Origin of the sequence: Streptomyces tagetis, from assembly GCF_018069565.1 — a bacterium.
Lineage (GTDB): Bacteria > Actinomycetota > Actinomycetes > Streptomycetales > Streptomycetaceae > Streptomyces > Streptomyces tagetis.
On the sequence record NZ_JAGPNL010000001.1, the window covers coordinates 1,596,033 to 1,651,764 of the forward strand.

General features: G+C 75.8%; 50 protein-coding genes, 1 pseudogene and 1 riboswitch (2 of these 52 only partly in view). Of the genes and pseudogenes, 25 read left to right on the plus strand and 26 right to left on the minus strand.

Going from position 1 to position 55,732, the window contains the following annotated elements; all coding sequences use genetic code 11:
* The 5 genes from J5Y05_RS06730 to J5Y05_RS06750 all read left to right on the plus strand — a co-directional run.
* Positions 1-497: the 3' end of a Na+/H+ antiporter subunit D gene (locus tag J5Y05_RS06730; protein ID WP_210869038.1), read on the plus strand. Its footprint begins 1,255 nt before the window's first position; 497 of the gene's 1,752 nt are visible here — the last part of the coding sequence; its start codon lies beyond the left edge, outside the window; the stop codon is at positions 495-497.
* Entirely contained in the window at positions 494-1,069 is a 576-nt protein-coding gene (locus J5Y05_RS06735; RefSeq protein ID WP_210869040.1) for a Na+/H+ antiporter subunit E, read from the plus strand. The genes J5Y05_RS06730 and J5Y05_RS06735 overlap by 4 nt, the downstream gene beginning before the upstream one ends.
* Positions 1,066-1,383 carry an MrpF/PhaF family protein gene (locus tag J5Y05_RS06740; RefSeq protein WP_210869042.1) on the plus strand — a complete coding sequence of 106 codons (318 nt, stop codon included), beginning with the start codon at positions 1,066-1,068 and terminating at the stop codon, positions 1,381-1,383. The genes J5Y05_RS06735 and J5Y05_RS06740 overlap by 4 nt, the downstream gene beginning before the upstream one ends.
* Entirely contained in the window at positions 1,380-1,736 is a 357-nt protein-coding gene (gene mnhG, locus J5Y05_RS06745; protein WP_210869044.1) for a monovalent cation/H(+) antiporter subunit G, read from the plus strand. Before J5Y05_RS06740 ends, mnhG begins: the two co-directional genes overlap by 4 nt.
* Before the next feature lie 115 nt (positions 1,737-1,851).
* Positions 1,852-3,060, plus strand: a complete 1,209-nt coding sequence (locus J5Y05_RS06750) for a Cmx/CmrA family chloramphenicol efflux MFS transporter (protein WP_210869779.1) — start codon at positions 1,852-1,854, stop codon at positions 3,058-3,060.
* A 56-nt stretch (positions 3,061-3,116) separates the two neighbouring features.
* On the opposite strand, the gene J5Y05_RS06755 is transcribed toward J5Y05_RS06750, so the two are convergent.
* From J5Y05_RS06755 to J5Y05_RS06800, 10 genes are all read right to left on the minus strand, one after another.
* Positions 3,117-4,148, minus strand: a complete 1,032-nt coding sequence (locus J5Y05_RS06755; protein WP_210869046.1) for a cytochrome c biogenesis CcdA family protein — start codon at positions 4,146-4,148, stop codon at positions 3,117-3,119.
* A complete protein-coding gene (locus J5Y05_RS06760; protein ID WP_210869048.1) occupies positions 4,145-4,900 on the minus strand; it encodes a DsbA family protein in 756 nt (251 codons plus the stop codon). Before J5Y05_RS06760 ends, J5Y05_RS06755 begins: the two co-directional genes overlap by 4 nt.
* A gap of 93 nt (positions 4,901-4,993) precedes the next feature.
* Positions 4,994-5,500, minus strand: a complete 507-nt coding sequence (locus tag J5Y05_RS06765; protein ID WP_210869050.1) for a hypothetical protein — start codon at positions 5,498-5,500, stop codon at positions 4,994-4,996.
* Between the two features lie 67 nt (positions 5,501-5,567).
* Positions 5,568-5,984, minus strand: coding sequence for a hypothetical protein (locus J5Y05_RS06770; RefSeq protein WP_210869052.1), 417 nt, complete (start codon positions 5,982-5,984; stop codon positions 5,568-5,570).
* A 101-nt stretch (positions 5,985-6,085) separates the two neighbouring features.
* Positions 6,086-6,859 carry a sulfite exporter TauE/SafE family protein gene (locus tag J5Y05_RS06775; RefSeq protein WP_210869054.1) on the minus strand — a complete coding sequence of 258 codons (774 nt, stop codon included), beginning with the start codon at positions 6,857-6,859 and terminating at the stop codon, positions 6,086-6,088.
* 232 nt (positions 6,860-7,091) lie between these two features.
* Positions 7,092-8,786 (minus strand): FUSC family protein, encoded by a 1,695-nt coding sequence (locus J5Y05_RS06780; protein WP_210869055.1) that lies wholly within the window; start codon positions 8,784-8,786, stop codon positions 7,092-7,094.
* A 94-nt stretch (positions 8,787-8,880) separates the two neighbouring features.
* Complete coding sequence (locus J5Y05_RS06785; protein WP_210869057.1) at positions 8,881-9,684, minus strand: class I SAM-dependent methyltransferase; 804 nt, start codon at positions 9,682-9,684, stop codon at positions 8,881-8,883.
* A 137-nt stretch (positions 9,685-9,821) separates the two neighbouring features.
* Complete coding sequence (locus J5Y05_RS06790; RefSeq protein WP_210869059.1) at positions 9,822-10,649, minus strand: ABC transporter ATP-binding protein; 828 nt, start codon at positions 10,647-10,649, stop codon at positions 9,822-9,824.
* Positions 10,646-11,746, minus strand: a complete 1,101-nt coding sequence (locus J5Y05_RS06795; RefSeq protein ID WP_210869061.1) for a FecCD family ABC transporter permease — start codon at positions 11,744-11,746, stop codon at positions 10,646-10,648. The genes J5Y05_RS06790 and J5Y05_RS06795 overlap by 4 nt, the downstream gene beginning before the upstream one ends.
* Complete coding sequence (locus J5Y05_RS06800) at positions 11,743-12,774, minus strand: ABC transporter substrate-binding protein (RefSeq protein WP_210869063.1); 1,032 nt, start codon at positions 12,772-12,774, stop codon at positions 11,743-11,745. The genes J5Y05_RS06795 and J5Y05_RS06800 overlap by 4 nt, the downstream gene beginning before the upstream one ends.
* A gap of 42 nt (positions 12,775-12,816) precedes the next feature.
* Positions 12,817-12,998: riboswitch (cobalamin riboswitch) on the minus strand.
* Positions 12,999-13,111: 113 nt separating this feature from the next.
* On the opposite strand from J5Y05_RS06800, the gene J5Y05_RS06805 reads away from it, so the two are divergent.
* From J5Y05_RS06805 to J5Y05_RS06815, 3 genes are read left to right on the plus strand one after another with little or no spacing between them, the layout of a single operon-like run.
* Positions 13,112-13,747, plus strand: coding sequence for an ABC transporter ATP-binding protein (locus J5Y05_RS06805; protein WP_210869065.1), 636 nt, complete (start codon positions 13,112-13,114; stop codon positions 13,745-13,747).
* Positions 13,744-14,622, plus strand: a complete 879-nt coding sequence (locus J5Y05_RS06810; protein WP_210869067.1) for a metal ABC transporter permease — start codon at positions 13,744-13,746, stop codon at positions 14,620-14,622. Before J5Y05_RS06805 ends, J5Y05_RS06810 begins: the two co-directional genes overlap by 4 nt.
* Positions 14,571-15,377 (plus strand): metal ABC transporter solute-binding protein, Zn/Mn family, encoded by an 807-nt coding sequence (locus J5Y05_RS06815; protein WP_210869069.1) that lies wholly within the window; start codon positions 14,571-14,573, stop codon positions 15,375-15,377. Before J5Y05_RS06810 ends, J5Y05_RS06815 begins: the two co-directional genes overlap by 52 nt.
* Positions 15,378-15,468: 91 nt before the next feature.
* Here J5Y05_RS06815 and J5Y05_RS06820 read toward each other — a convergent pair whose 3' ends face one another.
* Both J5Y05_RS06820 and J5Y05_RS06825 read right to left on the minus strand, forming a co-directional pair.
* Entirely contained in the window at positions 15,469-17,130 is a 1,662-nt protein-coding gene (locus J5Y05_RS06820; protein WP_210869070.1) for a class I adenylate-forming enzyme family protein, read from the minus strand.
* Positions 17,127-18,947, minus strand: coding sequence for a CoA transferase (locus J5Y05_RS06825; protein ID WP_210869072.1), 1,821 nt, complete (start codon positions 18,945-18,947; stop codon positions 17,127-17,129). Before J5Y05_RS06825 ends, J5Y05_RS06820 begins: the two co-directional genes overlap by 4 nt.
* Before the next feature lie 122 nt (positions 18,948-19,069).
* Between J5Y05_RS06825 and J5Y05_RS06830 the strand changes: the two are divergent.
* Positions 19,070-20,230: pseudogene (locus J5Y05_RS06830) on the plus strand (acyl-CoA dehydrogenase family protein); the annotation flags it as partial.
* A 1,628-nt stretch (positions 20,231-21,858) separates the two neighbouring features.
* Here the strand turns inward: J5Y05_RS06830 and J5Y05_RS06835 are convergent.
* Positions 21,859-23,049 carry an MFS transporter gene (locus J5Y05_RS06835; protein ID WP_307853740.1) on the minus strand — a complete coding sequence of 397 codons (1,191 nt, stop codon included), beginning with the start codon at positions 23,047-23,049 and terminating at the stop codon, positions 21,859-21,861.
* A 187-nt stretch (positions 23,050-23,236) separates the two neighbouring features.
* Between J5Y05_RS06835 and J5Y05_RS06840 the strand changes: the two genes are divergently transcribed.
* Both J5Y05_RS06840 and J5Y05_RS06845 read left to right on the plus strand, forming a co-directional pair.
* Positions 23,237-23,959: a hypothetical protein gene (locus tag J5Y05_RS06840; protein ID WP_210869074.1), complete on the plus strand. Its 723-nt coding sequence runs from the start codon at positions 23,237-23,239 to the stop codon at positions 23,957-23,959.
* Between the two features lie 189 nt (positions 23,960-24,148).
* Positions 24,149-24,757 carry a sigma-70 family RNA polymerase sigma factor gene (locus J5Y05_RS06845; RefSeq protein WP_210869783.1) on the plus strand — a complete coding sequence of 203 codons (609 nt, stop codon included), beginning with the start codon at positions 24,149-24,151 and terminating at the stop codon, positions 24,755-24,757.
* Between the two features lie 87 nt (positions 24,758-24,844).
* Here the strand turns inward: J5Y05_RS06845 and J5Y05_RS06850 are convergent, their stop codons facing one another.
* Complete coding sequence (locus J5Y05_RS06850; protein WP_247614063.1) at positions 24,845-25,195, minus strand: helix-turn-helix domain-containing protein; 351 nt, start codon at positions 25,193-25,195, stop codon at positions 24,845-24,847.
* A gap of 212 nt (positions 25,196-25,407) precedes the next feature.
* Here J5Y05_RS06850 and J5Y05_RS06855 point away from each other — a divergent pair, with 212 nt between their 5' ends.
* Positions 25,408-25,578, plus strand: coding sequence for a DUF5670 family protein (locus tag J5Y05_RS06855; RefSeq protein WP_210869076.1), 171 nt, complete (start codon positions 25,408-25,410; stop codon positions 25,576-25,578).
* Positions 25,579-25,779: 201 nt separating this feature from the next.
* On the opposite strand, the gene J5Y05_RS06860 is transcribed toward J5Y05_RS06855, so the two are convergent.
* The gene (locus tag J5Y05_RS06860) at positions 25,780-26,580 is read right to left on the minus strand and encodes a thioesterase family protein (RefSeq protein ID WP_210869077.1); all 801 of its coding nucleotides are present in this window, start codon (positions 26,578-26,580) and stop codon (positions 25,780-25,782) included.
* Between the two features lie 149 nt (positions 26,581-26,729).
* Positions 26,730-28,283, minus strand: a complete 1,554-nt coding sequence (locus J5Y05_RS06865) for an SDR family oxidoreductase (protein WP_210869079.1) — start codon at positions 28,281-28,283, stop codon at positions 26,730-26,732.
* A 112-nt stretch (positions 28,284-28,395) separates the two neighbouring features.
* Between J5Y05_RS06865 and J5Y05_RS06870 the strand changes: the two genes are divergently transcribed.
* Positions 28,396-28,905: a MarR family winged helix-turn-helix transcriptional regulator gene (locus tag J5Y05_RS06870; protein WP_307853743.1), complete on the plus strand. Its 510-nt coding sequence runs from the start codon at positions 28,396-28,398 to the stop codon at positions 28,903-28,905.
* A gap of 302 nt (positions 28,906-29,207) precedes the next feature.
* Positions 29,208-31,358 (plus strand): MMPL family transporter, encoded by a 2,151-nt coding sequence (locus J5Y05_RS06875; protein ID WP_210869081.1) that lies wholly within the window; start codon positions 29,208-29,210, stop codon positions 31,356-31,358.
* A gap of 102 nt (positions 31,359-31,460) precedes the next feature.
* Here J5Y05_RS06875 and J5Y05_RS06880 read toward each other — a convergent pair whose 3' ends face one another.
* Positions 31,461-31,898, minus strand: a complete 438-nt coding sequence (locus J5Y05_RS06880; RefSeq protein ID WP_210869084.1) for a pyridoxamine 5'-phosphate oxidase family protein — start codon at positions 31,896-31,898, stop codon at positions 31,461-31,463.
* A 467-nt stretch (positions 31,899-32,365) separates the two neighbouring features.
* On the opposite strand from J5Y05_RS06880, the gene J5Y05_RS06885 reads away from it, so the two are divergent.
* Together J5Y05_RS06885 and J5Y05_RS06890 are read left to right on the plus strand one after the other, a co-directional pair.
* Positions 32,366-33,361 (plus strand): mechanosensitive ion channel family protein, encoded by a 996-nt coding sequence (locus J5Y05_RS06885; RefSeq protein WP_210869086.1) that lies wholly within the window; start codon positions 32,366-32,368, stop codon positions 33,359-33,361.
* A 154-nt stretch (positions 33,362-33,515) separates the two neighbouring features.
* Complete coding sequence (locus J5Y05_RS06890) at positions 33,516-34,145, plus strand: class I SAM-dependent methyltransferase (protein WP_210869088.1); 630 nt, start codon at positions 33,516-33,518, stop codon at positions 34,143-34,145.
* A gap of 84 nt (positions 34,146-34,229) precedes the next feature.
* On the opposite strand, the gene J5Y05_RS06895 is transcribed toward J5Y05_RS06890, so the two are convergent.
* Both J5Y05_RS06895 and J5Y05_RS06900 read right to left on the minus strand, forming a co-directional pair.
* A complete protein-coding gene (locus J5Y05_RS06895) occupies positions 34,230-35,597 on the minus strand; it encodes an alpha-lytic protease prodomain-containing protein (protein WP_210869090.1) in 1,368 nt (455 codons plus the stop codon).
* A 193-nt stretch (positions 35,598-35,790) separates the two neighbouring features.
* A complete protein-coding gene (locus tag J5Y05_RS06900; RefSeq protein WP_210869092.1) occupies positions 35,791-37,455 on the minus strand; it encodes an alkaline phosphatase D family protein in 1,665 nt (554 codons plus the stop codon).
* 550 nt (positions 37,456-38,005) lie between these two features.
* Here J5Y05_RS06900 and J5Y05_RS06905 point away from each other — a divergent pair.
* Together J5Y05_RS06905 and J5Y05_RS06910 are read left to right on the plus strand one after the other, a co-directional pair.
* Positions 38,006-38,986 carry a pyridoxal-phosphate dependent enzyme gene (locus J5Y05_RS06905; RefSeq protein ID WP_210869094.1) on the plus strand — a complete coding sequence of 327 codons (981 nt, stop codon included), beginning with the start codon at positions 38,006-38,008 and terminating at the stop codon, positions 38,984-38,986.
* Between the two features lie 101 nt (positions 38,987-39,087).
* A complete protein-coding gene (locus tag J5Y05_RS06910; RefSeq protein WP_030418970.1) occupies positions 39,088-39,447 on the plus strand; it encodes a cupin domain-containing protein in 360 nt (119 codons plus the stop codon).
* A gap of 112 nt (positions 39,448-39,559) precedes the next feature.
* On the opposite strand, the gene J5Y05_RS06915 is transcribed toward J5Y05_RS06910, so the two are convergent.
* From J5Y05_RS06915 to rhaI, 6 genes are all read right to left on the minus strand, one after another.
* Positions 39,560-40,207, minus strand: coding sequence for a LutC/YkgG family protein (locus J5Y05_RS06915; RefSeq protein ID WP_210869097.1), 648 nt, complete (start codon positions 40,205-40,207; stop codon positions 39,560-39,562).
* Positions 40,204-41,694, minus strand: coding sequence for a lactate utilization protein B (locus tag J5Y05_RS06920; RefSeq protein ID WP_210869099.1), 1,491 nt, complete (start codon positions 41,692-41,694; stop codon positions 40,204-40,206). The genes J5Y05_RS06915 and J5Y05_RS06920 overlap by 4 nt, the downstream gene beginning before the upstream one ends.
* Complete coding sequence (locus J5Y05_RS06925; protein WP_210869100.1) at positions 41,691-42,446, minus strand: (Fe-S)-binding protein; 756 nt, start codon at positions 42,444-42,446, stop codon at positions 41,691-41,693. The genes J5Y05_RS06920 and J5Y05_RS06925 overlap by 4 nt, the downstream gene beginning before the upstream one ends.
* Positions 42,447-42,517: 71 nt before the next feature.
* A complete protein-coding gene (locus tag J5Y05_RS06930) occupies positions 42,518-43,906 on the minus strand; it encodes a rhamnulokinase (RefSeq protein ID WP_210869789.1) in 1,389 nt (462 codons plus the stop codon).
* Between the two features lie 56 nt (positions 43,907-43,962).
* The gene (locus J5Y05_RS06935) at positions 43,963-46,002 is read right to left on the minus strand and encodes a bifunctional aldolase/short-chain dehydrogenase (RefSeq protein WP_210869102.1); all 2,040 of its coding nucleotides are present in this window, start codon (positions 46,000-46,002) and stop codon (positions 43,963-43,965) included.
* 78 nt (positions 46,003-46,080) lie between these two features.
* The gene (rhaI, locus tag J5Y05_RS06940) at positions 46,081-47,241 is read right to left on the minus strand and encodes an L-rhamnose isomerase (protein ID WP_210869104.1); all 1,161 of its coding nucleotides are present in this window, start codon (positions 47,239-47,241) and stop codon (positions 46,081-46,083) included.
* Between the two features lie 274 nt (positions 47,242-47,515).
* Between rhaI and J5Y05_RS06945 the strand changes: the two genes are divergently transcribed.
* From J5Y05_RS06945 to J5Y05_RS06975, 7 genes are all read left to right on the plus strand, one after another.
* Positions 47,516-49,033, plus strand: a complete 1,518-nt coding sequence (locus J5Y05_RS06945; protein ID WP_210869106.1) for a sugar ABC transporter ATP-binding protein — start codon at positions 47,516-47,518, stop codon at positions 49,031-49,033.
* Entirely contained in the window at positions 49,030-50,070 is a 1,041-nt protein-coding gene (locus J5Y05_RS06950) for an ABC transporter permease (RefSeq protein WP_210869108.1), read from the plus strand. The genes J5Y05_RS06945 and J5Y05_RS06950 overlap by 4 nt, the downstream gene beginning before the upstream one ends.
* Positions 50,063-51,118, plus strand: a complete 1,056-nt coding sequence (locus J5Y05_RS06955) for an ABC transporter permease (protein ID WP_210869110.1) — start codon at positions 50,063-50,065, stop codon at positions 51,116-51,118. The genes J5Y05_RS06950 and J5Y05_RS06955 overlap by 8 nt, the downstream gene beginning before the upstream one ends.
* A 43-nt stretch (positions 51,119-51,161) precedes the next feature.
* Positions 51,162-52,253: a rhamnose ABC transporter substrate-binding protein gene (gene rhaS, locus J5Y05_RS06960; protein ID WP_210869112.1), complete on the plus strand. Its 1,092-nt coding sequence runs from the start codon at positions 51,162-51,164 to the stop codon at positions 52,251-52,253.
* A 116-nt stretch (positions 52,254-52,369) separates the two neighbouring features.
* A complete protein-coding gene (locus J5Y05_RS06965) occupies positions 52,370-53,395 on the plus strand; it encodes a LacI family DNA-binding transcriptional regulator (RefSeq protein WP_210869114.1) in 1,026 nt (341 codons plus the stop codon).
* A 93-nt stretch (positions 53,396-53,488) separates the two neighbouring features.
* A complete protein-coding gene (locus tag J5Y05_RS06970; protein WP_210869116.1) occupies positions 53,489-54,790 on the plus strand; it encodes an alpha/beta fold hydrolase in 1,302 nt (433 codons plus the stop codon).
* Positions 54,791-54,858: 68 nt separating this feature from the next.
* Positions 54,859-55,605 (plus strand): PIG-L deacetylase family protein, encoded by a 747-nt coding sequence (locus J5Y05_RS06975; protein WP_210869118.1) that lies wholly within the window; start codon positions 54,859-54,861, stop codon positions 55,603-55,605.
* Between the two features lie 24 nt (positions 55,606-55,629).
* Here the strand turns inward: J5Y05_RS06975 and J5Y05_RS06980 are convergent, their stop codons facing one another.
* Positions 55,630-55,732 carry the 3' end of a cytochrome P450 gene (locus tag J5Y05_RS06980; protein WP_210869120.1) on the minus strand. 1,436 nt of this gene lie beyond the right edge of the window, so only the last 103 of its 1,539 coding nucleotides appear in the window; its start codon lies off the right edge, out of view; its stop codon occupies positions 55,630-55,632.

Genomic DNA, 55,732 nt, shown 5'->3' on the forward strand with positions numbered 1-55,732 from the left:
CCAGCCTGCTCACCCTGTACGTCATGGCGAAGGTGTGGAACCTCGCCTTCTGGCGCGAGGCCCCGCCGGGCGCCGCGGGGGAGGGGGTCGTCCTGGAATCCGCCGAGGACGACGACAGCGGCGACGGTGACGGTGACGGTGACGGTGACGGTGACGCGGGCGGGGGCGAGGGCGAGGGCGGGAGCGAGGGTGACGACCGTGACAGGGACGCCCGTGGCGACCGCGACGCCGGTGGCGAGCGCGGGGCCCGTGGCGACCGGCGCCGCCGCGGCCGGCGTCCCGCCCCGGCCGGCGCGGTCGTCGCCGCGGGCCTGCTGGGCCAGTCCATCACCACCACCACGCGCCTGCCCTGGCCCATGCTCCTGGCGACCGGCGCCGCCGTCGCCCTCGGCCTCCTCTACACGGTGCTGGGCGGCCCCCTCACCACCTTCACCGGGCACGCCGCCGCCGAACTCCTCGCCCGTACCCCCTACATCGAGGCGGTGCTCGGACCGTGAGCCACACCGTCAGGAACTTCTCCCCGCGCCGCCGCCGCGTCCCCGACCTGCCGCTCATCGCCTGGCTCACCGTCATCTGGGTCCTGCTGTGGGGCACGCTCTCCTGGGGCAACCTCGTCAACGGGGTGATCGTCGCCCTCTGCGTGAGCCTCGCCTTCCCGCTGCCCGCCGTGGAACTGGGCCTGCGCCTGCACCCCCTGGGCATCCTGCGGCTCCTGGTCTACCTCGTGTACGACATGGTCTCCTCCAGCGTCGAGGTCACCCGGCAGATCCAGGCCCGGGGCCCCTACCCGGCGGCCGTCGTCGCCGTACCGCTGCGCTGCCGCGGCGACCTCATGCTGACCGCCACCGCGGTCGCCGTCTCCAACGTCCCCGGCGGCTCCGTCATCGAGGTGCGCCGGGCGACGTCCACCGTGTTCCTGCACGTCCTGGACGCCGACGACCCGGGCGCGGTCGACAAGGCCAAGCGCTCCGTGTGGCGGATGGAGGAACTCGTCGCCGGGGCCTTCGGCACGGCGGCGGACATCGAACGGGCCCGCGGCCCCGTACCGGAAGGGAACGGACCGTCATGACCACCCTGCACACCGTCGAGGACGCCCTGCTGGTCGCCTCCGTCGTGGTGATCCTCGTCGCGGGCGCCCTGCTCCTCTACCGCATCTGGAGGGGCCCCTCCATGCTGGACCGCGCCGTGGCCCTCGACGTCGCGGCGGCGCTCATCATCGCCGGGATCGGTGCCAAGGCCGCCCTGAGCGGCGACCCCTTCTACTACCCGGTGATGCTCGTCCTCGCCTTCCTCGGCTTCACCGGATCGGTGGGCATCGCCCGCTTCATCGCCGTACGCGACCGGCCCGCGATCCGCCCGGACGGCACGGAGGAGCACCGGTGAACCCCTGGCTGGAGGCGGCCGACCTGCTCGGCGCGGTCCTGCTGCTGCTCGGCTGCGTGCAGTGCCTCATCGGGGTGATCGGCATGGTCCGCTTCCCCGACGTCCTGACCCGCTCCCACGCCGCGACCAAACCCCAGACCATCGGCGTGCTGCTCGCCCTCGCCGGGGTGACGCTGCGCCTGCGCGATCCGATCGACCTGGGCACGCTCGGGCTCATCGTCTTCTTCCAGTTCCTCACCAGCCCGGTCGCCTCCCACCTGGTGGCCCGCTCCGCCTACCGCACCGGGCAGACCGGCAGCCGGGGCCTGCTCCGCGACGACCTGGACCCGCAGCTCAGCGAGGGCGACGAGTGAGGGGGGCGCCTTCGTGCGACGGAAGAGATCACATCCCGTACGGGAATGACGGCGAGCGGCGGCCCTGTTGCAAGGTGTCATGCAGGAAACCACCGCACGGCCACCGGCTGCCCGCATGCCGCTCGCCGTCTACGTCCTCGGACTCTCCGTCTTCGCGCTCGGCACCAGCGAGTTCATGCTCTCCGGCCTGCTGCCGCCCATCGCCGACGACCTGGACGTCACCATCCCGCAAGCGGGCCTGCTGATATCGGCGTTCGCCATCGGCATGGTCGTCGGCGCCCCGCTGCTCGCGGTGGCCACCCTCAAACTGCCCCGCAAGACCACGCTGGTCGCGCTCATCTCCCTCTTCGGCCTCGGCCAGGTCGCCGGCGCCCTCGCGCCCACGTACGCCGTCCTGTTCACCTCCCGCGTGGTGAGCGCGCTGGCCTGCGCGGGGTTCTGGGCGGTGGGCGCCGCCGTGGCCATCGCCATGGTGCCGCGGACCGCGCGGGCCCGTGCGATGGCCGTGATGATCGGCGGCCTGTCCATCGCCAACGTGCTCGGCGTCCCGGCGGGCGCCTTCCTCGGCGAGCACCTGGGCTGGCGGTCCGCGTTCTGGGCGGTGGGCCTGGCGTCCGCGCTCGCCCTCGCCGGGGTGGTGGCCCTCATCCCGCGCATCCCGCTGCCCGAGCGCCCGCCCCGGCTCCGGGGCGAACTGGCCATCTACCGCGACCGCCAGGTCTGGCTCTCCATCGGCGTGACCGCGCTCGCCGCGGGCGGTGTCTTCTGCGCCTTCTCCTACCTCGCGCCGCTCCTGACCGACGTGGCCGGGCTGGCGGACGGCTGGGTGCCGACCGTGCTCGCGCTGTTCGGGCTCGGCGCGCTGATCGGCACGACCATCGGCGGCCGGGTCGCCGACGCCCATCTGTTCGGCGTGCTGCTCTCGGGCATCACCGTCTCGACCGTGCTGCTGGCCGTGCTGGCGCTGACCGCGTCCAGCCCGGTCGCCGTGGTCCTGCTCTCCTTCCTCCTCGGCGTCTCCGCCTTCTACACGGCCCCGGCGCTCAACGCGCGCATGTTCAACGTCGCCGGCGCCGCGCCCACGCTGGCGGGCGCGACGACGACCGCCGCGTTCAACCTGGGCAACACCGGCGGACCGTGGCTCGGCGGCACCGTGATCGACGCGGGCCTCGGCTTCGCCTCCACCGCCTGGGCGGGAGCGGCGATGACCGCGGTGGCGATCGTCCTCGTCGTCGTCTCGCTGAAGCTGCACAGCCGCTCCCGCGTGGTCACGGGCAGCGTCGCCGCGGCGCCGGCCGCGACGGAGGCTCTGCGGCGGGCGTGACACCGGCCGGGTGACGGGCCGCGTCAGGTACGGGGGCCGGGCCCTGCCTCGGACCCTCAGGAGCCCGGCCCGCCCGAGGGGGAGCGGGCGTCGGGGGTCCCGTCGACACCGGATGCCGGGCGCCCTTCGCCGGGGCCGGTGTACCGCGCGGCCGGGGCCCCGCCGTCCGGCGTCGGGCCGTCGTCCGGCGTCGAGCCGTTGTCCGGCGCCGAGTCGCTGTCCGGCGTCGAGCCGTCGTCCGGAGGGGCGCCGTCCGGTGGGGCGCCGTCCCGTCCGCCGCCGCGGAGGAGGGCGGCCACCGCGCCGAGCGCCGCGACCCCGGCCGGCACCAGCAGCAGCGTCCGGTCGGAGACGGCCGAGCCCAGCGCCGAGATCCGCTCCTCCAAGGCGAACTCGGCGTCCGTGCTCAGCGGCGACGGCAGCGCCGCCGCGCCGTCGAACACCAGGAAGGCCACGCCGAGCAGGACGAAGAGCGCCCCGCCCACCGCCGAGGTGCTGTGCACCGTCACGGGCCCGAGGGCCACCGCCCGGCCGCGCAGCCACGGCCGGCGCCCGAGGTCGAACCGGTCCCAGAGCAGGGCCAGTACGAAGACCGGCGCCGCCATGCCCAGCGCGTACACGGCCAGCAGCACCCCGCCGCGCACCGGGTCGCCGTCGAGCGCCGCGACGGTCAGCACACCGCCGAGGATCGGCCCCGCGCAGAACCCGGCCAGTCCGTACACCGCGCCGAGCGCGAAGACCGACAGGGCCGAGCCGGAGCGCCGGGCGCCCGCCGCGCGCGCCAGCTTCCGGGAGCCGAAGCCGAACCCGGCGGCCTGCGCCGCGCCGAGCGCGATCAGCGTCCAGCCGCCCACCGTGATCAGCAGGTCGCGGTGGCCGTGGAAGAGCCGGGCGGCGAACGAGCCCGCCACGCCGAGCGGGACCAGGGTCGTGCACAGCCCGGTGTAGAAGACGCCGGTACGGGCCACCAGGCGGGTCCGCCCGGTGAAGGAGTAGGCGAAGAACGCGGGCAGCAACAGCGCGCTGCACGGGCTGAGCAGCGCCAGCAACCCGCCGAGGAAGGCCACGAGCAGGCCGACGTCGCTCACTTCCCGGCCGCCTCGGCCGCTCGGGCCGCCGCGTCCACGGCCGCCTCGAAGGTCTCGGTCGGCTGCGCCCCGAGGATCGGCCGGCCGTTGACGAGGAACGCCGGGGTACTGCTGACGCCGAGGCCGTACCCCTCGTACGCGTCCCGCTCGACGGCCGCCCCGGCCTCGTCCGACTCCAGGTCCGCGCGGAAGGCGTCGAGGTCGGGGACGCCCGCCTCGCGGGCCATGGCGACCAGCTTCTCGGCGGCGAAGGCACCGGAGTTGCGCTCGCGCTCGGTGCCGTAGACGACGTCGTGGAACTCCCAGAACCTCTTCTGGCGGCCAGCGGCCCAGCCGGCGCGTGCCGCGCGGTCGGACTCCTCGCCGAAGACGGGGTAGTTGCGCCACTCGATGCGCAGCACCCCCTTCTCCACGTAGGAGCGCAGCAGCCTCGGCTTGGTCTCGCGCGCGAACCGGCCGCAGAAGGGGCACTGGAAGTCCGAGTACTCGATCATCACCACCGGGGCGTCGGCCCGGCCGACCGCGAGCGGGTCGGAGGCGTCGCGGCGGGCGAGGGCGAGCAGGCTCTCGTCGGCCGGCCCCGGGTCGGCCGGTGCGGTCCCGGCCGTCGCGGCGTCGCGGCGCGTCGTGTTCCCGTCGCCGGAGCCGTCCAGCGTGAGGGCGAGGGAGGCCGTGAGGGCGGCGGCGAGGAGCACCGCGACGGCGGTGTACGTGCGGCGGCGACGGGAGGGGGAGGGCGTGGATGCGGTCATGGGAAGGAAACCTTCGAACGTGTCGGACGAACGTGTCGGACGGTCGTGTCGGGAGAGACGCGGGCGGAGCGAGCGAGTGGCCGGGCCGCGCGCTCAGGCGGCGGGCACGACCGGGCACGCGGCCTGCGTGGAGAGCCGCCGCAGCGCCGCCTCCGCCAGCAGGGCGAGGGACAGGAGGGCCACCAGCGGCTGGAGGGGAGCCCAGTAGGCGAGGGCCCCGGAGGCGCCGAGCAGCACGAGGACGAGCTTGTTGCAGACCGGGCAGCCCACGGCGAGGAACGACAGCACCCCGCCGACCGCGCCCAGCCGCCCGGCCCGCGCGTCGCCCAGGCCGGCGGTGCCGGCGTCTTCCGGGACCGGCGGGCGGACGTAGGTGCTCAGCACGAGGCCGGCCAGGACGGAGGTGAGGGCCAGGGCGGGGTGGTTCCACCACTGGACGGGGACCGAGCGGGCGAAGAGCGGGTTGGGGACCACGGCGGTGGGCACGCCGACGGCGACGGCCGTGGCCAGGGCGCCGAGGCCCGCCACCCACCACTGTCCGGCCCGCCACGCGCGCAGCGACCGGCCCGCCCGGACGAGGGAACGCCGGGAAGAGGACATGCGGACGAACTCCGTTCACGCGGAAGCGGAAGAGCGGGAGAGGCAGGACGAGACCGCGCGGTCCGGCCTACAGCCGCAGAACGGAGGGGGAGGGGGATGCCGGGGGCGGCGCCGGTCCGGCCGAGGAGGAGCCCGGTCCGCCGTGGGCCGTCGTCGGGGCCGTCAGGGGGTCCGGCTGGAGCGGGGAGGGGACGAGCGGCGGGTGCGCCCCGGCTTCGGCGCGCTGCGCGCCGTGGTCGGTGACCGCCTTCTTGCCGCAGGGCGCGGCGTCGTCGTCCCCCGCGGGCTCCGCCTCGGCCGCGGCTCCCTGGACCGGTGCCGAGTGCGACACGGTCACGGTCGAGGACGCCGGGGTGACGGGGGCGGCGGAGTCGTGGTGGGCGGCGCGGGCCGACACGCACACCACGGCCACCACGGCGAACAGCAGCGCGAACACGCCTCGCAGGGCGACCCTGGTCGCCACGAGGTCCGCCGCTCGCCGCATTCGTACCGCCCGCCTTCCCTGTGGAGGTCACGCCACGATAGACGACGGGCCCGCGCCCGGCGACGACCGGGCCGTCCGCCGGACGGGCGGCGCGCGCCGGGTCAGCGCAGCAGGAGCTGGACGATGGCGAAGCTGCCGACGACCACGATGAAGATCCGTAGCGCGAACGGCGGGAGCCGGCGCCCCACCTTCGCGCCGATCTGCCCGCCGATCGCCGAGCCGACGGCGATGAGGACGACGGCCGTCCAGTCGAAGTGGGCGACGAAGAGGAAGAAGAGCGCCGCGATGGTGTTGACGATGGCGGCGAGGACGTTCTTGACGGCGTTGAGGCGCTGGAGGGAGTCGGTGAGCAGCATGCCCATCAGCGACAGGTAGATGATCCCCTGAGCCGCCGTGAAGTAGCCGCCGTAGACGCTGGCCAGGAGGATGCCGCCGAGGAGGACCGGCCCGCCGTGCGCGCGGGCGACGGTGCCCTTGCGCTCCCGGCGCCGCTGCACCCGCGCGGAGATGCGGGGCTGGAGCACGACGAGGACGAGGGCGAGCGCGACCAGCACCGGGACGATCGTCTCGAAGGCGGTCGCCGGGAGCGTCAGCAGCAGCACCGCGCCGCAGAGTCCGCCGGTCGCGGCGATGGCGCCGAGCCGCAGCACCAGGGGCCGCTGGCCCTTGAGTTCCGCGCGGTAGCCGATGGCGCCGCTGACGGACCCCGGGATCAGGCCGAGGGCGTTGGACACGGTCGCGGTGACCGGGGGCAGCCCGGTGGAGAGCAGCACGGGGAACGTGATCAGCGTTCCCGAGCCGACGATGGTGTTGATCGTGCCCGCGCCGATCCCGGCGGCGAAGACGGCCAGTGACTCCCAGATGGACAACGCCATCTCCTTCGTGTTCGGTCAGATGCCTCCCCGCCATGAAGGTCGAAGGGCTCACCGATCATGCACGAGCCGGACCCGCCCGGACGGCCCGGGACGCCCGCACGTGGCGCATGCCACACCCCCTGGCCGGGTCGCGCCCGCCGTGCCCCGGCGCCGCGCCTTGCTCCGTCGTCCCGCCGCGCTCCGGCGACACCACGCGCTACGGCAGCACCCCGCGCCCCGGCGGCACCACGCGCTACGGCGTCCCCGCCGGGGTCGCCGCCACGGTCGCCGCCCGGTGCCGGAGCGTCGCGGCGAGTGTGCGGTGCGCCCGGCGCTCGGTGCGCAGCAGCCGCTCCTCCGGCAGGGCGCGCTGCCACCACTCGCCGGCCGCCGTGTCGGCCGCGTCGCGCAGCTCCACCAGCCCGGCGGTGAGCCGGTGGCGGGCACCTGCCAGCTCGGCGGCCGACCCCGGGACGGCCGACAGGGCCCGCTCGGCCTCCCCGGCCGCCAGGTCGACCGCGGTCAGCGCCCGCTCCAGCCGGCCGCCGGTGCGGCGGCTGGTGACGAGGACGGCGGCGAGCATGCCCACCGCGACCCCGGCCACGGTGTCCAGCACCCGGTCCGTGATCAGCTCGCTGACCGGCCGGACGGCGCCGAACTCGGTGATCAGCAGTGCCAGCGGCGTCACCGACACGGTGCCGAGCCAGTAGTTGCGGCTGATCAGCATCTCGTTGCAGAAACTGAACGCCACGCACAGCGCCGCCAGGGCCACGATCCCGGTCCGGGCCAGCGGGACGACCGCCGCGAAGACCGCCACCCCGCACAGGTTGCCGACCGTGCGCTGGAGCACCCGGTGCCAGGTCAGGGTGACGTTCGCCTGGTAGATCGAGGCGGCCGAGACGATCGCCCAGTACGGGTGGCCGACGCCGAGCGCCAGCCCGGCGTACCCGGCCAGGGCGCAGCCGACCGCGCAGCGCACGGCGAGGGGGAGCAGGGGTGCGCCGGGCGTGAGGAACCGGCGCGACGCGCCCGTGCGGCGCCGGTCGCGCCGGGCCCGGCGTTCGGTGTCGATGCCGAGGAGTTCGGCGTCGCCGCCCGCCGGGACCGCCACCTCGGGCAGCGGTCCGTGTCCGCGCACCTGGCGGGCCCAGGCGCGCAGTCGCGCGGGGCCGGTCCCGCCGGGCGCGGCGACGAGCGCGTCCTCGGCGCAGAGCACGAGGCGTTCCAGGGTGCGCCGGACCGGGGTGCGCCTGCCGCCCGCCGACAGCGACTGCCAGGCGCCGTGCACGGCGGAGGCGGCGGCGTGCCGGGCGCGGGCGCGCGCGGGCTCGTCCCCGGCGTCGAGGAAACCGGCGGCGGCCTCCAGGGCGCGCGCGGTGGCCCGGCGCTCCGGCCCCTCACGCCGGACCAGGGCGGGGGCGAGGGTGACGAGGCCGCCGACGACTCCGGCGCCGAGGGTCAGGGCGAGGTGGAAGGGGATGTCCGAGAGCCGCTGGGGCAGGAAGAGCGTGCCGGAGGAGACGAAGACGAGGATCGTGTGGCCGGGCGGGCCGATGCGGGTCGCGTCGCAGACGGCCTTCTGGACACCGGCGAGGAGGGCGGCGAGGGCGATCAGCACCGGTACGTCGTCGACGAGGGCGGCTCCGAGCAGCGCGGCTCCCATGCTCGCCGTCATGCCCGCCACCACCCCGGCGGTGGCCCGGACCCGGGCCGCGTAGGGGAGGTGGTGGGCGTACAGCGCGCAGAAGGCGCCGGGCATCACGTACATCGCCAGGCCGGTGCGGCCGGTGAGCAGCAGGGGGGCCAGGACCAGGGCGACGGCGACCGCGACGCTGGTGGCGGGCTTGAACCAGATGTCGGAGGGCCGGTTCACCCGGAGCACGCCGGACAGCGGGAGTCTGCGGACGGGAGGCTGTCGGGTGGCGGATTCCGGGGCGGTGCTGGTCATGGAGACCGATTTTAGCAGGTGTTTTACTAGTAAACGAATGTGCGCGGAGCGTGGCCCGTGAGCGGTGGGCGTGCCCAGGCGTGCTCCGAGGCGGTCACCGCAGGGCGGCCACCACCGCGTCGCTCGCCGAGCACCACACCTGGCGGGCCTGGCCGAAACCCTGTGCGAGCAGCGTCTCCAGATGCCAGGCCGTCGTCGTGGGCCGGTCGCGCGGGGGCCCGTCCGGGCGGGGCTGCCGGGCGTCGCCGAGCAGCGCGAAGCGCCGGGCCGCCGCCTCGGCGAGGAGCGGATCGCGGGCCGCCTCCCGCCACCAGCCCGCCCAGTCCAGGCGGCCCCGCTCGCGCTCCCGCTCCCGCCGCTCGGCGTGCAGCGCGCCCAGGGCGGCGTTGATCCGGGGAGCGGAGGCGTCCTCCATATGGTCGGCGTTGAGGAACACCCCGCCCTCGCGGACCACGCCGGCCAGCGTCCCGTACAGGCGGCGCAGCGGCTCCGTCTCCAGCCAGTGCAGCGCGGTGGCGGTCACCACCGCGTCGTACGAGGGGTGGGGGAGGCGTGCGGGCCACGCCGGGTCGGTGAGGTCGGCCTCGACGAAGGCGACCCGGTCGTCCCCGGCGAAGTGGCCCCGGGCGATGGTCAGCAGCGCGGGGTCGAGGTCCAGGCAGGTGCTGCGGGCCTCGGGGAGCCGGCGCAGCAGGCGGTCCGTGACGCTGCCGGTGCCGCAGGCCAGGTCGAGGACGCGGGGGGCGCGGCCCGCCACCGCCTCCACGGTGTCGGCCATGACCCGGAAGCGTTCCTCCCGGTCGGGCATGTACCACTCCTGCTGGCGGTCCCAGCTCCGCTGCCAGCGCTGCCAGCGCTGCCAGTGCTGCCGCTCGGACGCGGCGGTGGTCGTCGTCATGGGCGTGCCTTCCTGCGGGGGGCCGGGCTTCCGCGACGGAGGACACGCTATTGCACACGGCTCGCAGAAAGGTCCCGCGCCTCACCGCGTTCACCCCCGGGTGGGGGCGGGCTCGGTGGCCCGCCCCCCCGGCGTGCTCAGCGCACGGACGCGTCCGGTCCGGTCCGCTCCGTCGCCTTCGGCGCGCACCGCTCGCCCGGCAGGAACGTCACCTGCGGGGCCCCGGTGCGCGGGTGGACCGCGACCTCGGCCGACACGCCGTACACCTCGGCCAGCAGCCCGGGGGTGAGGACGTCGGCGGGCGGGCCCGAGGCGGTGACCCGGCCCTCCCGCAGGACGTAGAGGCGGTCGCAGTAGTACGCGGCCAGATTGAGGTCGTGCAGGGCGACGAGGACCGTGGCGGAGAGCCGGCGCAGCGTGTCGAGGACGTCGAGCTGGTGCCGGATGTCCAGGTGGTTGGTCGGCTCGTCCAGGACGAGCAGCGAGGGCTGCTGGGCGAGCGCGCGGGCGATCAGGACGCGTTGCCGCTCCCCGCCGGAGAGCCGGTCGAAGGACCGGGCGGCCAGCGCGGTCCCGTCCACCGCGTCGAGCGCCCGGTCGATGAGCGCGCCGTCCTCGGCGGTGTCCCCGGCCAGCAGCCGCTGGTGCGGGGTGCGGCCCATGGCGACCACCTCGCGCACCGTCAGGTCGAAGTCGGCGCCGCCCTCCTGGACCACCGCCGCCACCGTGCGGGCCAGCCGGCGCACCGTCAGGGACCACACGTCGGCGTCGTCGACGCGGACGTGGCCCTCCCGGGGGCGCAGCACCCGGTAGACGGCGCGCAGCAGACTGGACTTGCCGCTGCCGTTGGGACCGACCAGGCCGATGGTCTCGCCCGGCCGGGCGGTCAGCGACACGTCTTCCACCAGACGGCGGGCGCCCGCGGTGAGGGTGACACCCTCGACGGAGAGACCGGCGGCGGTCACGCGGCACCCCCCTCCCGGTGCCGGCGCGCGTCCCGGCGCAGCAGCCACAGGAAGAACGGGCCCCCGCACAGCGCGGTGAGCACGCCGACCGGGATCTCCATCGGCGCGGCGACGGTGCGCGCGGCGATGTCGGCCCACACGAGGAAGACCGCCCCGGCGAGCGCGGCCGTCGGCAGCACCCGGCGGTGGTCGCCGCCGACCAGGAGCCGTACCACGTGCGGCAGCATCAGGCCGACGAAGCCGATCGGCCCGGCCGCCGCGACCAGCACGCCCGTCACCAGCGAGAGCAGTACGAACATCCGGGCCCGGAACCGCGCCACGTCCAGGCCCATGGTGGTGGCGGCCTCCTCGCCGGCCAGCAGCAGGTTGAGGTTGCGGGCCTGCGTCAGGAGGACGCCGACACCCACCAGCAGGGCCGCGCTCGGCAGGGCGAGGGTGCCCCAGTCGACGCCGCCGAGGCCGCCGAGGGTCCAGGCGAGCACGTGGCGGGCCTCGTGACCCCGGTCGGAGGTGAGCAGCAGCAGGTTGAGGACGGCGGTGAGCACCGCGGCGATCGCCACGCCGGAGAGCACCAGCCGTACGGAGGTGATGCGTCCGCCGGTGCGGGCGGTGGCGTAGACGAGGACCAGCGCGCCCAGCGCGCCCGCGAACGCGGAGACCGGCAGGGACGCCGGGCCGAAGAGGGAGACCCCGAACACGATCACCGCGACCGCCCCGAGGGACGCCCCGGAGGAGACGCCCAGCAGGTACGGCTCGGCCAGCGGATTGCGCACCAGCGCCTGGAGGGCGGTGCCCACCACCGCCAGCCCGGCGCCGGTCACGGCCCCGAGCACCACGCGCGGCGCCCGGACGTCGAGGACGATCGTCTCCCGGGCCCGGGTCCAGTCGGGCACCCCCCAGTCGGCGCCGAGCGCGTGCGTCACGATGCCCCACACCTGGCCGGGCGGCACCCGTACCGAGCCGATCGCCAGCCCCGCCGTGACGGAGGCCAGCAGCAGCACGACGAGGACCGCCACCGTCGCCGCCAGGCCCGTCCGGCCCGGGGGCCGGACGGGCACGGGCGCCGTGGTGGGTGTGCCGGGGGCCGGCGCCGTCACCGGAAGCTCGCGGGGTGCAGCCCGCGGGCCAGGTCCTCGACGATGTACGCGGAACGGACCCCGACCAGCGTCGCGGTCAGCGGCAGGACCACGAACCGCTTCTCGCGCACGGCGGGCACGTCCGCGAGGGCGGGCTGCGACAGCAGGAACTTCTTCTTCTCCTCGACGCTGCCGGCACCGGCGTAGTCGTAGATGGCGATGACCTCGGGCCGGCGCTCGACGACCTGCTCCCAGGAGACGTCGCCGAAGACCTCGTCCAGGTCGGAGAAGACGTTCTTCCCGCCGGCCAGCCGGATCAGGTCGGTGCCGAGGCCCTTGCCACCGGCGGTGAAGGCGCTCTTGTCGCCGCTGTCGTACACGAAGACGGGCACGGCGGGCGCGTCCTCGACCGCGGCGGCGGCCTTGTCCACGCGGGCGCCGAGGTCGGCGACGAGCCGGCCGGCACGCTCGGACACCCCGAAGATCCGGCCGATGACGCGGATCTCCTCGTAGGTGTCCTCCATCGTCACCTTGTCCCGGCCGCAGTACTCGCGGTTGAGGTGGGTGTCGATCCCGGCGTCCGCGAACGCCTTGCGGGAGCGGCCCTCCTTCTCCGCGAACGCGCTGCCGTAACCGCCGTAGACGAAGTCCGGTTCGGCCTCCAGGATCGCTTCGAAGGACGGCTCCCGCTTCGCCAGTTCGGGGACGGAGGCGAAGTCCTCGCGCAGTTCGGGCAGGACGGCGGAGTCGGGGAAGGCGGTTCCCACCATGCGGTCCTTCAGCCCGAGGGAGAGCATCAGCTCCGCCGGGTGCTGATGGATGGTGACCACCCGGGAGGGCGGTCTGTCGTACGTGGTCTTGACACCGCAGTTGTCGACGGTCACGGGGAAGCCCGCGGGGGCGGACGCCGTGGCCTTCGCGTCCTTGTCGGTGCCGGGCGAGGCGCCGCAGCCCGCGGTGAGCAGGACGGCCGCCAGGGCGAACGCGCCGGCGGCGCGGGCCGGGCGGCGCCGGCGGGCAGGGGTGGACGGTCGCGGGGCACGGGGCATGCCGGTATACACGTGAAGCCTCCTGGGGAGTCCGCGCTCCTCGGAACGGGCCCGCGACAGGCCAGTGTCCTGACTCCCGGATCGACGTTCCCCCCGCCTTCCCGCGCGGCGCGCAGTGGCATGTCGAAGGGTTGCACTCCCCGGTCACAGTGGCGGGACCGTGCCGGATTCACACCGGCTTCCTGTCTCCCGTCGCGGCGATGACCCGACGATCGTACGTTCTCCCAGGTGATGGGGGTGAGCCGGGACCGGAAATTCCCGCCCCCGGCCGGGAACCGGGAGCCGCCGCGGTCCGACTGCTCTCCGGGGGACGAGCGGGAGAGGCGGCGGAGGCCGGATGGGCGGACTGGACGTGCGGATGCGCCGGGTGGAGTGCCGGCACGGACGCGTCGAGGCGGTGCGCGGGGTGGACCTCGACATCGCGGCGGGCGAACGGGTCGCGCTGACCGGCACCAACGGATCGGGCAAGACCACCCTGGTCCGCGCGGTGCTGGGCCTGCACCGCCGGGCCGGCGGGGACATCCTCGTCGGCGGCCGGGACACCGCCACGGCCGCCGAGTGGGCGTGGCGGCGCCGGGCCTGCGCCTGGATTCCGCAGAAACCGGCGACCGGCCGCTTCCCCCTGCCCGCGCGCGAACTCCTCGCCGCCGGCGGCGCCCCCGAGGAGGCGCACCGGGCCGCCGCCCGGCTCGGCGTGGGAGCGCTGACCCGGCGCCCGCTGCACACCCTCTCCGGCGGACAGCTCCAGCGCATGTACCTGGCCCGCGCGGTCGGCTGCGTCGCCGCCGGCGCCGGGGTGCTCCTCGCCGACGAGCCCACGGCCGCCCTCGACTTCGCCGGTCAGGAGGAGGCCGCCGACGTGCTGCTCGCGCTGCCGGTGACCGTCGTGGTCGTCACCCACGACCGGGCCCTGGCCGAACGCTGCGACCGGGTGCTGGAGATGGCCGCGGGCCGGCTGCGGGAGGTGCGGTGACCCACCTCGCCGCCGCCGACCTCGGGCAGCTCCTCGACCTGATGCCCGTCCGCCGGGCCGGCCTCGCCCTGCTGCTCGCGGCGATCGCGCTGCCCGTCGTCGGCGTCGTGATCGTCGGCCTGGACATCATGCCGGTGCGGTTCGCCATGATGCACGTGGCGCTGCTCGGCATCGCCGTCGGGCTGCTCACCGGAATCGACCCCATGCTGTGCGCGCTGGTCGCCTGCGCGCTGGCCGGCGCGGGCGTCGCCCCGCTCGCCCGCACCCCCGACGGCCTCTCCGGCGCCATGGGCCTCCTGATGAGCCTCGCCATCGCCGCCGCCCTGCTGGTCCTGTCCGTCTCCGGCGTCAACGCGCAGGGCGCCTTCGCACTGCTGTGGGGTTCGATCCTCTCCGTCGGCGAGGGCGACCTGTGGCTGCTCGGCGCGCTCGCCGCCGTCGTCCCGGCCCTCTTCTGGTGGCGCCGCCGCGATCTCGCCCTGCTCCTGTACGACCGGGAACTCGCCCTCGCCTCCGGGGTCCGCGTCGAACTGCTCACGCTGCTGCTGCTCGTCCTGGTCGCGGTCTCCGTCGCCGGGGCGATCCGGCTGACCGGCGCCCTCCTCGTCGACGCGCTCACCCTGCTGCCCGCGCTCGCCGCGCGGCGCCTGGGCACCTGCCTGAAGACCATCACCGCCTGGGCCGTCGGCATCGGCGTCGCCGTGAACCTCACCGGGTTCCTCGTCGCGCTCAGCCTCGACTGGCCGCCCGGTCCCGTCCTCGTCCTCACCGCCGGGGCCGTCGCCCTGGCCGCCCACCTCGTTCCCGAACGGAGAACCCTTCCATGGCGCGCATCCGCGTCCGTACCCTCCCCCGCACCACCGTCCTCGCCCTGAGCACCGCGCTCGCGCTGTCGGCCACCACCGCCTGCGGCTCGACCGGGACGGGCGGTGAATCGGACGGGAAGGACGGTGGCCTCGTCGTCGTGGCCACCACCACCTGGGAGGGGGCCTTCGCGCGGGCCGCCGGCGCCGAGGACGTCCGGGTCATCGTGCCCTCCTCCGCGCAGCACGCCCCCGACTACGACCCGCGCCCCTCCGACCTCACCGCCGTCGCCGACGCCGACTTCGTGCTCTACGCGCCCTTCGAACCGTACGCGGCCAAGATCAAGGAGGCCGCCGGTTCGGACGCCGAACTCGTCGAGGTCGAACTCGACAACGACGCCGACAAGGTGAGCGCCGAAGTCACCCGCCTGGGAAAGCTGTTCGGCACCGAGGACTCCGCGCGGCGCTGGAACCGCTCCTTCATGACCGAGTACGGCGCCCTCCGCGGCGAACTGCGGGCGCAGTGGCCCGAGGACCGGGCCCCGGCCGTCGTCGCCCAGGTCTACACCGTGTGGGCGGCCACCATGGCGGGCGCCGACGTGCGCGGCACCTACGGACCCGACGCGGTGACGGCGAAGCAGCTCTCCGACCTGTCCGGGAAGAAGCCCGCGCTGGTCCTCGACAACGCACACATGACCACCGGCAAGGTGCTGCCCGACTCCGGCGCCCGCCAGGTGGACATCGTCAACTACCCCGGCACCGACCTGGACCTGATGACGGTCTACAAGGACGCCGCAGACGCCATCGGCCGCGCCCTCGCCTCCTGACGACCCGCGCCGAGGGGGCCGCCGGGAGCGTTCCCGGCGGCCCCGGCCGTGCGCCGCCGAGCGCTTCCCGGCGGCCCCGGCCGTGTGCCGCTCAGCCCGCCCGTGCGAACGGACCCTGGCCCGCGCACCGCTCCCGCAGCGCCGCCCGGTCCGGCTTGCCCGCCGGAGTCAGCGGCAACTCCTCCACCAGCAACAGGTGTTCGGGATGCCTGCCGCGCTCCAGACCCCGGCCGTCCAGGTGCGCGCACAGCTCCGCCAGCGACAGCGCCCCCGCCCGGGGCACCACGCAGGCCGCCAGCCGCTCGCCCATCAGCGCGTCCGGCACCCCCACGCACACCACGTCCCGCACCCCCGGATGCGCGGCCAGCTCGATCTCCACCTCGGCCGGGCTGATGTTGGCCCCGCCCCGGATCACCACGTCCTTCAGCCGGCCCACCACCCGCAGCGTGCCGTCCTCCCCGAGCACCCCGAGGTCGCCCGTGCGCACCCAGCCGTCCCCGGTGCGGTACCGGGCGTCCAACTCGGGCGCGGCGACGTAGCACAGCGGTGTCATGGGGCCGCGGGCGACGATCTCCCCGACCGCGCCGCGCGGCGCCTCCCGCAGCCCCGGCACGTCCGGGACGGCGATGCGGATGTCCGCCACCCGCGGGTCCGGGCGGCCCGCGACGATCCCGGGCCCCGGAGCGGCGGGCGGCCCGTCGGACAGGCCCGTGTGGCAGTTGACGCCGTCCGCCGACCCGTAGAGGTTGACGACCGGGCAGCCGAAGACCCGCCGCGCCTCCCGCGCCGTCGCCGCGTCCAGCGGCGAGCCCCCGACGACCACGGCCGTCGGCGCCGGGAACGGTTCCGCACCGCCCCGCGCGATCCGGTCCAGCACCATCCGGATCATCGTCGGCACGCCCAGCACATGGCTCGGCCCGTGCGCGGCGAGCGCCGCCAGCGCCGCGTCCGGCGTGAAGTGCCCCGGCAGCACCAGCGTGCCGCCGTGCCGCGCCAGCGTGACCGGCGTGCCGTTGCTGCCGAACGCGGAGGCCAGCGGCACCAGGAACAGGCAGCGCGGCGCCCGCCCGTCCGGCAGGAGCGAGCCGAGGAAGTTGCCCCGCCCGCCGGCCAGCGCGTTGTGCGAGTACGCCACCATCTTCGGCTCGGCCTCCGACCCCGAGGAGACCAGGATGCGGGCGGCGTCGTCGGGGTCCGGGCGCTCCGGCCGGAAGGCCGCCGGATCGCACTCCAGCAGCGCCGACAGCGCCACGGCCCCCTCCGGTACGGGCCCCGGGCCGGCGGCGACCACATGGCGCAGGGCGGGCAGTTCCCCCGCCGCCCCGAGGAGTTCGGCCGCGTGCCGGTCGCCGCGGTGCTCGGCGGCGGCGATCACCGCCACCGCCCGCGCCCGGCCCAGCAGCGACACCGCCTCCCGCCGTCCCCGCCCGGCCGGGAAGGGCAGCGCGACCGCGCCGAGCGCCGCCAGGGCGAGGTCGGCGGCGACGGCGTCCCGCCCGTTGGCGAGCTGCGCGCCGACCACGTCCCCGGGCCCCACCCCGAGCCCGGCCAGCCCGGCCGCCAGCCGCCGCGCCCGGTCGTCGAGCGCCGCGTACGTCAGCGCCCCCTCGGCGTCGACGAGCGCGGTCCGCTCCGGATGGGCGATCCGGCGGGCCCGGTACAGGCTGTACAGGTCCAGGTCGGGACAGGTGCCGTCGGCGGCCCAGGCACGGCGCAGCGCGGCCGGCAGCAGATCGGGCAGGTCCACGCTCATGCGAAGCTCCAGGGGGTCGGGACGGCGGGGGCACCGTGCGCGTCGCGCCCGATGGCCCCGGCCGCGAGCAGGCCGCTCAGGTCGGCGACGACCGGGACGGCGGGGACCCGTTCCGCGCGGAGCCGCTCCACAGCCCGAGCGGTGGACAGCCCCCGTACGTCGGGGAGTCCGCCGTGGCCCCCGGCGGGCGCGAGCCACCCGTCGGCGGTGCGCAGCGGGCGGCGGAACCCGGCGGGTCGGCGCGGATCGAGCCCCCGCGCCGCCCGCTCCCGGGCCGCCTCGGTGAGCACGTCGGCCGCGCCGAGCAGCGAGGAGTCCACCCGTACCCCGCTCCCGGTCCGCTCCCGCAGCAGCAGCCCGGCGAGGACCGCCTCCGCCCCGAGCAGCCCGCCGAGCACGTCGAGCAGCGTCATCAGCGACGGCGCGGGCGGCTCGTCCGCCGGACGCACCGCCTCGCCCACCCCCGTACGGGCTTGCACCATGAAGTCGGTGCCCATCGGCGCCCCCGGCAGCCGGTCCGCCCACCCGCTCGTGTACGCGTACACCAGGCCCGGGTTGGCCGCCGACAGGTGCTCGTGGTCCAGCCCGAGCCGGGCGGCCCGGCCCGGTGCCCAGTTGTGCAAAAAAACGTCCGCGGTGGCGGCCAGTTCCCGCAACCGCCGTTGACCGGCGGGGGACTTGATGTCGACCTCGACGGCCTCCTTGCCCCGGTTCAGCGCCAGCCACCGCGCGGACACGCCGGAACAGGCGGGCGGCATGCCCCGCAGCGGGTCCCCGCCGGGCGGCTCGATCCGCACCACCCGGGCACCCAGCAGCCCGAGCAGGTGCGTGGCCAGGGGCGCCTGGATGCGGCGGCCCGCCTCCAGCACCGTGAACCCGGCCAGCGGCAGCGCCCCGCCGAGCGCCTCGGCGCGGACCGGGTCCGCCGGGGGCCCCGGGGTCAGCGTCCACGGTGGCGCCCCGTCGTACTCGGCCGCCCGCCCGGCCGTCGACGCGAGCGCGCACACCTCGGCGCCCGAGACGTCCGCCGCCTCCCGAAGCCGCCGCCACGGCGTCGCCCGCGCCGCCGCGTGCAGGGCATCCGGCAGGGGAGCACAGGCGGTGGCGTAACGGAACTGGAAGGGCCGCCAGCCCCGGCGTATCGCCTCCTCGTCCGCGCCGACGGCCCGCCAGAACAGCGCCCAGGCCCCCGGATCGAGCGTCTCCAGCTCGAACAACGTGCCCTCCGCCGAGGTGAACGGCGGCCCGCCCGGGGCGAGTTCGGCCGCCTCCGGCTCCTCGGCCCCGGCGGCGGCCAGGTACTGCGAGACGGTGAGCAGCCCCGCGCTCCGCGCGTCGACGCCGACCCGCGTGAACCGGCCGTCACCCCGGGCCCGCGCCAGCAGCGCCGCGAGCAGCCCCTGCACGGCCAGAACACCGGTGGCCGTGGCCGCGTAGTCGACGGCGAGACCGCGCGGCCCGCCGTCACGGCGGCCGTGCACCGCCATGATCCCGGTCGCCGCCTGCGCCGTCGCCTCGTCCACGACGCCCTCGCCCCACGAGGTGACCGCGGTGACCTCGCCCTCCGGGCCGCCGAGGGTCAGGCGCGCGCCCTCCTCGCGCGGGGCGGCGGCGGTGACGTCCTCCGGGTGCCAGGAGGTGCCCGTGGCGGCGGGGGCGGGCCGCTCGGTCTCGCCCCGGCCGGGCACGGCGCCCAGCAGGTCCAGGTGCCGGGCCACCAGATCGTCCCCCGGGCCCCGTGGACCCGAGCGCTCCCACCGGAGCCCGTCGAGGGGACCGGCCGTCCGTACGGCGGCCGGTGTGGCTGGAGTCGCCATGCCTCTCCTTCCTTGACGCCCGGGAACCCGGGGGCGGCTGCCCCCGACCAGTTCCACGCAAGAGGGAGTCGGACGGCCGGTGGGCGGGGTTCCCGCCCCCGCCCGGAAAGTGAGGCAGCACCATGGACGAGACCGCCGGCACACCCGCGTGCCCGCCCGGTACCCGGGAGATCCGCGATCGCGTGGCGGCTTTCGTCCGCGACCGGGTGATGCCGGCCGAACCGCTCCTGGACGCCGGCGGACCACAAGCCGCCGAACGGCTGCGGGAGTTGCGCCGCGATGCTCGGGGCGCCGGCCTGTGGGCGCTGCCGCACCCCACCGCGCTCGGCGGCCGGGGCATGCCGCTCGGCGCCTACGCCCACGTCGCCGAGGCGGAGGGCGCCAGCGACCACGGACCGGCGGCGCTCGGCTCGGCCTCCCTGCTCGACGCGCTGATGCTGTCGCGGCACGGCCGGGGCGAGGTCCGCGAGCGGTACGCGGCCCGCCTGACCTCGGGCGACCTGCGCGCCTGCTACGCCATGACCGAACCGGACACGCCCGGCACCGACCCCTTCCTCACCGCGACCCGCGCCACCCCCACGCCGGACGGCGGCTGGCGGATCAGCGGACGCAAGTGGTTCACCAGCGGAGCCGCCGACGCCGACCTCGTCACCGTCCTCGCCCGCACCGACGGCGACCCACCGGAGCGCGACGGGCTCTCCCTGCTGCTGGTGCCCACCGACGCGCCCGGCTTCCGCCTGGTGCGGGAGCTGCCGGTGCTCGGGGCGGCCGGCCAGGGGGAGATCGCCCTCGACGGCGTCCGGGTCGGCCCGGACCACCTCGTCGGCGAACGCGGCCGGGCGCTCACCGTCGCCGCGGAACGGCTCCAGCTCGGCCGCACCCTGCGCTGCCTGCGCTGGCTGGGGCAGGCCCGGCGGGCCTTCGACCTGATGCGGGACCGCGCCGCCTCCCGCACCGGCTCCCGCGGACCGCTCGCCGGGCACCAACTGGTGCAGGCCCACGTCTTCGAGTCCCTGCTCGCGCTGCGCACCACCCGGCCCCTGGTCCACGAGGCCGTCGCCCGGCTGGCCGCCGGACAGGACGCCCATGTGGAGGTCGGCCTGGCGAAGGTCGCCGCCGCCCGCACCCTCCAGCAGGTCGCCGACGCGGCGATCCAGGTGCACGGCGCGGCGGGCCTCGGCCCCGACACCGCCCTGCCCGCCCTCTTCCGCACCGGCCGCGCGGCCCGCCTCCTCGACGGCCCCGACGAACTCCACATCACCTCGGTGGCCCGGCGCGTGCTGGGCGTGCGGGGTGGCGGGGAGCGGGGGAGCGGGGGAGCGGCGCGGGCGGCTGACCGCGCGTCAGGCGGCGTGGGGGCCGACGAGGCCGGTCAGCGCGGCGAGGGCGTACGCCAGGAAGAAGGTGCCCCAGACCAGCTCGTGGCGGGGCGCGGCGTCGGTCGCCAGGTCGTAGCAGCCGTCCAGGAGGCGGCCGTCGGGGGTGAGATGGTGACGGACCAGGTCGTCGAGGAGGTCGAGGGCCTGGTCACGGCGGCCCAGCTTGAGCAGGGCGACGGCGGCGATGGCGGCGGCGGAGGTGTCGACGGGGGAGCCGGTTTTCCCTTCGACGGCCGGGGGCACGGTCCGCCACGGGACGAGACCGTCGGCCACCGGGGCGAGGCCGGGGCGGCCCAGTCGGTGCACCGCGTCGGCGACGGTGTCGACGAGGGCTGTGGGGCGGGCCTGTTCTCCGACGGCCGGGGGCACGGTCCGCCACGGGACCGGGCTGTCCGCCGCCGGGGCGAGGCCGGCGTGGCCCAGCCGGTGCACCGCGTCGGCGACGGCGAGCAGCAGCCAGGCCCGGCCCCGGGTCCAGGTGGGCGGCGGATCGTCGCGCGGCACCCACCCGGTGGCCTCCTCGTACTGCCAGGACCAGACGAACGAGCCCTCGCCCGCGCAGAGTTCCAGATGGCGGCGCAGATGCGCGCCGGCCGCCGCCGGATCGACCGGGGCCAGCAGCGGTACGAGGCCCGGTACGCCGTCGACCCGGGCCAGCAGCCGGGGCCCGCCGAACGCCCCGCCCCACGGCACCAGGCCGAGCCCGGGATCGAACGCGGCCCGGCAGGCGCGTGCCGCCCGGTCCCGTAGCGCGCTCGCGGCGGGATGGTCGGCGAGGGCGGTGCCGTACCAGAGGATCAGGCCGCGCGTGGCCGTGTCGGCGTCCACCCAGGGGGCGAGCCGCGCGGTGCACCGGAGCGCGGCCTCGCGGTCGTCGCCGGAGCCGGTGTGCCGGGCGCGCAGCCAGAGCAGCCCGGCCCAGAAACCGCCGGTCCAGGAGCCCCGCCCGGTCGTCGTCCACCGGCCCCCGTCCGGACCGGCGAAGAGCGGGAACCGGTCGCCGGCCTCGGCCCGGGTCACGGCCACACGGTTCAGGACGGCCTCCAGCGCGGAGCGCGCCCAGGCGGGGGCGCCGGGGGCGGGGTGCGCTGACGAGGGCGCGGGGCGGGGCGCCGGGCCTGGTCCGGTCGACCGGGGTGCGGGGCTGGGCGCCGGGCTCGGTCCGGTCGACCGGGGTGTGGTGTCGGCCTTTGGCGCGGGGTGGGCCGGTGGCAGTGGGCCGGTGGCCTTCGCGGACCGGCGTAGGCCGTCGGTCTCCGGGCCTGGTCCGGTCGACCGGCGTGTGGTGTCGGCCTTCGGCGCGGGGTGCGTCGGTGGCAGTGGGCCGGTGGCCTCCGCTGACCGGTGTACGCCGTCGGTCTCCAGGCCCGGTCCGGTCGACGCGGGTGCGGTGGCGGCTTCCGGCGTGGTCCCCGCCCGCTCGGGTTTGCCGCCGCCCTTCGCTGCGCCGCGTATCCCGTCGCCCTCCGGTGCCGGTGCCGGTCCCGGCCGTCCGGACGCGTCCCCGTCCTCCCGGTGTCCAGGCGTCCCGGTCACCGGTGGGCCGCCGCCCGGCGGTCCCGTACCGACCACGCCACCGCCACCGCGCCCGCCGCCGCGAACTCGGCGGCCACCAGCAGCCAGCCCGTCCCGTACCGGCCGGCCGAGGCCGCGAGGCCGAACAGGGGCGGGCCGAGGGCGAACCCGGCGAAGAAGCCCGCCGACACCAGCGCCGAGTCCTGACCGGCCCGCCCCGGTACCGCACGCTGCAACACCAGCACCATCGACACCGCGTTCGCCGACACCGCGAAGACCCCGACGGCCACCGCCGCCACCCAGGCCAGGGCGGGCACCGCCGCCGACGCGGCCAGCAGCAGCGCCGCCCCCACCGCGCCCGCCGCCAACAGCCCCGGCAGCCGCGCGGCCCGTTCCGGCCGGTCGGCCAGCCGGGACCAGCCGATCCGCCCGGCGATCCCCGCCACGCCCAGCACCGCCACCAAGGCCCCCGCCGCCGTGGCACCGAGGCCCAGCTCCCGCGCCCCGTACAGCGCCAGATACGTGTTGACGGAGGCGATACCGCAGCCCAGCAGCAGCGAGAAGCCCGCCAGCCAGGCGATCATGCCGCGCGGCACCCACGACGCCGCCGACGCCTTCGGCGGGGGATCGGCGGGCAGCGTCAGGGCCGCCCACAGCGCCGCCGCCACCGCCGCGGCGGCGGCCGTCCACACCGCGGGCCGCCACCCGGCCGCCGAGGCCAGCGCCGCGAGCGGCAGCCCCGCGGCGAACGCGCCGAGCTGCACGCCCGACTGCTTCGTCCCGGTCACCGCGCCGCGCCGCGCCACCGGGACGACGGCCAGGATCGCCTTGTTGGTCGCCGGGTTGGCCAGCGCCTGCGGCAGCCCGCCCAGCGCCACCGCCGCCAGCAGCACCCCGGCCCCCGGCGCGGCCCCGATCAGCGTCAGCGCCGCGGCCGAGGCGAGGAGCAGCCCGACCAGGCACGTACGCGGCCCGAACCGGTCCACCACCCGCCCACCGAGCGGCGACAGCAGCGCCGCCGCGCCGAAACCGGCCGTCGTGGTCAGCCCGAGCGTCGTCACCGAGAGGCCGAGGTCGTCCACGAGCCGGGGCCCGAGCGCGCCGAGCAGGAACAACTGGAGCATCGAGAAGGCCATCGCACAGGTCAGAAGGGCCGTCAGCCCCGCACCGGCCCGCGCCCCGTGGGCCTCGTCCGTCTCCCGCGTCACCGGCACCCCTCCCTCGAACCGCGCCCGGACGTGCCACCGGGCCAGGAACAATTGTCGGTCGCGTGGCCCGCGGGGTTCCCGTGGCCGCCTGTGACGTGCATCATGCCGACCGCATTGAGTCGGAGGCCGGGAGGAGCCCCGTACCCTCCGGTGACGCGTGAGACCCGGATGCGAGGATGAGGGCGCCATGACCGCAGGGTGGGCTTCACGCACGGTGCGGGCCGCGGTCTTCGCGGCCGTGTGCGTGCTGCTCGCCGCCCTGGGCCACGTCCTCATGTCGGGGACGCCCGTGCCCTGGTGGGCGCTGACCGCCGGGACCGCGGCGACCGGCGGCGCGGCCTGGCGGCTCGCCGGCCGTGAGCGGGGACGGCTGCTGGTCGGCTCGGTCACGGTGGCCGCGCAGACGGCGCTGCACACCGCCTTCTCCCTCGCCCAGGCGCTCGCCTCCCCGGGCCCGTCCGACCCCGGCGCGCTCGCCGGACGGTGGCGGGACCACCTCCTGTGCGCCGCCCACGACGGGATGGCGGCGTCCGCGGCGCCCATGGACCACCACGCGCACCACGGCGTCTCCTCCGCCCTGTCCGGGGCGGGCGGCGCGGCGGACCCGGCCGCCGCCGCGCAGCACACCATGGGCGGACTCTCCCCGGCCGGGATGCTCGCCGCCCACCTGCTCGCCGCGCTGCTGTGCGGGCTGTGGCTCGCCCACGGCGAACGCGCCGCGTTCCGGATCGTACGGGCCCTGGCCGGCTGGTTCGTCGCGCCCCTGCGCCCCCTGCTGCGCCCGGCGCTGCCGCCACCGCCCGCCGATCCGCACGCGCGCCGGACCGGCGACGTCCGCTGTCCGCGCCGCCTGCTGCTCGCCCACGCCATCACCTCCCGGGGGCCGCCCGCCGTGGTCGCTGTCGCCTGACGACAGCCGGCTCCCCGAGGCCGCCCGGAGCCGACCCCGTGTCGCGCCCGCCGCCTCGGGCACCGGCCGCGCACGACCGTGCCCGGCCGCCCCCTGTCTCACCGGCACCGCCCCACCCGCGCCGCCGCGGCGTCGTACGCGCGCACGCGTCCGGTGGCGGACCGGTGCCCGGAACCCCGGAAGGACACGCTGGTGACCACAGCCGCCCTGCCGCCCGCCCGTACCCCCACCCGAGAGGAGTCGATCACCGCCTGGGCCCTCGCCGCCCGCGGCGGAGACACCGAGGCCACCGAACGGTTCGTCCGCGCCCTCCACCGCGACGTACGCCACTACGTCACGTTCCTCGGCGCCGACCCGCAGAGCGCCGACGATCTGGCGCAGGACACGTTCCTGCGGGCCCTGGGGAGCCTGCACCGGTTCGAGGGCCGCTCCTCGGCCCGGACCTGGCTGCTCTCCATCGCCCGACGCGCCGTCATCGACAGCATCCGGCACACCTCCTGCCGTCCCCGCCTCGCGGACACGGACGACTGGGAGGGTGCCGCCGAACGCGTCCAGCCGCGCGGACTGCCCGGCTTCGACGACGGCATCGCCCTCGGCGAACTGCTGGACACGCTGCCCGCCGACCGCCGGGAGGCGTTCGTCCTCACCCAGTTGCTGGGGCTGCCCTACGCGGAGGCGGCGGCCGTCAGCGACTGTCCCATCGGCACGGTCCGTTCCCGGGTGGCCCGCGCCCGGACCGCGCTGATCAAGTGGCTGGACGAGGCGGAGCGCGCCCCCGCGCCCCGCACCGCCGTCTGACCCGTGCGAGCACGGCGCCGCCCCGGCCCCCCACCGGGCGCGGCGCCGCCCGCGCCGCCGGCTGCGGGGGCGACGGGTACGCGCTGGTCAGGCGGCGTGCGGGGTGAAGGTGACGCGGGAGTCGCCCTCGTCGATGGCCAGGTTCAGGGTGCCGTCCAGGGCCTTGGCCAGGCGTCGCAGCAGCGGGAGCGTCGGCACGGTGTCGCCGCCCTCCATACGGGACACCTGGGGCTGCGTCATCCCGGCCCGCTCGGCCAGCTCGGCCTGGGACAGGCCCAGTTCGACCCGACGGTCGTAGACCGCCTGCCCGAGATCACCGGCCAGCCGCGCGTCGACGTACTCCTGGTCGTACTCCACGGCCTCACGTCTCCTCGTCCCTCGGAACTTGCTGCTCAGGTGGGGAGAGTACGGCTCACGGGGCGCCGCGATCAACGGCATATACCTCCAGTCGCATAGGGCAAGCACCCGCGGCCTGTGCTTCCCCTCGCCCTTGCCCGCGCGGCGCCGGCCGGGTGTCGTTGTCGATGGCGGTGGGCGCTCACCGGCGGCTGGAAAGTGGTGAGGTGAAGGGGCGTCTGATTCTTTTCCCGTGATTGCCCGGCGTATGGAGGAGAAGTGGGGGCACCAGAAGGAGCGGAGGTGGATAAACAATGGTTCCCTTGCTTCTCGTTCTTCTGCTGGCCCTGATTCTTTTCGGTGCGGGATTCGCGCTCAAGGCGCTGTGGTGGATCGCCGTCATCGTCCTGGTGGTGTGGCTGCTGGGCTTCCTCGTCCGCCCGGCGGGCGGCGGCGGTCGCCGGGGGCGCTGGTACCGCTGGTGAGTGCGGCGTGAGCGCACGGGGAACGGAGCGGGCTCACCGGCGATCGTCCGGTGGGCCCGCTCTGTTCCGTATGCCGCCCGGGAAGCGCCCGGAATCGTTCCGGCGCGGCGCCCGCCCATTTCGCTGAATTGCCGTACCCGCGAACGGTGTCGGAATGCGCCGGGGAATTCCGGGAACGCCCGGTGACGTACCCGGCTCCGGTCAGGGCTGCGGGCGGACGGTGAGGAGTTGCTGCGCGTGCCCGACCGGGCCGTCGACGTCGTGCAGGACGGTACTGGTGATGCCCTGGCCGGTGGGGCCGAAGACCACGGTGGTGTCCAGGCCGGTCCAGTCACCCCGAGGCGCGCGGTGGAAGTGGAGCGTCAGGTCGACGTTGGGGAACATCCACTCCGTCGGCGACTCCCGCACCGCGATGCCGTTCGCGGTGTCGACGAGCGTGACGAAGGACGCCCGCGGGCTCGCCGCCTCCCCGGCGACCAGATCGAGCCCCGTGGAGATCCACGCGGTGGTGCGCCCCGGCAGCGGCGGGGCGAGCGGCCGGACGTCCAGGGAGGCGATGTAACCGCCGGGCCACCGGGACGCCATGTCCCACGGCGCGAGGGAGGCGGGATCGGTGAGCCGGCCGGCGCCGCCGCCGGCCACGGCGCTCGTGTCGAGGGTGGCCAGCAGCCACGCCCGCGCCCGGACCACCGCACGGCCGCCGATCACCACCGTGACCTCGACCAGCTCGATGGTGCGGCCGGGGCGGAGGACCTCCACCCGCGTCTCGCACTCGTCGAGCGCGAGCCGGCCCAGGATGTCGAAGCTCATCCGGCCGAGGGCCATCTCCGCGCCGGGCCGCCCGGCCAGATGCCGGTCCAGGGCGTGGACGATCAGCCCGCCGAGCGGACTGAAATGCTGCTCGTCCGTGCTCCACGCGCCCCCGGCGTGCGCGGTGGGCTTGTAGCGGTGCTCGTCGATGCGCTCGTAGTAGCTGTCCGGCGTCGATGTGCTGGTGGTCAACAGGCTTCTCCCTAGGCGGCGGCAGGGCAGGCGCGGCCGGACCGGCGGTGCCGGGACCGGCGCCGCTCAGGATAGTTCGCCCCCTCGGCGCGGGAACGGGCGCCCGGTGGCGGACGGCGGGCCCGTGATCCGGCGCGGCGGACGGGTCCTCAGGCGCCCCCGTCGCTCGCCGCCGTCACCGGAGCCTGGGCGGGGCGGCGGGCAGCGGCGCGGGCGATGTTGCGGGCCATGCCGCCGAAGACCACGGAGTGGAAGGGCCACACGCTCCACCAGTAGGCGTGGCCCGCCAGCCCGTGCGGGTGGAAGAGGGCCCGCTGCCGGTAACGGGTCCGCCCGGCCTCGTCCGTCTCGGCGTACATCTCCAGCCAGGCCAGCCCCGGCAGCCGCATCTCGGCGCGCAGCCGCAGCAGCCGGCCCGGCCGCACCTCCTCGACCCGCCAGAAGTCCAGCGAGTCACCCGCCCGCAGCCGGGCCGCGTCCCGGCGCCCCCGGCGCAGCCCGACCCCGCCCACCAGCCGGTCCAGTCGGCCGCGCACCGCCCAGGCGAGCGGGAACGAATACCAGCCGTTGTCACCGCCGATCCCCTCGATGACCTGCCACAGCGCCTCCCGCGAGGCGTCCACCTCCAGCGACCGGCGGTCGGTGTAGAGGCTGCCGCCCGCCCAGTCCGGGTCGGTGGGCAGCGGATCGCTCGGGGCACCCGGCACGGACGCCGACGACCAGCGCGTGCTGACCTGCGCCTCGCGCACCCGGCGCAGGGCCAGCCGGACCGCCTCGTCGAAGCCGAGCGCGCCGCCGGGCGGCGCGGGCACGTACCGGTCGATGTCGTGCTCCCGGCAGACCACCTCGTACCGCAGCGACTCGGTGAGCGGGCGCGCGATGGAGGCGGGGACCGGGGTGATCAGCCCCACCCAGTGGCTCGACAGGCCCGGCGTCAGCACCGGCAGCGGGAGGATCAGCCGCCGCGGCAGCTCGGCAACCTCGGCGTACCCCAGCATCATGTCCCGGTATGTGAGGACGTCGGGACCGCCGACGTCGAAAGCACGGTTCACATGGTTCGGCATCCGCGCGCTGCCGACGAGCGCGCGCAGCACGTCCCGCACGGCGACCGGCTGGATACGGGTGTGGACCCAGCTCGGCGTGACCATCACCGGCAGCCGTTCGGTGAGGTAGCGCAGCATCTCGAAGGAGGCCGAACCGGAACCGATGATCACCGCGGCCCGCAGGACCGTCGTGGGCACCCCGGAGTCCAGGAAGACCCGCCCGACCTCCGCGCGGGAGCGCAGGTGCGGCGAGAGCCGCCGTTCCGGCACGCCCGGCGGGGTGAGACCGCCGAGGTAGACGATCCGCCGGACCCCGGCCGCGCGGGCCCGCTCGGCGAAGGTGCGCGCCGCGCGCCGGTCCGTCTCCTCGAAGTCCTTGCCGCTGCCCAGCGCGTGCACCAGGTAGTAGGCGACGTCCACGCCCTCCAGCGCGACGTCCAGCGAACCGGCGTCCGTCACGTCCGCCCGGACCGTCTCCACCTCGCCCGCCCAGGGGTGGTCGCGCAGCTTCTCCGGCGACCGCGCCAGGCACCGCACCCGGTGGCCGGCGGCGAGGAGTTCCGGCACCAGCCGGCCCCCGATGTACCCGGTGGCCCCGGTGACCAGGCAGCGCAGCCCCGCTCCGCCGTCCTCCGGCGCCGTGCCGTGTGCTTCGCTCATGGTGCCCTCGTCTCCCGCCTCGCGCCGGACCCGTGTCCGGTCATCCCTTCCCCCGGGGTTGCCCGCGGTGGACGCGGCATGCCCGAACGTGACCCTTCTATACGCTGACCGCGTGGCGACAGCGAACCAGCGCGGACCGCGCGCGCAGCACGAGCGGCAGACCCCGGCCGCACCCCGGACCGACGACCTCCAGACCGTCGCCGCCCAGCTCAGACGGATGAACGGGGAGATCAACCGACTCGTCCAGGGCTTCGCCAACGCCCACGGGCTGCACGCCACCGATGTCCAGGCGCTCGCCGCGATCCTGGACTCCCAGGGGCCCATGACACCCAAACGGCTGGGCGAGCACCTGGGGCTGACCTCCGGCGCGGTCACGGCCTGCGTGGACCGGCTGGAACGCGCCGGGCACGTGCGCCGGGTACGCGAGAGCGCCGACCGGCGCGTGGTCCACCTGCACTACGCGCCGGACGCCCGGGAGTCGGCCCGGCTGTACTTCCGGCCGCTGGCCGAGGCGGCGGCAGCCGCCCGGGACCGCTTCGACGCGGACGAACTCGCCACCGTGGCGCGCTTCCTGACGGCGGTCAACGAGGAACTGCGCGCCGCGCGCCCCACCGACCGCTGAGCCCCGCACCGGAGCGCGGACCGCGGACCGCGGACCGCGGACCCCTGCCCCGCCGCGCCGGGCTCGCGGGCACCCGCCTGCCGCTCCCCGCGCCGGGCTCGCGTCCGATTGTTCCTCGGCTGTGATGTAACTCGATCATCGAGATTGTTTATGATCGAGCGGCTGTCCGGCGCGTCGCCTTCGGCGCGGCCCCGCCCGGCCGGTTCACTTTCGAACGGCAGGACCGACCACCCCCCACCCCGACCCCAGGACACCGCGGCCCTGCCGGACCGCACCCCCGATCCCCGGAGAACCTCGCCCCGATGACCACCACCACCCGGCGGGCCCGCTGGCTCGTCCCCGTCCTCCTGCTCCTGGTCTGGCTCGGCATCGGCGGGACCCTCGGCCCCTACGCCGGGAAGCTGGGCGAGGTCGCCACCAACGACCAGGCGTCCTTCCTGCCCCGCGGCGCCGAGTCCACGCGGGTCATCGACGCGCAGAAGGCGTTCCAGCCGCAGGAGACGCTGCCGGTCATCGTCGTGTGGACCGCCGACGACGGCGGCGCCGTCGTCGACCGGCGCGCGGCGGCCACCGAGGCGGTCGCGGACCTCCGCGGTACGGCGGGGACCGTCGGCCCCGCCTCCCCGGCCCTGCCCTCGAAGGACGGCAGGGCGCTCCAGGCCGTCGTCCAGGTCGAACCCGACCTCGGCGACCGCCTCCCCGGCACGCTGGACCGCATCCGCGACGCCGCGGAGACGGTCCCCGGGACCACGGCGCACCTGGCCGGCCCCGCCGCCACCCAGGCCGACCTCTCGCACGCCTTCTCCGGCATCGACGGACTCCTGCTCGGGGTCGCCCTCGTCACCGTCCTGGTGATCCTGCTGCTCGTCTACCGCAGCGTCCTGCTGCCGCTGGTCATCATCCTCGGCGCCGTCTTCGCCCTCGGCCTCGCCTGCGCGATCGTCTACGTCCTCGCCGACCACGGCGTGGTCCGCGTCGACGGCCAGGTCCAGGGCATCCTGTCCATCCTGGTCATCGGCGCCGCCACCGACTACGCCCTGCTCCTGACCGCCCGCTACCGCGAGGAACTCGTCCGGCACGAGGACCGGTTCCCCGCCGCCCGCGCCGCCCTGCGCTCCTCCTGGTCCACCGTGGTCGCCAGCGCCGCGACCGTCGCCCTCGGCCTGCTCGCGCTGCTGCTCAGCGACCTGACCAACAACCGGGCCCTCGGCCCCGTCGGCGCCATCGGCATCGTCTGCGCCGTGCTGAGCACCCTCACCTTCCTGCCCGCCGTGCTGGTCCTGCTCGGCCGCGCCGCCTACTGGCCGTCCGCGCCCGCCCCCGCCCCCGGCGGAGGTGCCGGGGACCCGGCCGGCGCAGACGACACCCCGGCCGGGCACCCCGTGTGGCACCGCGTCGCGGCGGCCGTGGACCGCTCGCCGCGCCGTGTCTGGTCCGTCTGCCTGATCGCGCTCCTCGCCTGCGCCGCCTTCTCGCCCACGTTCACCTCCCGGGGCGTCCCGCTCGACGAGATCTTCGTCAAGGACGTCCCGTCCGTCACCGCCCAGCGCACTCTGGCCCGGCACTTCCCCGGCGGCTCCGGCAACCCCGCCGTGATCATCGCGGACGCCGGCCGGACCGACCGGGTCCTCGCGGCGGCCCGCGACACGCCCGGCGTCGCCTCCGCCGACCCGGTGTCCGACACGGGCAGGCCCGGTGGCGGCGCCCCGCGTGTCGTCGACGGACGGGTCCGTATCGACGCGACCCTGCGCGACCCCGCCGACAGCGACGCGGCCAAGGCCACCGTGGCCCGGCTGCGCTCCGCCGTCCACGCGGTGCCCGGCGCCGACGCCCTGGTCGGCGGCTACACCGCCCAGCAGTACGACACCCAGCACACCGCCGAGCACGACCGGACCGTCATCGTGCCCGTCGTCCTCGCCATCATCCTGGTCATCCTGATCGCCCTGCTGCGCTCGCTGCTCATGCCCGTGGTGCTGGTGGCGACGGTGGCGCTGAACTTCCTCGCCACCCTGGGCGTCGCCGCCCTCGTCTTCCGGCACGTCCTCGGCTTCACCGGCACCGACGCCTCCGTACCGCTGTACGGCTTCGTGTTCCTGGTGGCGCTCGGCGTCGACTACAACATCTTCCTGATGTCCCGGGTCCGCCAGGAGGCGCTGCACCACGGGGTCCGGCAGGGCATCCTGCGCGGACTGACCGTCACCGGAGGCGTGATCACCTCCGCCGGGGTGGTGCTCGCCGCCACCTTCGCCGCCCTCGCGGTGATCCCGCTGGCCTTCCTGGTGCAGATCGCGTTCATCGTCGCCTTCGGGGTCCTGCTGGACACGCTGGTGGTGCGCTCGCTGCTGGTCCCGGCCCTCGCCCGCGAGATCGGCCCCGTCGCCTGGTGGCCCGGCCGCCTCGGCCGCGAGACCCCGCCGCCGGCCGACGCGGGAGGCGACTCCGCCGGACGGTGACCGGGGGGCGACCCGTCACCGGGGGACGGGTGGCCCTCTCCGGTCTGCCCCGGGCGCGTCACCCGGCACCGCGCGCGTAACCCGGCGCAGGACGCGCCCCGTTCACCCGGCGCCGGGCGCGTCCGGGCCGGGGCGCACCGTGCCGAGGAAACGCCGGACGGAGATCTCGATGACGACCCGCCGCGGGTTCTCCCGGGGCTGCCGGTAGCGCGCCGCGTACCGCTCCTCCGCGTCGCGCACCGCCTCGGGATCGTCCCGGACCGCCGCCGTGCCCTCCAGGGTGGACCAGCGCCGGCCGTCCACCTGGCTCACGGCGACCGTCGCCCGCCCGGCCTCCACCGCCCGCAGGACGTTGCGGACCTTCGCGGTGTCCCGGCCAGTGATGACCCGTGCCGTACGGGCGGCGTGGTCGTACGTCACGCCCACCGGCACCAGGTGCGGGCTCCCGTCGGCGCGCGGGGTGGCCAGGAAGCACACCCGGCGCTCCCGCCAGAACCGTACGAACGCGGCGTCCGCCCCGTCGGGCTCCTCGGTGGTCATCGCTCTCCTCCCGCGCGGGGTCCGTCGCTCACGGCGTGGCCCCCCGAGACCGGCCCCGGGGCACCGGTACGGCCACACCGTGAGGACCCTACGCGGCCCCGCCGGCCCCGCGCCCGTCAGGCGGCGTGCCGCTCCTCCCGGCCGGCCTCCGCCACCGCGTGCCGGCCTCCGCCACCGCGTGCCGTCCCCGGCCGCCGCCCGGGACCCGGCACAGACGGCGCCGGCCGTGCCGGGCGGGCCCGGTCCCGTAGCGGAGCCGGGCCTCCAGGAAGGGAGCCCGGGGCGGGCCCGTGGTGCGGTTCCGTCATGTTCGGGGCGGCCGTGGGTAGGTGTCGCCGACGGCGGTGACGGCCGCGCCGGCGGGCAGCCGTCCGGAGGCACACCACGGCGGTGTGCCAGGACGCGCCGCGGCGGGCCCGCGACCGCCGACCACCCCGGGAACACCGAGAGAGGGAGCACGCGAGCCGATGACGCACGCAACCGCACACACCGCCCCGGCCGCCGAGGTCACCACGGCGGCCGACTGGTCGGGCTGGGTGGGCGACCACACCGCCGCACTGATCGGGATACCCCTGCGCATCGCGCTCATCGTCGCCGTCCTGTTCGTCGTACGGGCCGCCGCCCGACGGGCCATCACCCGGATCGTGCAGCGCGTCCTGGAACCCAACGGCACCGAGCCCGACCGCGGCCGTTCGCGCCGGGGGCCCGCCGTGCTCCACCGCGACCGCTCCCGCGCCCGGCAGCGCCGTGAACAGCGGGCCCGCACCATCGGCTCCGTACTCGGCAGCATCGTGACCATCGTGCTCTTCATGGTCGGCGTGGCCATGGTCCTCGACCAGGTCGGCATCGCCCTGGGCCCGCTCCTGGCCAGCGCCGGCGTCGTCGGCCTCGCCATCGGCTTCGGCGCCCAGAGCCTGGTCGCCGACTACCTGTCCGGACTGCTCATCATGATCGAGGACCAGTACGGCGTCGGTGACTCCGTCGACCTCGGCGAGGCCGTCGGCGAGGTGGAGCACGTCGGTCTGCGCCTCACCCACGTCCGCGACCTCAACGGCGGCCTGTGGCACATCCGCAACGGCGAGATCCGGCGCGTGCGCAACGACAGCCAGGAGTGGGCCCGCGCCGTCCTGGACGTCGCCGTCTCCTACGACGACGACCTCGACACCGTCTACCGGGCCCTGGAGGAGGCCGGACGCGGCCTGCGCGAGGACCCCGACTTCGCGGACCTGCTCCTGGAGGACCTCGCGGTGTGGGGCGTGCAGTCCCTCGACGCCGAGGGCGTCCTGGTGCGCGTCGCCGTCAAGACCGTGCCGCTCCAGCAGTGGGGCGTCACCCGGGAGCTGCGCCGCCGGGTCAAGGAGGCCCTGGAGGCGGCCGGCGTCGACCTCGCCTTCCCGCAGCGCGCCCGCCTCGCGCGCGGCGAGGACGACGACAGCGGCGCCACCGCCGGCCCCCACAGGTGACCGGGCGGCCCGCTCACAGGTGACCGGGAAGCCCGCTTTTGCCGGAACGGCAACGGCGTTTGTCACCCGGCCCGCCCCCGGTGCAGCCTGCGGACAAGGCGCCCGGCCCGCCGCGCGCCACCGGCAGCAGCACACCGTCCCCGGGGAGGCACCCATGACCGACACGCCGACGCAGCCCGCCGACTTCTGGGAGGCACGCTACCGGGACGCCGGGCGTGTCTGGAGCGGACGCCCGAACGGCCTGCTGGTCCGCGAGGCCGCGGACCTCACCCCCGGCACCGCCCTCGACCTGGGCTGCGGCGAGGGCGCGGACGCCGTCTGGCTGGCCTCGCGGGGCTGGCGGGTGACCGGCGTCGACATCTCCGCCACGGCCCTCGAACGCGCCGCCGACCACGCCGCCGAGGCCGGGGTGGGCGAGCGGACCGCCTGGGAGCGCCACGAACTGGGCCGCACTTTCCCCGAGGGCGTCTTCGACCTGGTGAGCGCCCACTACCTCCAGTCGCCCGTCGCCCTCGACCAGCGCGGTGTCCTGCGCTCCGCCGCGCGCGCGGTGGCGGAGGGCGGCACACTGCTGATCGTCCTGCACGCCGCCTGGCCCTCCTGGCAGACCGAGCCGCCCTTCGACGCGGCCTTCCCCACCCTCGACGGGCTCCTCGCCGAACTCGCCCTGCCCGACGACGTGTGGACCCTCGTCACACGGGAGACGGTGCGCCGCCCCAGTACCTCTCCCGAGGGCGCCGAGGGCTTCCGCGAGGACCACGTGTGGCGTCTGCGCCGCCACTGAGCACCCCGGGGCGGACACCGCACGGCCCCGGCACCGGGGGCGTCAACGCCCCGGCTCCGGGGCCGTGAACGGAGCGAGGGACCGTCAGGCCCGCTGCCACAGGGACGGCGTGGCCTCGGGCGAGGAGGCGTCCTGTGCCTGGTGCTTCTGGAGGCACCGGTAGCGCACGCCCCCGTGGGTCACCGAGGTCCCGGCCGCGTAGACGCGGCCGGCGGCCCACGCGTCCCCCGCGCCCTCCTGCGGCACGGGCGTCTTCGTCGTGGCGGACGTGGTCCGCAGCGTCAGCCCGAACGCGGAGAGCGTGTCGTTGACCGGCTGGTAGAACGTGGTCCCGCCCCGCGTGCAGTCGCCGGAGCCGCCGGAGGTGGTGCCCTGTGCCTGGGCGCCCGCGAGGAAGGGGCCGCCGGAGTCGCCGGGCTCCGCGCACACCGTGGTCTCGGTGACGCCCTGGACGGTGCCCTCCGGGTAGCCGACGCTCGTGTCGTGCTGCCGGATGGTGCCGCAGTGCCAGCCCGTGGTGGAGCCCGAGCGGCAGACCGACGCCCCCGCCAGGGCCTCTACCGAACCGGCGACCTGGGTGACCGCGCCGTCCCGCGCCCTGACGTCCGGCGTGGCGGTCCAGCCCTCGCCGACCGCCACCCACGCCATGTCCCGGCCGGGGAAGACGGACTGCCGGAAGGTGCCCTGCGCGCTCTCGTCGTACCCGGTGGTGGACGCGCCCGGGGTGCCGCAGTGACCGGCGGTGGCGAAGCCCTCCTGCCCGTCCTGGGTGACGGAGAAGCCGATCGAGCAGCGGGCCCCGTCGTCGATGTGGTAAGCGTCGCCGCCCACCAGGTCCGTCAGCGGCCGGGGCCGGTCCGCCGAGATCCGTACGCCGAGGTCCGCGCGGTCCACACCGGCGGCCTCGGCGAAGGCGGTCGCGGCAGGTTCGCCGGTGGCCTGGACCACGACCCGGTTGGCGCGCACGTCGACGTACCAGACCGGCGTGGCGGCGGTGGACACGCGGGCGGCGGCGGCGTCCAGGCGCTCCTTGACGCCGGTGAGTTCGCCCAGGCCCCGCGCGACGACGGCCGCCCGCGCGCCCTGCGCCTCGATGGCGTCCGTGTCGGCGGCGTCCGTGGTGGCGACGGTCAGTTCGGCGGAGGTCTCGCCGCTCACCCAGGCACCGGCGAAGCGGTCGCCGAGGCGGTTGCGCAGCAGGCCCGCGCGGGTGCCCGCCTCCGCCTCGTTGACCAGCCGCTCCGCCGCCCGGCCGGGCGCGAGCCCCAGGTCCCGTTCCATCGCCCGCAGCAGCGCCGCGGGCGCCCCTTCGGCGCCGGAGGGCCGTGCGGCGGCCGGCGAGGGGGCGGGCGGCGGCGCGGCCGAGGCCGTCGGGGGGAGTGCGGCCAGGGCCAGCGCGCCCAGCGCGGCCCAGGCGGCGCGGCGGCCGTACACGGCGTCTTTGCCGACCATGCGGGATGCCTCCTTCGGCCGCCGTCCGGCACGGCGGCGACGGGTGAGTGGGGGGGGCGGGGCAGCGGTGCCGGCCGGAAGCCACAGACCTTGCCGGAAGGGCCCCGGACGATGCCGTACGAAGGCGTCGTTCGCGCGATGGGGGACCCTCCGGGCGGCAGGTGCAGTAGGCGGGGGCCGGTTCCGGGCGGGCTCAGGCCGGTTTCAGGCCCGGGGCGCCGGCCTCGGTGACGAAGGAGGCGGCCGTGGTGACGGGGGCGCCCGGCGTGGTGACGGCGGAGACGGCGCGGAAGTCGACGCGGGCCGCCGCCCGGCCCAGCTCGACCCGGGCGTAGCCGCGCTTGCCGTGGTAGAAGCGCAGGTGCGGATTGGCCCGCATGTACGTGTCCCAGGTGGCCGGCTTCTCCTGGCCGTCCCGGCCGCTGGCCACCGAGGTGCAGGCGATCTCCGTGCCCAGCGTCCGGGAGTCCGGGTCGTCGAAGTCGTCCAGGACGTCGAAGGCGTAGGCCACGTGCACGTCACCGGTGAGGACGAGCCAGTTGTCGAGGCCGGCCGCCTTGGCACCGGCGACGACGCGGTCCCGCGAGGCGCGGTAGCCGTCCCAGGCGTCCATCGACATGTCCGCGTCCGCCCCGGCGGCGAACTTGCGCTGGGAGAAGCAGACCTGCTGCGGCATCACGTTCCACAGCGCCGTCGAGGCGTGCCAGCCGTCGAGCAGCCAGCGCTCCTGCGCGGCCCCCGTGAGGGTGCGCGCCGGATCGTCGGACTCCGGTCCGGGCGGGTGCGGCCGGTCGTCGTAGACTTGGTCGGAGCGGTACTGGCGGGTGTCCAGGACGTCGAACTGGGCCAGGGTGCCCCAGTGCAGCCGGCGGTACATCCGCGCGTCGGGCCCCCTCGGCGACTGCGCCGCGCGCAGCGGCTGGTGCTCCCAGCAGGCGCGGTACGCGGCGGCCCGGCGCAGCAGGAACTCCTCGGGCGGCACGTCGTTCTCGGGCACGGCGCCCGCGTAGTTGTTCTCCGTCTCGTGGTCGTCCCAGGTGACGACGAAGGGGTGCGCGGCGTGCGCCGCCCGCAGGTCCGGGTCGCTCTTGTAGAGGGAGTAGCGCAGCCGGTAGTCCGCCAGCGTCATCGTCTCGTGGTCGAAGACGCCGGGCAGGGTGCCGGAGGGGTGGCGGCGCTCCCCGCCGGACGAGTTCACCGCGTACTCGTACAGGTAGTCGCCGAGGTGGAAGACGACGTCGACGTCGTCCTCGGCGAGGTGGCGGTGGACGGTGAAGTAACCGTCCTGGTACGCCTGGCAGGCGACGGCCGCGAGCCGCAGGGACGCCGCGGGGGTGCCGGCGGCGGGCGCGGTGCGGGTGCGGCCCACGGGGCTGATCCAGGGGCCGGCGCGGAAGCGGTAGTGGTGGACGGTGCCGGGCGCCAGCCCCCGCACGTCGACGTGGACGCTGTGCCGGTACGCGGCGTGGGCGAGGGCCCGGCCGCGGCGGACTACGGTGGCGAAGCGCTCGTCGAGCGCCACCTCCCAGTCGACGGTGATCCGCTCCTCGCCCAGCCCGCCGTCGACGGCGAACGGCTCGGGCGCCAGCCGCGTCCACAGCAGGACCGAGTCGGGCAGCGGGTCCCCGGAGGCGACGCCGAGGGTGAAGGGGTCGGTGGCGATCCGCGCGGCGCCCCGGGCGGGGGCGGCGAAGGCGCCGCGGTCCGGCAGGTTGGTGGCGAAGGCCAGCGCGGCGGCGGCAGCGGTCACCGTGAGGAAGCGCCGGCGGCCGAGGTGGTGGGCGGCGGCCCGGAGCACGGCGTCGTGGGGGGAGAAGGCGTGGCCGGCCGGTGCGCGGTGACGGCCGCTGGGCGCCATCGGGTGTCCTCTCGTACGGGCGGGCGGGTCCCGGGGCGAGCGGCGCGGGGGCGGCGTGGTCCCGGACGGTCGTCCCGCGCACACCGGCACGGGGTGTTCGCCTCGCGGGAGCCGGGGTACGCCGTCCACGCCGGGCCCCCGTCGCGCGGTGGCGCCGACGGCCCGTGCTGCGCGGACTCCGCATGCTAAACAGACAAACCGCCTGGAAGAGGGAGGACTTGCGGGGCGAGCGCCGAGATGATCGCACAAGAGGCGGTACGGGGGTGGGGTACCCGCTCCCGTGGGTCCGCGGGGGCGGTACGGACAGGGCCCGAGCGCGGCGGCGGAAGCCGAGGGCGGTGCCGAAAGGCGGGGGCGGTGCCGAAAGCCGAGGGCGGTGCCGAAAGGCGGGGGCGATGCCGAAAGGCGGGGGCGATGCCGAGAGGCGGGGGACGGTGCCGGGACCGCGCGCCGCGTAGCCTCGACGGCAGCGCGACGACGACCGGACACGAGGCGGACCCCTGCCGGAGGGCCGCCGGACCGCCGCACGGACCAGAGCTGGAGGACCCGCGTGCCCACCACCGACCCGCTGCCCGTCACCCTCGACGACGTCCGGGCCGCCGCCGCGCGCCTGGCGGGCGTCGCCCACCGCACCCCGGTCCTGCGCTCCCGCACCCTGGACGCCCTCGTCGGCGCGGAGACCTTCCTCAAGTGCGAGAACTTCCAGCGGGTGGGCGCCTTCAAGTTCCGCGGCGCCTACCACGCCGCCTCCCGCCTGCCGCCCGACCGGCTCGCCCGGGGCATCGCCGCCTACTCCTCCGGCAACCACGCCCAGGCCGTCGCCCTCGCCGCCCGGGAACTCGGCACCACCGCCGTCATCGTCATGCCCGAGGACGCGCCGCCCTCCAAACGGGAGGCCACCGCCGCCTACGGCGCCGAGATCGTCCCCTACGACCGCTACGGCGCCGACCGGGTCGCCCTCGCCGAGGCCCTGGCCGCCGACCGCGGCCTGACCCTCATCCCGCCCTACGAGCACCCCGACGTCATCGCCGGACAGGGCACCGCCGCCCTCGAACTCCTCGACGACGTCGGCGCGCTGGACGCGCTGATCGTCCCGGTCGGCGGCGGGGGACTGATCGCCGGGAGCGCCGTCGCGGCCACCGGCCTCCACCCCGGGCTCCGGGTGACCGGGGTCGAACCGGAGGCGGGGGACGACACCCTGCGCTCCCTGCGGGCGGGCCGCCGGGTGCGGGTGCCGGTGCCCCGCACCATCGCCGACGGCCAGGCCGTGGACACCCCCGGGGAGCTGACCTTCTCCGTCAACCGGCGGCTGCTCGACGGGATCGTGCTCGTCGGCGACGACGAGATCCGGGACGCCATGCGCTTCGCCTTCGAACGGCTGAAGATCGTCCTGGAACCGAGCGGCGCCACGCCGCTCGCCGCGCTCCTGAGCGGCCGGGCCGGGCCGCTGCCCCGCCGCATCGGGCTGATCCTCTCCGGCGGCAACGTCGACGCCGCGCGTTTCGCCCGGCTCTGCGGCACCGGCGGCTGACCCTGCGGGCGCCCACCGGGACCGAATCCCGCCCGGGGTTGGCGGCAGGGTCCCGGCGGACGGACCATGGAGGGGAGGGAAACCAGGGAAGGAGGAGCGTCATGCTGGAGATCAAGACGCTCGACAAGCCCGACGAGCGGCGCGATTTCCCTCGCGGCCACATCGAGGCCGTGCACCTCGGCGGACTCGACTTCGCCGTCGCCACCTTCGAACCGGGCTGGCGCTGGTCGGAGTCGGTGGCGCCCATCGCGGGCACCGACAGTTGCCGCATCCACCACAACGGCTACGTCGTCGCGGGCCGGATGCGCATCCGCATGGACGACGGCGCCGAGAGCGAGGTGGGCGCCGGCGACGTCTTCGTCTGCCCGCCCGGACACGACGCCTGGACCGTGGGCGACGAACAGTGCGTGGTCTACGACTTCGCCGGCGGCATGGCCCAGGAGTACGCCAAGGCCGACTAGGGAACGAGGGCGGCACCGGGCCCGCGCGCCCGGTGCCGCGCCGTACGCCGGGCGCGCGGGAGGTGCCGCGCGTCGGCACTGTGCGGGACGGGGCCGCTACCGGGCGTGTCGCCTACTCCGCCCCGGCCAGGACCACCTCCAGCGTGCGGGGCCCGTGCACCCCCTCGACGCGGCTCAGCTCGATGTCGCTGGTGGCCGACGGGCCGGAGATCCAGGTCAGCGGGCGGGCCGGATCGAGACGCGGCAGCGCCAGCGGAACCGAGGCGACCACCTGGTCCGGCACCCGCACCACACAGATGTGGTGGTCGGGGACGAGGGTGACGCGGCGGCGCCCCTGCCCGGCGGAGCCGTCCAGGACGAGCGTGCCGGTCTCCGCGATCGCCACGGCGCACCCGGTGACCACGCTGTCGACCAGGTCCAGTTCGCCCGGCGTGCTCTCCGCCCGGTCCTCGACCCGCTCCGCGCCGGATTCCGCGAGCCACGCCGGGTCCAGCCCCGCCGGGACCAGCACCGTCCGCGCGCCGCGTGCCGCCAGCAGCCCGGCGATCGTGGCCGCCACCTCGCCGGGCGCGCAGCGGTGCACCAGGGCCCGGTAGTCGGCCAGGTTCCGGGCGAGGAGGTCCGCCGTTTTCGCGGGGGTGCGCTGCCCGTGCTCGCGCAGGTAGTCCCGGGCGATCACCTCCTCGTAGGGGCGTTCGTCGCGCGGTACGTCCGCGAGCGCGCGCCGCACCCGGCCCAGGACCCGTTCCCTGCCGCTCACCTCGCGGCTCCCTTCGTCTCGTCCGCCCCGCCGCCCGTCCGCCGCCACCAGTCCCGGAAGGGTTCCGCCGGCACCGGGGGCAGATCCCGGGTGGCGCTCCACGCCCGGCCCGGACCGGGCAGCGTCCGCGGATGGAAGCGGCGGGTCCGCGAGGCCAGCCGCTGGCCCGTCCGCAGCACCCCCGGCCGGGCGAACGCCCACCGCGCCGCCCGCATCGCCGCCCGCTCCGCCGCGTGACCCCGGGCCGGCCGCAGCACCACCCGGTTGCCGCCCCGGACCGCCGGACCGCCCTGCACCACCCGCTCCCGCAGGTGCACCAGCACCTCGGGGATGTCGATGGCGACCGGGCACACCTCGTAGCAGGCGCCGCAGAGCGAGGAGGCGTACGGCAGGGACGCGTCGACCGCGCTGCCCGTGCCGCGCAACTGGGGGCTGAGGATCGCGCCGATCGGGCCCGGGTACACCGAGCCGTAGGCGTGCCCGCCCGCCCGCTCGTAGACCGGGCAGACGTTCAGGCAGGCCGAGCAGCGGATGCAGCGCAGCGCCTGGCGGCCCACCTCGTCCGCGAGGGTGTCGGTGCGCCCGTTGTCCAGCAGCACCAGGTGGAAGACGCGCGGGCCGTCCCCCTCGGTGGTGCCGGTCCACATCGACGTGTACGGGTTCATGCGCTCGGCGGTCGAGGAGCGGGGGAGGGTCTGGAGGAAGACCTCCAGGTCCCGCCAGGTGGGCACCACCTTCTCGATGCCGACCACGGAGATCAGCGTCTCGGGCAGGGTCAGGCACATCCGCCCGTTGCCCTCCGACTCCACCACGACCAGCGTGCCGGTCTCGGCGACCACGAAGTTGGCGCCCGAGACGCCCACCTTGGCGCGCAGGAACTTCTCCCGCAGGTGCAGCCGGGCCGCCTCGGCGAGCTGCGCGGGCGTGTCGGTGAGCCCCTCGGGGGCGGGCCGCCCCCACGCGCCCATCTCGGCGCGGAAGACGTCGCGGATCTCGCCCCGGTTGCGGTGGATCGCCGGCACCAGGATGTGCGAGGGGCGGTCCCGGCCCAACTGCACGATCAGCTCGGCGAGATCGGTCTCGTAGGCGCGGATGCCCTCCTCGGCGAGGGCCTCGTTGAGACCGGTCTCCTGGGTGGCCATGGACTTGACCTTGACCACCTCCGACTCGCCGGTCTCCCGCACCAGCCGGGCGACGATCCGGTTCGCCTCGTCAGCGTCGGCGGCCCAGTGCACGATGCCGCCGGCCGCCGTCACGGACGCCTCCACCTGCTCCAGATAGCGGTCGAGGTGGCGCAGCGTGTGGTCCTTGATCCGCCGGCCGGCCTCGCGCAGCGCCGCCCAGTCGGAGACCTCGGCCACCGCCGCGGCCCGCTTGGCGCGGATGGTGTGCGTGGCGTGGCGCAGGTTGCCGCGCAGCGTCGCGTCGCGCACCGCCGTGCGCGCCGCCTCCGGGAAGGCCGGCATCCCCAGGTAGGTCCCGCTCATCCGCGCGCCTCGCCTTCCGTGCTCGCCAGGATCTCCGCGATGTGCACCGGCCGTAGCCCCGTCCGCAGCCGTGCCATGGTCCCGCCGAGGTGCATCAGGCACGAGTTGTCCGCCGCGCACAGCACCTCGGCCCCCGTCGACACGGCGTGGCGCACCTTGTCCGCGCCCATCGCCGCCGACACGTCCGGGTTCTTCACGGCGAAGGTGCCGCCGAAACCGCAGCACTCCTCGGCGCCCGGCAACTCGACCAGCTCCAGCCCCCGCACCGCCTCCAGCAGCCGCCGCGGCCGGTCGCCCAGACCGAGGGAGCGCAGCCCGTGGCAGGTCGGGTGGTAGGTCACCGTGTGCGGGTAGTACGCCCCCACGTCCGTCACCCCCACCACGTCCACCAGGAACTCCGTCAGCTCGTACGTCTTCGGCACCACCGGTGCCAGCGTCGCGGCGAGCGTGTCGCCGCGGCCCTCGGCGCGGGCCCGTTCGCCGAGCCGCGGGTACAGCTCCCGCACCATCGCCCCGCACGAGCCGGACGGCGTCACGATCGCCTCGTACCCCCGGAAGACCTCGGCGAAGCGGACGGCGAGGGGCTCCGCCTCGTGCCGGTACCCGGTGTTGTAGTGGGCCTGGCCGCAACAGGTCTGCCCCATCGGGAAGTCGACCTCGACGCCGAGTCTGGTCAGCAGTCTCACCACGGCGCGGCCGGTGTCGGGATAGAGCGTGTCGTTGACGCAGGTCAGGAACAGGGCGACACGCATCGCGGCTCCTCGGTGTGATCAACTGATGAACGCAGGGTAGTGGGGGTGCGCGGGCGAGCGGGAGACCCCGTTCACGGTCCGGCGAGTCGGTCCGCCGCGGCCCGCCACCGCGCCGTGGTGCCGCGCGGCGCGTAGCGGACCGTGCGCCGGGTGCGGCGCAGCAGCGCGCGCATGGCGGCGAGGTCGCCCACGTGTCCGAGGGCGCGGGCCTGCACCAGCCCGTTGCCCAGCGCCGCCGCCTCCGCCGGCCCGGCCACCACGGGCAGCCCCAGCGCGTCGGCGGTGGACTGGCACAGCAGCGCGTTGCGCGCGCCCCCGCCCACCACGTGCACCACGTCGACCGCGCGGCCGGCCAGCCGCTGCGCGTCGAGGACGGCCGCCCGGTGGGCCAGCGCCAGCGAGTCCAGGACGCACCGCGTCACCTCCGCGGGCGTCTGCGGCACCGGCTGCCCCGACGCCCGGCAGGCCCCGGCGATCCGCTCCGGCATCCGGCCCGGCGCGAGGAACGCGGCGTCACCCGCGTCCACCACCGACCGCAGCTCCGGCACCCGGGCCGCCGACGCGAGCAGGGCGCCGAGGTCCGGGTCGCCCCAGGCCCGCAGGCACTCCTGGAGCAGCCACAGCCCGGCGATGTTGCGCAGGTGGCGGACGGTGCCGTCCAGCCCCAGTTCGTTGGTGAAGTTGGCGGCGCGGCTCTCCTCCGTCAGCACCGGCGCCGGCAGCTCCAGCCCCGCCAGCGACCAGGTGCCGGTGCACAGGTACGCGAACCGCTCGCCCGTCGCCGGGACCGCGGCCACCGCCGACGCCGTGTCGTGCGAGGCGACCGCCGTCACCGGCACCGGCCCCCGAAGGCCGGTCTCCTCCAGCACCTCGGGGCGCAGCACCCCCGCCGGATCGCCCGGTCGGCGCAGCGGTGCGAAGAGGCCGAGGTCGATGCCGAGCCGGTCCGCGAGGCCGTACGCCCAGTCGCCGGTGCGCGGGTCGAGCAACTGCGTGGTGGAGGCGTTGGTCAGCTCCGTGCCCTGCTCCCCGGTGAGCCAGTACGTCAGCAGGTCCGGGATGAGCAGCAGCCGCCGCGCCTGCCGGAACCGGGCCGTCGAGCGGGCGGCGACCAGTTGGTAGAGGGTGTTGAACGGCGCGTACTGGATGCCGGTCGCCGCGTACAGCTCCCGGGCCGGGACCGTGGCCCACACCTGTTCCGCGACGCCCTCGGTGCGGCTGTCGCGGTAGTGCGCGGGGTTGCCGAGCAGGGCGCCGTCCGCGTCCAGCAGCCCGTGGTCCACGGCCCAGCCGTCGATGCCCACCGAGTCCACCGGCCCGGCCGCCCGCAGCCCGTCCAGGACCCCCGCGTACAGGGCGAGGACGTCCCAGTGCAGGCCCTCGGGGGTGCGCACGGGCCGGTTGGGGAAGCGGTGCGCCTCGGCGAGGTCCAGGGTGTCCGCGCCGGCCCGGACGGTCATGACCCGCCCGCCGGACGCCCCCAGGTCCACCGCGGCGCACACCGCCGTACCGCCGCTCACCGCAGGAAGGCGGCGGCGACGCCGGCGTCGACCGGCACGAGCAGGCCTGTGGTGTGGGAGAGATCGCCGCCGGTCAGCGCGAACACCGCGTTGGCGACGTGCTCGGGCAGCACCTCCCGCTTGAGGAGCGTGCGCTGCGCGTAGAACTCGCCGAGCCGCTCCTCGGGCACCCCGTAGACGGCGGCCCGCTCGGCGCCCCAGCCCCCGGCGAAGATGCCCGAACCGCGCACCACCCCGTCCGGGTTGACGCCGTTGACGCGGATGCCGTGGGCGCCGAGTTCGGCGGCGAGCAGCCGCACCTGGTGGGCCTGGTCGGCCTTGGCGGCCGAGTACGCGATGTTGCTGGGACCGGCGAACACCGCGTTCTTCGACACCACGTAGACGATGTCGCCGCCCAGGCCCTGCGCCGTCATCACCCGGGCCGCCTCGCGCGAGACGAGGAAGGAGCCGCGGGCCATCACGGCGTGCTGGCGGTCCCAGTCGTCGGTGGAGGTCTCCAGCAGCGGCCGGGAGAGCGAGAGGCCCGCGTTGTTGACCACCAGGTCGACCCCGCCGAAGGCGAGCACGGCCGCGTCGAGCGCGGCGCGGACCTCCTCCTCGCGGGTCACGTCCACGGTCACGGCGACCGCCCGGTCCGGCCCGCCCAGCTCCCCGGCGACGGCGGCGGCCCGCTCGCCGTCCCGGTCCGCGACGACGACCGAGGCCCCCTCGGCGGACAGCCGGTGCGCGATCGCCCGCCCGATGCCGCTGCCGGCGCCGGTGACGAGGGCGATCCGCGTCGCCAGCGGCCGGGGCGCCGGCATCCGCCGCAGCTTGGCCTCCTCCAGCGCCCAGTACTCGATGCGGAACTTCTCCTCCTCCGCGATCGGCGTGTACGTGGAGACCGACTCGGCCCCGCGCATCACGTTGACCGCGTTGACGTAGAACTCCCCGGCGACCCGCGCCGTCTGCTTGTCCCGGCCGAAGCTGAACATGCCCACCCCCGGCACCAGCACGATCGCCGGGTCGGCGCCGCGCATCGCGGGGGAGCCGGGCCCGGCGTGCCGCGCGTAGTAGGCGGCGTACTCCTCCCGGTAGGCGGCGTGGAGCGTGCCGAGCCGGGCCACGGCCTCGTCGAGCGGGGCGGCCGGCGGCAGGTCGAGGACGAGGGGGCGGACCTTGGTGCGCAGGAAGTGGTCGGGGCAGGAGGTGCCGAGCGCGGCGAGGCGCGGGTGCTCCTCGCGGGCGAGGAAGTCGAGGACGACGTCGTCGTCGCTGAAGTGCCCCACCTGCGGCGTGTCCCGGGAGGCGAGGGCACGGACGTACGGGGCCAGCGCCGCCGCCCGCGCCCGCCGCTCCGCCTCGGGCAGCGGGCCGTGGCCGTCGAGCCGCCCGCCGAATGGGTCGGGCCTGCCCCGCTCGGCGAGGAAACGCTCGGCGGTGCGGACGATGTGCAGCGAGTTGCGCTCGCACTCCTCGGAGGTGTCGCCCCAGGCGGTGATGCCGTGCCCGCCCAGCACACAGCCCACGGCCCGGGGGTGGGCCGCCTTCACCGCCGCGATGTCCAGGCCGAGCTGGAAGCCGGGCCGCCGCCACGGCACCCACACCACCGTCTCGCCGAAGCACTCGGCGGTGAGCCGCTCGCCGTCCGCCGCGCAGGCCAGCGCGATCCCGGAGTCGGGGTGCAGGTGGTCGACGTGGGCGGCGTCCACCAGGGCGTGCATCGCCGTGTCGATGGAGGGCGCGGCGCCGCCGGGGCCGTGGCGGCAGTAGTCGAAGGCGCCGGCCATCTCGTCCTCGCGGCCGACGCCCGGGTAGACGTCCCGCAGCGCGCGCAGCCGGTCCAGCCGCAGCACGGCGAGCCCGTCCCCGGTCAGCGTCCCGAGGTCGCCGCCGGAGCCCTTGACCCACATCAGCTCGACGTCGCCGCCGGTGACGGGGTCGGTCGCGGTGCCCTTGGCGGAGGTGTTGCCGCCGGCGTAGTTGGTGACGCGCGGATCGGAACCGAGCCGGTGCGACCGGGCGAGGAGCGCCTCGGCCTCGGGGTGGGATGCCATGTCAGTCCTTCACGGGAAGAGCGCGGGCGGGGAGGGAAGAAGGGGCGGCGGGGCGGCGCGGCGCCGGTCGACGGGTGCTCAGGCGTCCCAGCCCGCCGGACGGCCGCCGACCCGTTCGGCGACGATCCGCCCGGCCCACCCGGACGCCGCGTAGGCGGCCACCGGATCGGGGTGCAGCCCGCTCTCCTCGCGCACCTCGCGCAGCAACGGCCGTACGTCGGTGGCGTAGGCGTCCATCAGCACCGCGTTCGCGGCCAGCACGTCCCCGGCGGCCTGGGCCCGCGCCAGCGCCGGCCGGTCGACCAGCAGCGCCTTCGCCGTGGCCTCCTGCACGTTCATCACCGACCGGATGATCGCCGGGATCTTCGCCTCGATGTTGTGGCACTGGTCGAGCATGAACGCCACGTCGGAGGCCAGCCCGCCGGCGCCCACCACCTCGTGCATGATCCGGAAGAGCTGGAAGGGGTCCGCGGCCCCGGCCATCAGGTCGTCGTCCGCGTAGAAGCGGGAGTTGAAATCGAAGCCGCCGAGCCGCCCCTCCCGCATCAGCACCGCCACGATGAACTCGATGTTGGTGCCCGGCGCGTGGTGCCCGGTGTCCACCACCACCCGCGCCCGCTCGCCCAGCCTCAGGCAGTGCGCGAAGGCCGTACCCCAGTCGGGTACGTCCGTCGTGTAGAAGGACGGCTCGAACAGCTTGTACTCCAGCAGCATCCGCTGCCCCTCGCCGAGCCGGCCGTACACCTGTGCCAGCGCCTCGGCCAGCCGCTCCTGACGTGCCCGCACGTCGTCCTGGCCCGGGTAGTTGGTGCCGTCGGCGAACCACAGCTTCAGGTCCCGCGAGCCGGTGGCGTCCATGATGTCCACGCACTCCAGCAGGTGGCCGACCGCCTTGCGGCGCACCGCGGCGTCCGGATGGCACACGCTGCCCAGCCTGTAGTCGTCGTCCTGGAAGGTGTTGGAGTTGACGGTGCCGATCCGCAGGCCGAGGTCCGCGGCGTGCCGGGCCAGCGCGGCGTAGTCCGCCACCCGGTCCCACGGGATGTGCAGGGCGACGGACGGGGCCACCCCCGTCGTCTCGTGCACCTTCGCCGCGTCCGCCACCTTCTCGAAGGGGTCGCGGGGCACGCCCGGCTGGGCGAACACCTTGAAGCGGGTGCCCGAGTTCCCGTACGCCCACGACGGCGTCTCGACGGCCTGGGTCCTGAGCGCGGCCTTCACCGCGGCGAGATCGGTCACTTCGGCGCTCCTGTGACGTCGGGCCGTTTCCGCCCTGCGGCACGGCCAAGCGTGAAACGATTCAGAACGCGAAGCTATGAGCCGCCCCGAAGGGTGTCAACCCTCCCGGCCGGCCCGGATCGCGGTGCACCGGACGCGGCCATCTCCCGCCCGTACTTTTTCGATCCGCACCCATTGACGCCACCCACCGGGGCTGCCTACCGTCCCGGCAACCGATTTGAAACCTTTCACGACGCGGTGAGGGCCGCCCCGCCGGCGTCGTCGAGGAGCCCCCATGACCCACCCGTCCGACACGGGTCCGGCCCCGGTCCTGGCGCTCAGGGACGTCTCCAAGTCCTTCGGCGCGGTCCGCGCCCTGCGGGACGTCCGTCTGGAGCTGCTCCCCGGCGAGGTGCACGCCCTCGCCGGGGAGAACGGCGCCGGCAAGTCGACCCTCATCAAGACGCTCGCCGGAGTGCACCGGCCGGACGCCGGCCAGGTGCTGCTCGACGGCGTGCCGGTCGTCTTCCAGGGACCCGGCGACGCCCGCGACGCCGGCATCGCCGTCATCTACCAGGAACCGACCCTCTTCCCCGACCTGTCCGTCGCCGAAAACATCTTCACGGGCCGTCAGCCCCGCCGCTCCCTCGGCCGCGTCGACCACCGGGCCGCCCGCGCCGCCACCGCCGCCCTCATGGAACGCCTCGGCGTCGACCTCGACCCCGAGCGGCCCGCCCGCGGACTCTCCATCGCGGACCAGCAGATCGTGGAGATCGCCAAGGCGCTCTCCTTCGACGCCCGCGTCCTCGTCATGGACGAGCCCACCGCCGCCCTCACCGGCGGCGAGGTGGCCCGCCTCTTCGGCGTCGTGCGCGCCCTGCGCGACCAGGGCGCCGCCGTGCTCTTCGTCTCCCACCGCCTGGAGGAGATCTTCCGCGTCTGCACCCGCGTCACCACCCTGCGCGACGGCGCCCTGATCGCCGCCGAACCGCTGGCCGGCATGACCGAGGACGACCTCGTGCGCCGCATGGTCGGCCGCGACCTCGCCGAGCTGTACCCCAAACGGGAGATCACCCCCGGCGAGGTCGCGCTGAGCGTGCGCCGCCTCACCCGCGAGGGCGTCTTCACCGACGTCTCCTTCGAGGTGCGGCGCGGCGAGATCGTCGCCCTGGCCGGACTGGTCGGCGCCGGCCGCACCGAGGTCGCCCGCAGCGTCTTCGGCGTCGACCGCCGGGACGCCGGCTCCGTGGAGGTCGACGGCAGAGCGCTGCCCCACGGCTCCCCGTCCGCCGCGATGGCCGCCGGCCTCGCCCTCGTCCCCGAGGACCGGCGGGCCCAGGGCCTGGTGATGAGCCTGTCCGTCGAACGCAACATCGGCCTCACCGGCCTGCGCGCAACCGTGCGGGCCGGCCTGATGGACCGCGGCGCCGAACGCGACCGCGCCCTCGACTGGGCCATGAGGCTCCAGGTCAAGTACGCCCGGATCGCCGACGCCGTCTCCACCCTGTCGGGCGGCAACCAGCAGAAGGTCGTCCTCGCCAAATGGCTGGCCACCGGCCCCAAGGTGCTCATCGTCGACGAACCCACCCGCGGCATCGACGTCGGCACCAAGGCCGAGGTGCACCGGCTCCTCGGCGAACTGGCCGCCGACGGCGTCGCCGTCCTCATGGTCTCCTCCGACCTGCCCGAAGTCCTCGGCATGGCCGACCGCGTGCTGGTCATGCACGAGGGCCGGCTCACCGCCGACATCCCCCGCGCCGACGCCACCGAGGAGACCGTGATGGCCGCGGCCACCGGGAGGGCCGCCGCATGACGGTCACCGCACCCGACCACGCCCCCGCCGCCTCCCGGGCCGCCGGCGGCGCCACCCGGCTCGTCGAGCGCATCGCCCGCATGCGCGAACTCGCCATCCTCGTCGTCCTCCTGGCGATGCTCGCCGTCGCCCAGGCCGGCAACAGCGCCTTCCTCTCCGCCCAGGGCGTCAAGGACCTCCTGCTCAACGCGACCCTCCTGGTCCTGGTCGCCACCGGCCAGTCCCTCGTCGTCGTCACCCGCAACGTCGACCTCTCGGTCGGCTCCGTCCTCGGCATCAGCGCCTTCGCCGCCGGCAGCCACCTCAAGGACGGCGGCGCCCCGGTCACCGCGGTGCTCCTCGCCGTCCTCACCGGCGTCGCCTTCGGCCTGCTCAACGGCGCGCTGGTGAGCCTCGGCCGGGTGCCCGCGCTCGTCGTCACCCTCGGCACCCTCTACATCGTCCGCGGACTCGACTCCCTCTGGGTCGGCTCCCGCCAGATCACCGCCGCCGACCTGCCCGACGCCTTCACCGGCTTCGGCTCCGGCGGCCCCTGGGCGGCGCCCTGGCCCGCGCTGATCGCCCTCGCCGTGCTGGTGGCCACGGCCTACTGGCTACGGCACTTCCCCGCCGGGCGCGAACTGTACGCGCTCGGCTCCCACCCCGAGGCCGCCCGGCTCGCCGGCATCCCCGTCCGCAGACGTGTCCTGACCGCGTACACCCTCTGCGGCGCCCTCGCCGGACTCGCCGGCGCCCTCTACCTGGCCCGCTTCGGCAACGTCGACTCCGGCACCGGCACCGGGTACGAACTGACCGTCGTCAGCGCCGTCGTGGTCGGCGGCGTGGTCTTCACCGGCGGCTCCGGCAGCGTCTGGGGCGCCGCCCTCGGCGCGCTGCTGCTCACCTCCGTCGGCAGCGTGCTGCCCGCCCTCGGCGTCAGCTCCGTGTGGGTGCTCGCGATCCACGGCACCCTGCTCGTCCTCGCCATCGCGGCCGACCGGATCGTCGCCCTGCGGCTGGCCGCCGCCCTGAAGAAGAGGAACGCCCGCCATGGCTGACATCCCGCGTCCCGCGCGCCGCGGCGCCGCCCTGCGCTGGGACCACGTCGTCGGCGCCCTCCTCGTCGTGGTGCTGCTGCTCTCCTTCGGCCTCGTCGACGGCTTCGGCAACGCCCTCAACCTGTCCTTCCTCATCGGCAACACCCTGCCGATCGCCCTGATCGCCCTGCCCATGACCCTGCTCGTGGTCTCCGGCGAGATCGACCTGTCGGTCGCCTCCACCGCGGGGCTCTCCGGCGCCGTGATGGGCGCCCTGTGGAACCAGGGCCTGGCCATCGAGGCGATCGTCCCGCTCTGCCTGCTGCTCGGCACGGCCTGCGGCCTCGTCAACGGGCTCCTCGTGACCCGGCTCGGCCTGCCCTCCCTCGCCGTCACCATCGGCACCCTGGCCGCCTACCGGGGCATCGCGCAGATCGTGCTCGGCTCCGACGCGGTCACCGACTTCCCCGGCGCCTGGCTCGACTTCGCCGCCGGGCGCGTCGGCGGCACCTTCGTGCCGTACGCCCTGCCGCCCTTCCTGGTGCTGCTCGTCCTCGCCGCGCTCGCCCTGCACGCCACGCCCTTCGGCCGCTCCCTGTTCGCCATCGGCGCCGGCGAGGAGGCCGCCCGGTTCGCCGGCATCCGCGTCCGGCGGCACAAGCTGGTCCTCTTCACCGTCACCGGCCTGATGTCCGCCCTCACCGGCGTCTTCTGGGCCCTGCACTACGCCAGCGCCCGCTACGACAACGCCACCGGCCTCGAACTCTCCGTCGTGGCCGCCGTCCTGCTCGGCGGCGTCGACTTCGACGGCGGCAAGGGCACCCTCGGCGGCGCCGTCGCGGGCGTCTTCCTCCTCGGCGCACTACAGAACGTGATGAGCCTCGCCAACGTCTCCGCCCAGTCGCAGATCCTCGTCACCGGCGTCCTCCTGGTCGTCTCCGTGCTCGGCCCCCGCGTCGCCCGCCAGGTCGCGGACGCCCGCGCCCGCCGCCGCGCCGCCCCGCCCCCCGGACCCGCCCCGGCCGCCGGGCCGCCCGACCCCGCCCAGGCTCCGGCGCCCTCCCCCTGAAGCCCGCCCGGTTCCCCGCCCCTCACCCCGTAAGGACCCCGCCATGCGTACGTCATCCCTCCGCCGCGCCGCGGCGGCCCTCGCCGCCGTCACCTCCCTCGCCCTGGCGGCCGGCGCCTGCTCCGGCACCACCAAGAAGGACGTCGGGAAGGAAGACGCCACCGCCGCCTCGGCCGCCGCCGGCGGCACCGCCGACCCGGACGCCGCACTCCGCAAGGGGCTGACCGTCGGCTTCCTGCCCAAGCAGGTCAACAACCCGTACTTCACCACCGCCGGCAAGGGCGGCGAGCAGGCCCTGCGCGAACTGGGCTCCACCTACAAGGAGGTCGGCCCCTCCAGCGCCACCGACACCGCCGGCCAGGTCTCCTACGTCAACACCCTCACCCAGCAGCGCGTCGACGCGATGGCCGTCTCCGCCCAGGACCCGGGCGCCCTGTGCACCGCGCTCACCCAGGCCATGAAGAACGGCGTCAAGGTCGTCACCTACGACTCCGACACCAAGCCCGAGTGCCGCCACGCCTTCGTCTCGCAGGCGTCCGCCGAGAACCTCGGCCGCACCCAGGTCCGGCTGCTCGCCGAGCAGATCGGCTACCGGGGCAAGATCGCCGTCCTGTCCGCCGCCCAGACCGCGACCAACCAGAACACCTGGATCACGTACATGAAGGACGAGCTGAAAGACCCCAAGTACAAGGACGTGAAGCTGGTCAAGGTCGCCTACGGCAACGACGACGCCCAGCAGTCCTTCCAGCAGACCCAGGGCCTGCTCCAGGAGTTCCCCGACCTCAAGGGGATCGTCTCCCCGACCACCGTCGGCATCAAGGCCGCCGCCCAGTACCTCTCCGGCTCCCGCTACAAGGGCAAGGTCCGGCTGACCGGCCTCGGCACCCCCAACGACCTGCGCAGCTACGTCAAGAACGGCACCATCGAGGCGTTCGAGCTGTGGGACCCCGCCAAGCTCGGCGCCCTCGCCGCGCACACCGCCGTCGCCCTCGCCTCCGGCCGCGTCACCGGAGCCCCGGGGGAGACCCTCGACGCCGGCGAACTGGGCGAGTACACCATCGGGGAGAACGGCGTCATCGACCTCGGCGAGCCCACCGTCTTCGACGCGGGCAACGTCGACCGGTACGACTTCTGACCCCGGCGGACGCGCCCGGCCCGGCGGCGCCGCCGCCCGAGCCCCCGCGGGGCGGCGGGTAATGTGAAGGTTTCCGGCCGCCCCGTCCCCCGCCCCACCCTGGAGGTCCCTGCCCGATGGCCCGTTCGGTGGGTATCAAGGACGTCGCCCGCGCCGCCGGAGTCTCCGTGGGCACGGTCTCCAACGTCATCAACCGCCCGGACACCGTCGCCGCCGGCACCCGCGCGCGCGTGCTCGCCGCCATCGACCGGCTCGGCTACGTCCGCAGCGAGTCCGCCCGCCAGCTCCGGGCCGGACGCAGCCGGATTATGGGGCTGCTCGTCCTCGACATGGGCAACCCCTTCTTCGTCGACGTGGCGCGCGGCGCCGAGCGGGCCGCGCGGGACGCCGGGCTCGGCGTGATGGTCTGCAACAGCGCCCAGGACCCCGGCGAGGAGGCCGACTACCTGGCGCTCTTCGCCGAACAGCGGGTGCGCGGCGTCCTGCTCACCCCCGCCGACGCCACCGGCCGCAACATCGCCGCCTTCCGCCGCCACCGCATCCCCTTCGTCCTCGTCGACCGGGTCGCCGAGGGCACCACCGAGTGCTCCGTCTCCGTCGACGACGTCGCCGGCGGCGCGCTCGCCGTCCGCCACCTCGTCGACGCCGGGCACCGCAGCCTCGCCTACGTCAGCGGACCGCCCGGCCTCCACCAGGTGCGCGACCGCCGCACCGGCGCCCTGAACGCCCTCGCCGAGGCCGGGCTCGGCCCCGGCGCCCTGCGCGAGCTGCCCACCGACCGCCTCGACGTCGCCGCCGGCCGGGACGCCGGGGCCCGCCTGCTGGGCCTCGCCGACCGGCCCACCGCCGTCTTCTGCGCCAACGACCTGCTCGCCCTCGGCGTCCTCCAGGCCATGTACGCCGCCGGGGTCGGCGTCCCCGACGACCTCGCCATCGTCGGCTACGACGACATCGAGTTCGCCGCCGCCGCTGCCGTCCCCCTCACCTCGGTGCGCCAGCCCGCCGTCACCATGGGCGCCCTCGCCGCCGAACTCCTCCTGGAGGAGACCGAGTCGGCGGGGACCGACCGCCCGCACGCCCACCGCCGGGTCGTCCTCCAGCCCGAACTGGTGGTGCGCCGCTCCAGCCTCGCCGCCCGCTGACCCCCAGATGTTCCGGTCCCGGGGGAGGACGGCCGCAGGACCATGTGCTGAACTGGGGTCCGGCCGAAAATCCGTCCGTCCCAGGAGCCACCGTTGAGCGTCAGCTACCGCCAGCCCGGCGTCGTCCTCACCGACCGCCGGTTCACCGTCCCCCTCGATCACGACGATCCCGCGGGGGAGACGATCGAGCTGTACGCCCGCGAGGCCGTCGCGAGCGACAAGGCGGACCGGGACCTGCCGTGGCTGGTCTACCTCCAGGGTGGCCCCGGCTTCGGGGCGAACCGTTTCGTCGGCCGCCCCGCCTGGCTCGGCCGGGCCCTTGAGGAGTACCGCGTCCTCCTCCTGGACCAGCGCGGCACGGGCGCCTCCACCCCCGCCAACCGGCAGACGCTCCCGCTGCGCGGCGGCCCCGCCGAACAGGCCGACCACCTCGCCCTCTTCCGCTCCGACTCCATCGTCCGCGACTGCGAGGCGATCCGCCCCCAGGTCACCGGCGGCGCCCCCTGGACCGTCCTCGGCCAGAGCTTCGGCGGCTTCTGCACCGTCGCCTACCTCTCCCTCGCCCCCGAGGGGCTGAGCACCGCCCTCGTCACCGGCGGGCTGCCCTCCCTGGACGCCCACGCCGACGACGTCTACCGGGCCGCCTACCCGCGCGTCGAACGCAAGGTCGCCGCGCACTACGCCCGCTACCCCCAGGACGTCGAACGCGTCCGCCGGATCGCCGAGCACCTGCTCACCCACGACGTGGTCCTGCCCAGCGGCTACCGGCTCACCGTCGAGGCGTTCCAGTCCCTCGGCATCCTCCTCGGCAGCGGCGACGGCAGCCACCGCCTGCACTTCCTGCTGGAGGACGCCTTCGTGCGCACCCCGTCCGGAGCGGAGCTGTCCGACGCCTTCCAGGAACAGGTCCAGGGCCTCCTGTCGTTCGCCGGCCACCCGCTGTACGCCCTGGTCCACGAGGCGATCTACGCCCAGGACGAGCGCCCCACCGCCTGGTCGGCCGAACGGGTCCGCGCCGAGTTCCCCCGCTTCGACGCGGCCAAGGCCCTCGCCGGCGACGAACCGGTACTGCTCACCGGCGAGACCATCCACCCCTGGATGTTCGACTGCGACCCGGCGCTGCGCCCGCTGCGCGAGACCGCCGAACTCCTCGCCGCTCGCACCGGCTGGACGCCGCTGTACGACCCGGCCCGGCTCGCCGCCAACGAGGTGCCCGCCGCCGCGGCCGTCTACCACGACGACATGTACGTGGAGACCACCCACGCGCTGGCCACCGCCCGCTCCATCCGCGGCCTGCGCACCTGGGTCACCGACGAGTTCGAGCACGACGGCGTCCGCGCCGGCGGCCCCCGCGTCCTGGACCGGCTGCTCGCCCTCGTCCGCGACGAGACCTGAGTCCCGCCCCGGCCGCGGGCCGCGCCGAAGGCCCTGTGCCGCGCCCGCGGCCGGGTTACTGTGCCGTCATGACCGAGTCCGCAGGCACCCCCCTGGAGCCCCTGCCCGGCGACTGGCGCCGGGCCCTCGCCGTCGTCGCCCACCCCGACGACCTGGAGTACGGCTGCTCCGCGGCCGTCGCCTCCTGGACCGACGAGGGACGGGAGGTGACGTATCTGCTCGCCACCCGGGGCGAGGCCGGCATCGACACCCTCGCGCCCGAGGAGTGCGGCGCGCTCAGGGAGCGCGAGCAGCGGGCGAGCGCCGCCGAGGTGGGGGTGGAGCGCGTCGAGTTCCTCGACCACCGGGACGGCGTCGTCGAGTACGGCATCCCGCTGCGCCGGGACATCGCCGCCGCGATCCGCCGTCACCGCCCCGAACTGGTCGTCACCCTCAACCACCGCGAGACCTGGGGGAGCAGCGGCTTCTGGAACACCCCCGACCACGTCGCCGTCGGCCGGGCCACGCTCGACGCGGCGGCCGACGCCGGGAACCGCTGGATCTTCCCCGAACTGGCCGAACAGGGCCTCGAACCCTGGGACGGGGTCCGCTGGGTCGCGGTCGCCGGTTCCACCACGCCCACCCACGCCGTGGACGCGACGGCGGGACTGGAACGCGCCGTGCGCTCCCTGCTCGCCCACCGCACCTACATCGAGGTGCTGACCGACGAGGACCCGGAGGCGTACGTGCGCGGTTTCCTCACCCGCAGCGCCGAGGAGACGGGGAAGCGCTTCGGGGGCCGGCCCGCGGTCGCCTTCGAGCTCTTCCCCCGCTGACCGCGCGGGGCGCACCGGCGCGCGTCATCCGCCCGTGCGGTGCGCGGGGCAGTGCCCGGCCGGGTCCGGTCCGCCGTCCTCGGGCCCGGCCGCGGCGGGGGCCGCCGGTGCGGTGCGCCGCTCCGGG

What these genes read in the sequence shown, in the direction of transcription:
- J5Y05_RS06740 (WP_210869042.1), top strand. Translation starts at nt 1,066, where the DNA reads ATGACCACCCTGCACACCGTCGAGGACGCCCTGCTGGTCGCCTCCGTC.
- J5Y05_RS06750 (WP_210869779.1), top strand. Translation starts at nt 1,852, where the DNA reads ATGCCGCTCGCCGTCTACGTCCTCGGACTCTCCGTCTTCGCGCTCGGC.
- J5Y05_RS06760 (WP_210869048.1), bottom strand. Translation starts at nt 4,900, where the DNA reads ATGACCGCATCCACGCCCTCCCCCTCCCGTCGCCGCCGCACGTACACC.
- J5Y05_RS06765 (WP_210869050.1), bottom strand. Translation starts at nt 5,500, where the DNA reads ATGTCCTCTTCCCGGCGTTCCCTCGTCCGGGCGGGCCGGTCGCTGCGC.
- J5Y05_RS06770 (WP_210869052.1), bottom strand. Translation starts at nt 5,984, where the DNA reads ATGCGGCGAGCGGCGGACCTCGTGGCGACCAGGGTCGCCCTGCGAGGC.
- J5Y05_RS06775 (WP_210869054.1), bottom strand. Translation starts at nt 6,859, where the DNA reads ATGGCGTTGTCCATCTGGGAGTCACTGGCCGTCTTCGCCGCCGGGATC.
- J5Y05_RS06780 (WP_210869055.1), bottom strand. Translation starts at nt 8,786, where the DNA reads ATGACCAGCACCGCCCCGGAATCCGCCACCCGACAGCCTCCCGTCCGC.
- J5Y05_RS06785 (WP_210869057.1), bottom strand. Translation starts at nt 9,684, where the DNA reads ATGACGACGACCACCGCCGCGTCCGAGCGGCAGCACTGGCAGCGCTGG.
- J5Y05_RS06800 (WP_210869063.1), bottom strand. Translation starts at nt 12,774, where the DNA reads ATGCCCCGTGCCCCGCGACCGTCCACCCCTGCCCGCCGGCGCCGCCCG.
- J5Y05_RS06805 (WP_210869065.1), top strand. Translation starts at nt 13,112, where the DNA reads ATGGGCGGACTGGACGTGCGGATGCGCCGGGTGGAGTGCCGGCACGGA.
- J5Y05_RS06815 (WP_210869069.1), top strand. Translation starts at nt 14,571, where the DNA reads ATGGCGCGCATCCGCGTCCGTACCCTCCCCCGCACCACCGTCCTCGCC.
- J5Y05_RS06820 (WP_210869070.1), bottom strand. Translation starts at nt 17,130, where the DNA reads ATGAGCGTGGACCTGCCCGATCTGCTGCCGGCCGCGCTGCGCCGTGCC.
- J5Y05_RS06825 (WP_210869072.1), bottom strand. Translation starts at nt 18,947, where the DNA reads ATGGCGACTCCAGCCACACCGGCCGCCGTACGGACGGCCGGTCCCCTC.
- J5Y05_RS06840 (WP_210869074.1), top strand. Translation starts at nt 23,237, where the DNA reads ATGACCGCAGGGTGGGCTTCACGCACGGTGCGGGCCGCGGTCTTCGCG.
- J5Y05_RS06850 (WP_247614063.1), bottom strand. Translation starts at nt 25,195, where the DNA reads ATGCCGTTGATCGCGGCGCCCCGTGAGCCGTACTCTCCCCACCTGAGC.
- J5Y05_RS06855 (WP_210869076.1), top strand. Translation starts at nt 25,408, where the DNA reads ATGGTTCCCTTGCTTCTCGTTCTTCTGCTGGCCCTGATTCTTTTCGGT.
- J5Y05_RS06865 (WP_210869079.1), bottom strand. Translation starts at nt 28,283, where the DNA reads ATGAGCGAAGCACACGGCACGGCGCCGGAGGACGGCGGAGCGGGGCTG.
- J5Y05_RS06875 (WP_210869081.1), top strand. Translation starts at nt 29,208, where the DNA reads ATGACCACCACCACCCGGCGGGCCCGCTGGCTCGTCCCCGTCCTCCTG.
- J5Y05_RS06880 (WP_210869084.1), bottom strand. Translation starts at nt 31,898, where the DNA reads ATGACCACCGAGGAGCCCGACGGGGCGGACGCCGCGTTCGTACGGTTC.
- J5Y05_RS06885 (WP_210869086.1), top strand. Translation starts at nt 32,366, where the DNA reads ATGACGCACGCAACCGCACACACCGCCCCGGCCGCCGAGGTCACCACG.
- J5Y05_RS06890 (WP_210869088.1), top strand. Translation starts at nt 33,516, where the DNA reads ATGACCGACACGCCGACGCAGCCCGCCGACTTCTGGGAGGCACGCTAC.
- J5Y05_RS06895 (WP_210869090.1), bottom strand. Translation starts at nt 35,597, where the DNA reads ATGGTCGGCAAAGACGCCGTGTACGGCCGCCGCGCCGCCTGGGCCGCG.
- J5Y05_RS06900 (WP_210869092.1), bottom strand. Translation starts at nt 37,455, where the DNA reads ATGGCGCCCAGCGGCCGTCACCGCGCACCGGCCGGCCACGCCTTCTCC.
- J5Y05_RS06910 (WP_030418970.1), top strand. Translation starts at nt 39,088, where the DNA reads ATGCTGGAGATCAAGACGCTCGACAAGCCCGACGAGCGGCGCGATTTC.
- J5Y05_RS06920 (WP_210869099.1), bottom strand. Translation starts at nt 41,694, where the DNA reads ATGAGCGGGACCTACCTGGGGATGCCGGCCTTCCCGGAGGCGGCGCGC.
- J5Y05_RS06925 (WP_210869100.1), bottom strand. Translation starts at nt 42,446, where the DNA reads ATGCGTGTCGCCCTGTTCCTGACCTGCGTCAACGACACGCTCTATCCC.
- J5Y05_RS06930 (WP_210869789.1), bottom strand. Translation starts at nt 43,906, where the DNA reads ATGACCGTCCGGGCCGGCGCGGACACCCTGGACCTCGCCGAGGCGCAC.
- J5Y05_RS06935 (WP_210869102.1), bottom strand. Translation starts at nt 46,002, where the DNA reads ATGGCATCCCACCCCGAGGCCGAGGCGCTCCTCGCCCGGTCGCACCGG.
- J5Y05_RS06945 (WP_210869106.1), top strand. Translation starts at nt 47,516, where the DNA reads ATGACCCACCCGTCCGACACGGGTCCGGCCCCGGTCCTGGCGCTCAGG.
- J5Y05_RS06950 (WP_210869108.1), top strand. Translation starts at nt 49,030, where the DNA reads ATGACGGTCACCGCACCCGACCACGCCCCCGCCGCCTCCCGGGCCGCC.
- J5Y05_RS06955 (WP_210869110.1), top strand. Translation starts at nt 50,063, where the DNA reads ATGGCTGACATCCCGCGTCCCGCGCGCCGCGGCGCCGCCCTGCGCTGG.
- rhaS (WP_210869112.1), top strand. Translation starts at nt 51,162, where the DNA reads ATGCGTACGTCATCCCTCCGCCGCGCCGCGGCGGCCCTCGCCGCCGTC.
- J5Y05_RS06965 (WP_210869114.1), top strand. Translation starts at nt 52,370, where the DNA reads ATGGCCCGTTCGGTGGGTATCAAGGACGTCGCCCGCGCCGCCGGAGTC.
- J5Y05_RS06975 (WP_210869118.1), top strand. Translation starts at nt 54,859, where the DNA reads ATGACCGAGTCCGCAGGCACCCCCCTGGAGCCCCTGCCCGGCGACTGG.